Origin of the sequence: Rhizobium sp. BT-226 (assembly GCF_025847085.2) — a bacterium.
GTDB classification, from domain to species: domain Bacteria; phylum Pseudomonadota; class Alphaproteobacteria; order Rhizobiales; family Rhizobiaceae; genus Rhizobium; species Rhizobium sophorae.
In genome coordinates this window covers 281,004-336,857 of the sequence record NZ_JAOYTI010000002.1, presented here as the reverse complement: position 1 = coordinate 336,857, position 55,854 = coordinate 281,004, and the positions used below count along the sequence as shown (strand labels likewise).

The following is a 55,854-nucleotide window of genomic DNA, read 5'->3' as shown; positions in this document are numbered from 1 at the left end:
TGCAATGTCCGAGCGGCCATTCCACAAGCTGCGAGCCGATATCCTGGCTGAATTCGAAGCGCAGCGGCTTCGAGCCCGGCAATTCCACGGGCCGGCCGATCCAGGAGAAATTCTTCGTCGCCGCATCGAAGAAAGCGTCGCGGCCGAAGCGTTCGTCGATCAGCATGCCGTAGCCGTCGCGGCCATTCGAAACCCGCGCCGCTGCCGCGACCGCCAGCCGCTTGAAAGCGACGATCTTTTCATGGCCGACGCCGAGCTCATCGGCGACGCTGACGAGTTGCGAACGGTGGTCGATCGCCAGCGCCATCAAAAGCGGGATTTCGCCGCGCCGGTTCGATGCCCAGTGGATATGGTTGAGCGCCTCGTCCTTGCGCAGCGCCCGATGTTTGCTGCCGTTCGTCAGGAAAAAGTCGAGTTCCGCCCAGGTCGGATATTCCGGCGAGCAGAGCAGGCGGGAGACGGCGAAGGCGCCGCAGGCATTGGCCCAGGTGGCGCAGGTCTTCAGCGGCTCGTCGCGCAGGAAACCGCGCAGGAAGCCGGACATGAAGGCATCGCCGGCGCCGAGCACGTTGAACACTTCGATCGGGAAACCCTGGCCGACGATGCCGGCTTCGAGATCGTCGGCGATCGGTCCGTCATAGACGATGCAGCCCATGGCGCCGCGCTTGAGCACGATCGTCGCCGGCGACAGTCGGCGGATCTCCTTCAGCGCACCGAGCACGTCATCGGCGCCGGAAGCGATCAGGATTTCCTCTTCGGTGCCGACGATGAGATCGCAGTCCGGCAGCGTCTCTTTCATCTTCGAAGAGACGCGGTCGGATTTCACGTAGCGTTCGAAGCCTTCCGCATGGCCGGCAAGGCCCCAGAGGTTCGGCCGGTAATCGATGTCGAAGATCACCTTGCGGCCGTTCGCCTTGGCGATGCGGATCGCTTTGCGCTGCGCGGCTTCGGTATTCGGCCGCGAGAAATGCGTGCCGGAAACGAGAACGGCGCGCGACGATCTGATGAAATCTTCGTCGATATCGCCTTCATCGAGCGCCATGTCGGCGCAGTCCGATCGATAGAAGATCATCGGCGACACGCCCTCGGCCTCGACCGCAAGCAACACCAGTGCCGTCAATCGCTCTTTGTCGGTGACGATGCCGTCTGTCGCAACACCTTCGCGCTCCGACTGCTCGCGGATGAAGCGTCCCATCTGTTCGTCGCCAACGCGGGTGATGAGACCGGATTTGAGGCCGAGCCGCGCCGTGCCGATGGCGATATTGGCCGGGCAGCCGCCGACGGACTTGGCAAAGGAGCCGATATCCTCAAGCCGCGAACCGATCTGCTGGCCGTAAAGATCGACCGAGGAACGGCCGATGGTGATCACATCAAGCGCCGGCTCCGGCTGTGAACCCGGATTCGATTGTACCATGATGTCCTCCCGCTAGATTTTGCGCGGCTTCCAGTGCCTACGAATTTTCAATAATGAAACATTGGTTCCGATATTTTGTCAATTCGGAATGTTTATTCCATTTTGCCTTTTACAGGTTTTGACTGCAGACGCTTGCGCCGCCGCTCGGCGATTGCAACCGGCAGTGCCATTGTCAGCGCCATCGAGGCCGAAAGCGAGCGGAAGCCGGCGAAATCCGCTTCCGCCACCTCGAACCAGTGGGTGGCGCAGGCGGCAAGCGGCGAGAAAGCCGAATCGGTGATCGCGATGACGGGGACGCCGCGGTCGGCAAGCTCCTGGCTCTGGTTAAGGCTGTCGGCCGCATAGGGTGAGAAACTCGCCGCGATCGCTGCGTCCTTCGGTGTTGCGAACTGCACCATTTCAGGGTCGACGCCGTTCGGCGAGGCGACGATCTGGTGGCGGATATTGAGCTTGGAAAAAGCGTAGGTCATGTGCGCCGTCAGCGGGTAGGAGCGCCGTTTGGCGATCAGATAGATCGTCTCGGCGCTGGCAAGGATATTCACCGCTTTCGTGAAAGTATCGCTCTGCACCGTCGCCGCCAGCCGGTTGACCGACTGGCTGGCGGCGGCAATGAAGCCGGAGAGCAGATTGGCGTCCTCATCGTCGCCGCTCGCCTGCTCCAGCGTGACGAGCCGCTCTTCATAGCTGAGCGTCCGGTCGCGCAATCTTTCGCGGAAAATGCTCTGCAGGTCGGAGAAGCCCCCGTAACCCAGATGATGCGCCAAGCGCACCAGCGTCGAGGGCTGGACGTCGGAGGCGGCCGCGATGCTCGCCGTCGTTCCGAAGGCGATTTCGTCGGGATTGCCGAGCGCGAAGGCGGCGACCTGCGCCAGTCGCTTCGGCATGCTCGCCTTGCGCTCGATGATGATGCTGCGCAGGCTTTCAAAGTCGCGCGGCACGCGTGTGTGCCTCTGGGGATCGTTATCCATGCTTGCGGCTCACGAGATGAAACAAATATTCCATATTATCGAGCATAAACGATTTCAAACGACACGCCTAATTGTTTTTAATCCTCTGTAATTGAAGGCTTTTAGACAGTTTGTCAGGGAAAGGCGCAGAAATGCCTGTGAGCAGGTCCCTTGTCAAAATGATCCAAATATTCCAAAAATCCGCGCGCAGCTCTGGAGGAGACGGAAATGAAGCCACTCGGCATCGGTTTGATCGGCACCGGTTACATGGGCAAATGCCATGCGCTGGCTTGGAATGCGGTGAAGACGGTGTTCGGCGATGTCGAGCGCCCACGTCTCGTGCATCTGGCCGAAGCCAATGCCGGGCTTGCTGAGACGCGTGCCGGCGAATTCGGTTTCGAGAAGGCGACGGCCGACTGGCGGGCGCTGATTGTCGACCCGGAGGTCGACGTCGTCTCCGTCACCACGCCCAATCAGTTCCACCCCGAGATGGCGATTGCAGCCCTCGATGCCGGCAAGCATGTCTGGTGCGAAAAGCCGATGGCGCCGGCCTATGCCGATGCCGAACGCATGCTGGAAACGGCGAAGCGATCCGGCAAGGTTGCCGCCCTTGGCTATAATTACATCCAGAATCCTGTCATGCGGCATATCAGGACGCTGATTGGCGAGGGCGCCATCGGCACGGTCAACCACATCCGCGTCGAGATGGATGAGGATTTCATGGCCGATCCCGATGTCTTCTTTTATTGGAAGAGCGAGCTTTCCGCCGGCTACGGCGCGCTTGACGATTTCGCCGTGCACCCGCTCTCGCTGCTCTGGTATCTCTTCGGCCATGTCGAGGCCGTCATAACGGATATGGTCAAACCCTATGCCGACCGCCCGCTGAGCGAGGGCGGTCGCCGTGCCGTCGAAAACCACGATGGCGCCAACGTGCTGATGCGGCTTGGCGGCGGCATCTCTGCCGTGTTGATGGCGAATCGCGCCGCCTGGGGTCGCAAAGGCCGCATCGCCCTGCAGATTTTCGGCTCGAAAGGCTCGATCGTCTACGACCAGGAGCGCATGAACGAATTCGAACTCTATCAGGCCGACGGCCGTGGCTCCGAACAGGGCTTCCGCAAGATACTGGCGGCACCCGCCCATCGGCCTTATGATCGATTTATCCCGGCGCCAGGCCATGGCCTCGGCTTCAACGATCTGAAGATCATCGAATGCCGCGAGCTGATCCGGGCAATTTCAGGCGAGCCGTCGTCGATCGTGACATTCGAAGACGGTCTCAGGATAGAGAAGTCGGTGCATGCCATGGCACAGTCCTTCCACGAGCACCGCTGGATCGAAATCGGCTGAATGTAAGAGGCCGCTTTCCGTTGACGGTGCATGAGGCAGGCGATAGGCCTGACGTAGTGTCGGGCGCAGTTTCGGGAGTGAGATCGTGACGGATAGACTGGTGATCATCGGCGCGGGCCAGGCCGGTTTCGCATTGGCGGCCAAGCTGCGTGCGTTGAAGGATACGCGCCCGATCACCCTCATCGGCGCCGAAGACGTCGCTCCCTATCAGCGCCCGCCGCTTTCGAAGAAATACCTGCTCGGCGAAATGAGCTTCGACCGCCTGCTGTTTCGCGACCAGCACTGGTATGGCGACAATGACGTCGACCTTCGCCTTTCGACTTGGGCCGAGCAGATCAAGCCGGACAGCAAGCAGGTTCTGCTGCAGGACGGCTCCGTTCTCGATTACGGCACGCTGGCACTGGCCACCGGCTCGACGCCGCGCCGGCTGCCGGCCGCGATCGGCGGCGATCTCGACGGCGTCTATGTCGCCCGTGACAAGCGCGATGCCGATCTGCTCGCCGACGAGATGCGTCCCGGTCGCCGCGTCCTCATCATCGGCGGCGGTTACATCGGCCTCGAGGCGGCAGCCGTTGCCCGCCATCGCGGCCTTGAAGTCACCGTCATCGAGATGGCCGACCGCATTCTGCAGCGCGTCGCGGCGAAGGAAACCGCCGACATCATGCGCGTGATCCACGAGGCCCATGACGTGGTGATCCGCGAAAAGACCGGGCTCAAGCACCTGATCGGCAAGGATGGCCGCGTCACCGGCGCCGCACTTTCCGACGGATCGGTCATCGACATCGATTTCGCCGTCGTCGGCATCGGCGTCGCGCCGAACGATCAGCTTGCCAAGGAAGCCGGTCTCGAAGTCACCAACGGCATTGTCGTCGACGAATTTGCCCGCACCTCCGATCCGGCGATCTTTGCGGCTGGCGATTGCGCCGCACTTCCCTGGCAGGGCGGCCGCATCAGGCTCGAATCGGTGCAGAACGCCGTCGACCAGGCCGAAGCGGCGGCAGCCGTCATCGCCGGCGGCAGCGAACCTTATGATCCGAAGCCGTGGTTCTGGTCCGACCAGTATGACGTCAAGCTGCAGATCGCCGGCTTCAATCTCGGTTATGACGAGACGCTGCTGCGCCCCGGCGCCCGCGAAGGCGCCCATTCGGTCTGGTACTTCAGGGAAGGCCGGCTGATCGCCGTCGATGCGATCAACGACGCGAAGGCCTATGTGACCGGCAAAAAACTGCTGGAATCCGGGACCAATCCCGACAAATCGATTCTCGCCGACCCTTCTGCTGACCTCAAGAGCCTGCTCGGCTGAGATCAGGACCGATCGTGGCAAGGGAACGCCGTGCCCGGCGCGCCATCCTGCCGGGCGCCGGGCGGCAAAAGCTCGGCTTCCTTATCGAAGAGAACGAAGCGCGATCAAATTCGGCGGATCTCGGCAGGAGTGAGGTCTGTTTTCGCAACCAGCCGAAATGCTGTCTCGCTGCATTTCTTCTGGTGAAAACTCAAAAAACCCTTGCATTCACAGACCGGTCACCATAGTTAGGCCGCACCGGAGAGGTGGCCGAGTGGTCGAAGGCGCTCCCCTGCTAAGGGAGTATACGTCAAAAGCGTATCGTGGGTTCGAATCCCATCTTCTCCGCCATCCCGATTTCCTGAACACGCGTCGATCGTTAGTTTCTAGCAGGGACTCATGTTCGTTTAGTCGGCTAGGCCGGGCGACGAAACGATCTCTCTGTCTCAAGCGAGAGAATCGCCTGCGGGAATCACCTCCCGCGCTGAAGCCACGAGCAGGGGGCGAAAGCGGATCGGTGCACGTCGGGTTACGCTTCCGGCAATCATGAATCCCCCGCAAGAGCGCATTTTGACGAAAAAGCGTCACGAATGTGTCGCAAAGCGCATGTCCAATTCTTTGCTGGCCTCCCCTAAGCCTCCGCAAAATCAGGGTTTTCTTAACAAAGCATAAAGGAAATCGGGGGCGGCTGCCCGACTTGTGTCCTTTCAGCAACAGAATGTCGGGAAGGCTCCCTCAAATCACCCATCCGAGTAAGTTGGTGATTGCGTGACGGCTTCCGTCTTGTATTTTCAGTGTCGGAAGCAAGGGCGACTGATCGTCCACTTCTTGAAACACGGGGATGGGGCAGGGAACGCTGCTCAGCGAAAGATCCCAAACCCGATCGAAACTTTGAATTGGAGGTCATTTATGAACATCAAGAGCCTTCTTCTCGGCTCCGCTGCTGCTCTCGCAGTAGTTTCCGGTGCTCAGGCTGCTGACGCTATCGTTGCTGCCGAGCCGGAACCGGTTGAATATGTTCGCGTCTGCGACGCTTACGGCACCGGCTACTTCTACATCCCGGGCACCGAAACCTGCCTCAAGATCGAAGGCTACATCCGTTTCCAGGTTGATATTGGCGATCAGCCGCTCAATCAGTCGGCTTCTAACGACTCCGATTGGGATGCAAGAACTCGTGGCCAGGTTCAGTTCACGGCCAAGAGCGATACCGAGTATGGTCCGCTGACCGGCGTCATCGTCATGCAGTTCAATGCTGACAACTCCTCTGAGCAGGAAGCCATCCTCGACTCCGCTTACCTCGACATCGCGGGCTTCCGCGCTGGTCTGTTCTACAGCTGGTGGGACGATGGTCTCTCCGGCGAAACCGACGACATCGGCTCGCCGGTCACGCTGCATAACTCTATCCGTTATCAGTACGAAACCGATGCCTTCTACGCTGGCATCAGCGTCGACGAACTCGAAGACGGCTTCTACAAGACGGACGAAGAGCCGAACAACGTCGGCGTTGCAGTCGGTCTCGGCGGCAAGGCTGGTGCATTCAGCTACCAAATCACCGCCGGTTACGACGTCGACAACGAAGACGGCGCTATCCGTGCAATGGGTACGGTTGACATCGGTCCCGGTACGCTCGGCCTCGCTGCCGTATATGCTACCGGCCCGAGCTCCTACTACACCAAGGCTGAATGGGTTGTCGCTGCCGAATACGCTATCAAGGCAACCGACAAGCTCAAGATCACTCCTGGTGTCCAGTACTACAGCAACTACTACGTTGCTGGCGACGACTTCAGCGACGGCGAAGCCTGGAAGGTCGGTCTGACGGTTGATTACCAGATCGTCGACAACTTCTACGCCAAGGCTTCGGTTCAGTACCTCGATCCGGAAGATGCAGACGACGAAACGGCTGGTTACTTCCGCCTGCAGCGTTCGTTCTAATCTGATCTGACTTCGGTCATTCAGGAAGCCCGGCTCTCGAGCCGGGCTTTTTGCATTTGAAGGAAAGGCCCATCGTGCCAGCTGACCAATTTCCTGAGGTTATCGGCAGGTGTCGAGAAAGGCTCGAATTGTCGTGGGGATATTGCCGAGATGCAGGAGGGGCGCGTGCCCTTGTCCTTCGGCAGCATGAAGGATCAGCCGCGAATGCCGCCGCGCCATTTTGCCGACGGTTTCCTGTGAAAGCAGCGACGTATTTTCACCGCGGATCAGCATGAGCGGCAACCGGCTCAGGCTTTCGAATTGCCCCCAGAGATCAGGCAACGGCTGGCTGAAATCGATCGATTTCAGTGCCTCTGCGATCGCCGGGTCGAAGTCGGCGACCGGCCTCCCATCGATATCGCGATAAAGGGCAAGCGCCATCTCGCGCCAGTCTTGCTCTGCGAGCGCGGCAAACGACGCGCCATGATTTTCCTTCAATATATCGGCCGCCTCGTTCCAGTTCGCCGGCTTCCTGCCGCTGTTGAGGTAATCGCGGATCAGCATTAGCCCTTCGGCCTCGAGCACAGGCCCGATATCGTTGAGGATGACGGCTTCGAGAAGATCCGGCCGCGTCGCCGCGATCAGATGCAGGATCAACCCGCCCCGCGACGTGCCGATGAAGATCGCCCGCTCGATGCCGAATGCTGCACAGGCGGCAAGGACGTCGCCGGCCTCAATGGCGAGATTGTAGTTCGCCTTGTTTTCATCCCATGCCGAGTTTCCCCGCCCGCGCGAATCGAGCGCAATCACCCTGCGCGGCATTGTTGTGTCCCGAGAGAGAAGCAGCGCAAGCGGATGAAAATCCCGCGTATTGCGGGTCAGGCCGGGCAGGCAGATCACCGGCAGCCATCCGGCGGTTGCCGCCTGATCGGGTCGATAGTCGCGGGCATAAAGCCTCAACCCATCAGAAGACGTATAAAATCGTTCCTGGAAACCGCCTGCATCCATATCCGGCATCGCATCCTCGAGACCTGTCTGATCCCGAAGATGTAGCTTGCTTTTCAAGCCGCGCCAAATGGCTTCAGGAGGCGCTGCGCCCGCCGATCAGGTCGCGCTCGATATCGGTGGGCTGGCCGAGACGGGCTTTATAAACCTCGTAATTCTCCATCACCCGTTGCACATAGTTGCGCGTTTCGGGGAAGGGGATGCGCTCGATCCAGTCGACGATCTCGTCGATCGGCCTGCCGCGCGGATCGCCGTAGCGGCCGATCCATTCCGGCACTCGCTTCGGTCCGGCATTATAGGCAATGAAGGTGAGGATATAGGAGCCGCCGAAGGCGTCGATCTGCTCGCCGAGATAATGGGCGCCGAGTGTCGCGTTATAGCCGGCATCGGCCGTCAGCTTGTCCTTGGAAAAGGCGATGTTGTGGCGCTTGGCCACCGCTTGGGCTGTTCCCGGCAGAAGCTGCAGCAGGCCGCGCGCGTTCGCCGCCGATACGGCGGCCGGGTTGAAGGCACTTTCCTGCCGGGCGATGGCATAGGCAAGCGCCTTGCCGGAGCCTGTTATATTGGCGTTCGCCGGGATTACGCCGACCGGAAAGGCAAGCGCTGCGACATCGATGCCGCGTCCATAGGCGATCTTGCCGATCTGCAGCGAGAGATGATGATCGCCGGACAGCTCGGCCCGTGCCGCAAGGACAGCCAATTCACCGGGGCTTTGCAGTTGATCGGCGAGCGCGAGATAGAGAATGGCGGCCCGCCATCCATGGCCGGCGGCTTCCAGCCGGGCGATCGCCTGCACGGCTTCGCGTGCCTGGAAGCGTTGCCGGTCGGCCGCGCTCGGTGCGGGATAGGTGACATTAAGCGTCTTTCGCCCCAGCCTTTCGGCCGCGAGCTGTCCATAGAAGGTGCCCGGAAAATTCGCGGCCTTCGCATAGAATTCGCTGGATTTGCCGGGGCCTCCAGCCTCCGCTGCTCGTCCCAGCCAATACCAGGCGCGTGAAACCGAGATCGGTCCGTTTGATGTCTGGAGGATTTTGCGGAAATGTCTTTCCGCCGTTGCCGGGTCCTGCAGGCCGCGAAGCGCGTACCATCCGGCATGGAATTCAGCCTCGACGATATCCGTCGGGCTCGTTGCGGCGTAGTTTGCGACGATGCGATAGGCAGGCTTGAACTGTCCCTGGTCGACGAGACCACGGCTGATGATGCGCTGCTCGTTCCACCATTCGCCGGAATTGACGAGTTCGCTACGCTCGGGTGGCATCTGCTGCAGAAGTGCTGCCGCCTCGGCATACTTGTCCTGCTTGCGCAGATATTCGATCCGCGCAAACAGCAGGCCGGCATCGCCGCGCCATTTCGCATCGACGGCGTTGAGCAGCGCGCCGGCATTGCCGGCTTTGGCGTCGACGGCAGCCCAGGCCGTGTAGAGCGACTGCGCCTGGCCCATGTCTCCGAAGCGCTTGGCCTGCGCCACCCGGCCGCGATACATCAGATAGTCCATCCGCGCCTTATGGTCGGCAGGTGTCAACAGCGCGGAAAACTCGATGAGAATCTTGTCCTCGGTCGCCTTGTCGAGAGCCTCTCCGCGCCAGACCTTGCGGATATATTTTGCCGCCTGCGGCTGCTTGCCTGACGCTACCAGCGCCCGGCCGAGGATGACGGCGCCCTGCATCGTCTCGGGCGCGGTATCGCCGAAAGCGGCGAGGACGGCGGAAGGGGCGGGATTCTCGTCATAGATCGCGCGTTCGGAATAGGCGCGCAGCCGCGAAAGACCCGGCCAGCCCTTGAGCTCTTGCGCGGCGCTGGCGATTTCATAAGAAGGAACACCCTTCAATCCGGAAACGGCGATCGCCCAGGTGAGGATATGGCGGTCGAGCGTCCCGTCGCGCATACCGTTGCGGATCGAAAGTGCCAGCTGCGGGTCCTTATCGGAAAGCGCGTTGAGGCCGGCTTTCAGGTCGCCGTTGACGGGCGCGATGGTCGGATTGCGCGGAATGGCGCCTGTCGTGATCGATTCCGGTATGGCTGTTTCGGGAATGAAGCCGAGCGGCTTGACGGCAGGCGTGGCAGTGCTCTCGCCGGGAAGCGGCGACGCAACACTGCTCCACGCGGCGGCAATGAAGCCGAAGGCGGACAGAATCAAGACAGCTTTCTTCATCCGGGATCTCGCAACGAAAACACGCCCTGCCATTTGGCTAGAGGCATCTTAACGAAACCTTACCGTACCAGGTAAAATTCATTCACATCTGCTATCGGAATTTGCCCTAAACCGAACTCTGCGCGCTTGTCGCGATGATTTCGGCGCTTTATGGTGCGCAACTCATATTCATGGAATGCGGCCGAAGCAAGGATTTGGTCGTGAGGAGCTTTGCATGTTCAATGGGTCCATTCCCGCCCTCGTCACCCCCTTCACGGATGCCGGACTGATCGACGAAGACAGCTTCGCCGCTCATGTCGACTGGCAGATCAAGGAAGGCAGCGGTGGTCTCGTTCCGGTCGGCACGACCGGCGAATCCCCGACGCTGTCGCATGCCGAGCACAAACGGGTAGTGGAACTCTGCATCGAGGTTGCTGCAAAACGCGTTCCCGTCATGGCCGGCGCTGGCTCGAACAATACGCGTGAGGCGATCGAGCTTGCCCAGCACGCCGAAAAGGTCGGTGCGAACGCCGTTCTGGTCGTCACGCCCTATTACAACAAGCCGACGCAGAAGGGTTTGATCGCGCATTTTTCGGCGATCGCCGAGGCCGTCGATCTGCCGATCTATATCTACAATATTCCCGGCCGCTCGGTGGTCGACATGACACCGGAAACGATGGGTGCGCTCGCCAAGGCGCACAGGAATATCGTCGGCGTCAAGGATGCGACGGGCAAGATCGAGCGCGTCTCCGAACAGCGCATCAGCTGCGGCACGGATTTCAGGCAGTTATCCGGCGAGGATGCGACGGCGCTTGGCTTCAACGCCCATGGCGGTGTCGGCTGTATTTCGGTCACGGCCAATGTCGCCCCGCGCCTTTGCGCCGACTTCCAGGCGGCAACGCTGGCAGGCGACTATGCCCGCGCCCTGGAATATCAGGATCGGCTGATGCCGCTGCACAAGGCGATCTTCCTTGAGCCGGGTCTTTGCGGCGCCAAATACGGGCTCTCCAGACTTGGCCGCATGAGCCGCAACGTTCGCTCGCCGCTGCTTTCGACGCTGGAGCCGGCAACGGAATCGGCGATCGACGCCGCCATGCGCCATGCAGGCCTGCTGAACTGACGAGACGGGCCTTCTTCACAAGACGGGGTCTCTCCCTTACATAAAGGGCAAGAAATGAGGGCGCGGCTTTTCGCGCCCCAAAAGAAATTGGAATGTCGTCATGGCCCCCAAAGGCAGCCAACGCGTGGTGAACAAGGTCGTGGCCGAAAACCGCAAGGCCCGCTTCAACTACGAGATCATCGATACTTACGAGGCCGGCATCGTGCTGATGGGCACGGAGGTCAAGTCGCTGCGTGAAGGCAAGGCCAACATCGCCGAATCCTACGCCTCGGATGAGGGCGGCGAGATCTGGCTGATCAATTCCTACCTGCCGGAATACTTGCAGGCCAACCGCTTCAATCACGAACCGCGCCGGCGCCGCAAGCTGCTGCTGTCGGGCCGTGAAATCCATCGGCTGCGCTCTGCGATCAACCGCGAAGGCATGACGCTGATCCCGCTGAAGATCTATTTCAACGATCGCGGTCGGGCAAAGATGGAACTGGCGCTCGCCAAGGGTAAGAAATTGCACGACAAGCGTGAATCCGAGAAGGAGCGCGATTGGAACCGGCAGAAGAGCCGCCTGCTGAAGGCTCATGGTTGACCATGCTGGGGCCGATCACACTGCAATCGGCCGTTGTCGCGTCTCGTCCGTGTAAAGGCGTGGCCACGCGAGGAGCTGGCCGCCGCGCCTCTGCATAATTCAAATTGTTACAGCGAGAGGTCAGTCTTCGAAATCGCTGGCCGGGGCGACTTCGGCCGGGCGTGGGGCCCGCTCGGAGGGGTCGCGACCGATTTCAGCCTTCAGAGACAAGAGATCGATGAAATGATCGGCCTGCCGGCGCAGGTCGTCGGCGATCATCGGCGGTTGGGTCGCCATGGTCGAGATCACCGAAACCTTGCGGCCCCTGCGCTGCAACGCCTCGACCAGGTTCGTGAAATCGCCGTCGCCTGAGAAGATGACGAGATGATCGACCGTTTCGGACTGTTCCATGGCGTCGATGGCAAGCTCGATGTCCATGTTGCCTTTGATCTTTCGGCGGCCCATGGAATCTGTGAATTCCTTGGCGGGCTTGGTGACGACTTTGTAGCCGTTGTAGTCGAGCCAGTCGATCAGCGGCCGGATCGACGAATATTCCTGATCTTCGATCAGAGCGGTATAATAGTACGCGCGCAGCAGATATCCGCGTTTCTGGAATGCTTTCAACAGCTTGCGGTAATCAATGTCAAAGCCGAGGCTCTTGGATGCAGCGTAGAGGTTGGCGCCGTCAATGAAGAGTGCAATTTTTTCGCGTGGGTCAAACATCGCTTACCAATCCAATGAGAGCAATCGAAATCCGCGTGGGCCAAACTTCAATAAAAACAATAGCTTGTGTTTCGATTTCGATCTGATCCTTACTTTATGAATTATTCATATATGAAAGATTTAGGGCACGATTCGACATATTCCAAGCAACCTTCGGTGGAATTATGACATTCTCCATGGAAATCTAGCTCAGCCGCGGATAAAGACGAGGGGAGCCGGAATGAAAAACTTGTATTTGCCCGGTTTTAATTGTATCGGGCGTGTTAATCCCGAAATGACGACCGCAAAGGACAGGCAATGGCCCGTGTCACAGTTGAAGATTGCATCGACAAGGTGGAGAACCGCTTCGAGCTGGTTCTGCTCGCCAGCCATCGCGCCCGGCTGATTTCCCAGGGTGCCTCGATCACCATTGATCGCGACAATGACAAGAATCCTGTGGTGGCGCTCCGCGAAATTGCCGATGAGACGCTTTCGCCCGATGACCTCAAGGAAGATCTGATCCATTCGCTGCAGAAGCATGTCGAAGTCGACGAGCCCGAGCCCGATCCGGCAAGCATGATCGCCGCCGGCGGTGTCGCCGCAGCCGATAGCGAAGAGCAGGACGACGTGCCGGAGACGATCACTTTCGACCAGATGTCGGAAGAAGAGCTGCTTGCCGGCATCGAAGGCCTCGTGCCGCCGGAAAAGAGCGACGACTACTAAGCGCGCTGGCCGATCCCCTGTCGCATCGGTCAGATGCGATCCGGAAAAAGCTGCATGCGATGCAAAAGAGCGACGATTACCAATCGTCAATCTTGCACCTTTATTGCTTAGGCATATTATTGCCCATGTGTGCGCCAATCGTTGATTGGCGCGCTTTTATTTTATCGGAGTGGCTTTGGAATGATGCGGCAGTACGAGCTCGTGGAGCGGGTTCAGCAATACAAGCCCGATGCCAATGAAGCACTGCTGAACAAAGCCTATGTTTACGCCATGCAGAAGCATGGCCAGCAAAAGCGCGCGAGCGGCGATCCCTATATTTCCCATCCGCTCGAGGTCGCCGCCATTCTCACCGACATGCACCTCGATGAATCGACCATCGCGGTTGCCCTTCTGCACGATACGATCGAGGATACGACGGCGACACGCGCCGAGATCGACGAACTCTTCGGCGAGGATATCGGCCGCCTGGTCGAGGGTCTGACGAAGATCAAGAAGCTCGACCTTGTCACCAAGAAGGCCAAGCAGGCAGAAAACCTGCGCAAGCTGCTGCTGGCCATTTCCGACGATGTGCGCGTGCTGCTCGTCAAGCTTGCCGATCGCCTGCACAATATGCGCACCCTCGATCACATGTCGGCCGACAAGCGCGCCCGCATTTCCGAGGAGACGATGGAAATCTATGCGCCGCTCGCCGGCCGCATGGGCATGCAGGACATGCGCGAGGAACTCGAGGAACTCTCCTTCCGGCATATGAACCCGGAAGCCTACGAGACCGTCACCAAAAGGCTGGAAGAGCTTTCGAAGCGCAACGAAGGCATCGTCAAAAAGATCGAGGCCGAACTGCGCGACCTTTTGGTCGCAAGCGGCCTGACGAGCGCCTACGTCAAGGGCCGGCAGAAGAAGCCCTATTCGGTCTTCCGCAAGATGCAGTCGAAGTCGCTTTCCTTCGAGCAGCTTTCCGATGTCTACGGCTTCCGCTTGATCGTCGAGGACATCCCCTCCTGTTACCGGGCGCTCGGCATCGTCCACACGCGCTGGCGCGTCGTGCCCGGCCGCTTCAAGGACTATATCTCGACGCCGAAGCAGAACGATTACCGTTCGCTGCACACCACCATCGTCGGCCCCTCTAGCCAGCGCATCGAACTGCAGATCCGCACCAAGCGCATGCACGAAATCGCCGAATTCGGCATCGCCGCCCACACGCTCTATAAGGACGGCGCCACCAATGCCGATGGCGACATCCTTTCTCGTGAATCCAATGCCTATTCCTGGCTGCGTCATACGATTGAGGCGCTCGCCGAGGGCGACAGCCCGGAAGAATTCCTCGAACACACCAAGCTCGAGCTCTTCCAGGACCAGGTCTTCTGCTTCACGCCGAAGGGCAAGCTGATTGCCCTGCCGCGTGGCGCCACCCCGATCGATTTCGCCTATGCGGTGCACACCAATATCGGCGACACCACGGTTGGCGCCAAGATCAACGGCCGCATCATGCCGCTGGTGACGCGGCTTGCAAATGGCGACGAAGTCGAGATCATCCGCTCCGGCGTGCAGGTTCCGCCGGCCGCCTGGGAGGAGATCGTCGTGACCGGCAAGGCGCGCGCCGCCATCCGCCGCGCCACCCGCATGGCGATCCGCAAGCAATATGCCGGTCTCGGCCACCGCATTCTCGAGCGCACCTTCAACAGGGCCGGCAAGATCTTCTCGCGCGAAGCGATGAAGCCGGCGCTGCACCGTCTCGGCCAGAAGGATGTCGAGGATGCGATCGCCGCCGTCGGCCGCGGCGAGATGTCCTCGCTCGACGTGCTGCGCGCCGTCTATCCCGATCATCAGGATGAGCGGGTCACCGTGAAGCCCTCCGGCGATGACGGCTGGTTCAACGTCCGCAGCGCCGCCGGCATGATCTTCAAGATCCCGGGCAAGACCAAGGCAGGGCACGAGGGAGGCCATTCGGAAATCGACACTGAGGCCGATATCGGCCCGATTCGCGGCCTGTCCGGCAATGTCGACGTCAAGTTCGCGCCGACCGGCGCCGTGCCCGGCGATCGCATCGTCGGCATCATGGACCAGGGCAACGGCATCACCATCTATCCGATCCAGTCGCCGAGCCTGCAGCGTTTCGACGATCAGCCCGATCGTTGGATCGACGTGCGCTGGGATCTCGACGAAGCCAACAAGTCGCGTTTCATGGCGCGTATCATGGTGAATGGGTTGAATGAACCCGGCACGCTCGCCAAGGTCGCCCAGACGGTCGCAGGCCTCGACGTCAATATTCGCTTGCTGAACACGGTGCGGGTCGCGGCCGATTTCACCGAAATGATGCTCGAGGTCGAGGTCTGGGACCTGCGTCAGCTCAACCAGCTGCTCGCCCAGATGAAGGAACTGGATTGCATCGCCACGATCCGGCGCCTCTACGAGTAAGTTTTTGTTAAGCCGCTCAGGAATTCGAGCGAAAGATTGCACATTTTATGATCGTTTTGGGGTCGAAACGGCGCATTAAAAAGGCGAGCGATGCGTTGAGTGCATGGCTGTATCCATGTTGCGGCGGTGGTAATTAACCTTTGCAATGCCTATCTTCTGGTCATCGAAACATAAACAGAAGATGAGACAAGGTAATGTTTGACCCTATCAAGAAATTCGCTCGCGCCTTTCGCGCTCCGACCACGCAGGAACGTGAAATGGCATATTTGAATGGCTCGCTCGATCGTATCGATCTCGAGTTTCGTCAGCGCCAGGTCGACCGCGGTCTGTTCCGCAATCGCTGATACTGGACTTTATACTTGAGGTAAGTGAGGGACGTTATGCATAACGGACGCCCCTCGGCATGAAGAAGCTCCTTTTCGCAAAGAGAACTGAGGGGCGGTTTTTCGAGCGGTATCATTTGCCGCTCTTGTCATGGTGGTGTGCGCTGCACTAAATACCGGCCATGTTGTTTCGCCGTCGCAAACCTGCGGGATTCAAGGAAAAGATGCGGGAGCTTTTATGGCCTCGCAAAGGTTTCCTTCGCCCGATCCGTTACCTGACAATGCGCGTCCTGCGCCTGAGCGCTTCGCCGCATGCGGTTGCCGCCGGCGTCGCTGCGGGTGTCTTCGTCTCGTGGACGCCTTTCATTGGCGTGCATTTCGTCATGGCTTTCGTCATCACCTATTTCCTTTCCGGCAGCATGGTGGCCGCCGCCCTCGGCTGCGCCGCCTTCGGCAATCCGCTGACCTATCCCTTTATCTGGGGCATCACGTGGGAGATCGGGCATCTGCTGTTGAGCCGCGAGGATCAACTGGCCGGTCAGACGGTGGATCTCGCCGCCCTTTTCCACAAGCTGAACTTCACTGAGCTATGGAAGCCGGTGCTGGAGCCGATGCTGGTCGGCGCCATTCCGCCGGCGACCGTCACCTCCGTTGCGCTCTATGCGCTGACGTTCTACACCGTCAGAGGTTTTCAGACGCGCCGCCATATACGGCTGATGGAGCGGGCCCGCCTGCGTCTTGCCGTTCCGGCCGGCGACATGCCGAGCATATGAACCCGATCAAGAATTCTTAAGCGACGGAAGGTTCCGGCATGATCATCGGCATTGGCAGCGATCTGATCGACATTCGCCGCGTCGAGAAATCCATCGAGCGCTTCGGCGAGCGCTTCACCCATCGCTGCTTCACCGAGATCGAGCGCGCGCGTTCCGATAAGCGGGCAAACCGTGCCGCATCCTATGCCAAGCGTTTCGCCGCCAAGGAGGCCTGTTCCAAGGCGCTCGGTACCGGCATAGCGCAGGGCGTCTTCTGGAAGGACATGGGTGTCGTCAACCTGCCGAGCGGCAAGCCGACCATGCTTTTATCAGGCGCCGCCGCCCTGATCCTCGAATCGTTGCTGCCCGCGGGGCACAGGCCCGCCATTCATTTGACAATAACGGATGATTATCCCTTGGCGCAGGCCTTCGTTATTATCGAGGCGTTGCCCGAGAGCCTCTGACCGCGACCTCGGGAGCTGTTGATCGCGATCTCGGGAGCGGTTGAACGCGACCTCGGAAGCGTTCGACGCGACCTCTCGTCGCTTTTGATGTTGTCGCCATTGCCGCAACCGGCCGAAGCCGCTAGAGAGAACGACAGAAAGAATTGCGCCTCAGCGGCGTCTTGAAGGAATAAGACTGCGTGTCCGAAAAAGTCGAAGCCAAGCCGAACGCCCTCTGGGAAAATATCAAAGTCATCATCCAGGCGCTGATTTTGGCGATGGTGATCCGAACGGTGCTGTTCCAGCCCTTTACCATTCCGTCCGGTTCGATGATGCCGACGCTGCTTGTCGGCGACTACATCTTCGTCAACAAGTTCGCTTACGGCTATTCGAAATATTCGCTGCCCTTCTCGCCCGATATATTCAGCGGCCGCCTCTTCGGTGCCGATCCGAAGCGAGGCGACATCGTCGTCTTCCGTTTCCCGCCGAACCCCGACATCGATTATATCAAGCGCTGCATCGGCCTGCCGGGCGACCGCATCCAGGTTACCGACGGCGTGCTCTACGTCAACGGCAAGCCGGTTCCGAAGGTGGCGGACGGGGCGTTCACTTCGGATTACAAGCTCGACCCGGGCGAGGACGTGCCGGTGTTCCGCGAAACACTCGACGACGGCAAGTCCTACGACACGCTCGATCAGTCTCCGGTGTCGCGTGGTGATAACACCCGTGAATTCATCGTGCCGGAAGGCCATTATTTCATGATGGGCGACAATCGCGACAACTCGCTCGACAGCCGCTTCGACGTCGGCTTCGTGCCTGCCGAAAATCTTGTCGGCCGTGCCAGCGTCATCTTCTTCTCGCTCGGCAACGACACCTCCTTCCGCGAAATCTGGAAGTGGCCGACGAACATGCGTTGGGACCGCCTCTTCAAGGTTGTTGAATGAGTAAGGCGCAGACGCTTTCTGCGGTGGACCGCGCAAAGCTTGAAGGCCTGATCGGTCATGACTTCGCTGAAAAGGAACGCCTGGATCGCGCGCTGACCCATGCCAGCGCCCGCACCGAAAAGGGCGGCAATTATGAACGGCTGGAATTCCTCGGCGACAGGGTCCTCGGGCTCTGCATCGCCGAGCTTCTGTTTCGCACCTTCGGCACGGCGGGAGAAGGCGAGCTCTCGGTTCGCCTCAACCAGCTCGTCAGCGCCGAAACCTGTGCTGCGGTCGCCGACGAACTCAATCTTCACCTCTATATCCGCACCGGCGCCGATGTGAAGAAACTGACCGGCAAGCGCATGATGAATGTGCGCGCTGACGTCGTCGAAAGCCTGATCGCCGCGATCTATCTCGACGGCGGCCTCGAAGTCGCCCGCCGGTTCATTCTGCGTTACTGGCAGGGCAGGGCGGTGCGGGCAGATGGCGCCAAGCGCGACGCCAAGACCGAGCTGCAGGAATGGTCGCACGCGAAATTCGGCGTCACGCCGATCTACCGGGTTGATGAACGCAGCGGACCGGATCATGATCCGCGCTTCAAGGTGACGGTGGAAGTTGCTGGCATTAAGCCCGAAACCGGCGTAGAGCGGTCGAAGCGTGCCGCCGAACAGGTGGCGGCAACGAAGATGCTCGAGCGCGAAGGCATTTGGCAGCAATCGCCTGCCGGAAACTGACGGGACAATGACACAAGAAGAAGATATCGCGGCCGAAGCTGCTGCAGAAACCAATGGTCCGACGCATTCGGGCTTTGTCGCGCTGATCGGGCCGACCAATGCCGGCAAGTCGACGCTGGTCAACCGCCTCGTCGGCGCCAAGGTCTCGATCGTCAGCCATAAGGTGCAGACGACGCGGGCCATCGTCCGCGGTATCGCCATCCACGACAATGCCCAGATCGTCTTCATGGATACGCCTGGTATCTTCAAGCCGCGCCGCCGGCTTGACCGCGCCATGGTGACCTCGGCCTGGGGCGGTGCGAGGGATGCCGATCTGATCGTGCTTCTGATCGATAGCGAGCGCGGCCTGCGCGGCGATGCCGAGGCCATCCTCGAAGGCCTCAAGGAAGTCCGGCAGCCGAAGATACTGCTGCTCAACAAGATCGACCGCGTCAACCGCGAGGATCTGCTGGCGCTGGCCGCGAGCGCCAACGAGAAGATCGCTTTCGATCGCACCTTCATGATCTCCGCCGAAAACGGCTCCGGCTGCGACGACCTCATGGACTATCTGGCGAAAACGCTCCCGGAGGGGCCGTGGTACTATCCAGAAGACCAGATCTCCGATCTGCCGATGCGCCAGCTCGCTGCCGAGATCACCCGCGAGAAGCTGTTTCTGCGCCTGCACCAGGAGCTTCCCTATGCCTCGCACGTCGAGACGGAGAAGTGGGAAGAGCGCAAGGACGGCTCGGTGCGGATCGAGCAGGTGATCTATCTCGAGCGCGATAGCCAGAAGAAGATCGCGCTCGGCAAGGGTGGTGAAACCATCAAGGCGATCTCGACTGCTTCCCGCAAGGAATTGTCGGAGATCCTCGAACAGCCGGTCCATCTCTTCCTATTCGTCAAGGTTCGCGAGAATTGGGGTGATGATCCTGAGCGGTTCCGCGAAATGGGGCTCGATTTCCCGAAATAAACATGGCAAGGATTTCGTCGGGTTGGCGCCAGCCCTTTGTTTTCGCATAAAGAACTCGCATCGCTCACGGAACAAATCCGTGGCTCGCGCATTCATTGATGGACGGCGCGCCAATGTTGGCGCGCCGATTTTGCGACGGCAAGGGCAAGTATGGCGACGTCGAGACCCATCAATTCTTTCAAGACCCCTTGCGAGCAATGTCCTTTGCGGCCCTTGCCACATTTCAGGGAATTCAGCCGTGACGAGCTGGAATTCGTCTCGAGCTTCAAGAGGGGTGAGCTTGCCGTCGATGCCGGCTCCACCATCCTCGTCGAGGGCGCACATAGCGCTCATCTCTTCACGGTGCTCGCTGGCTGGGGCTTCCGCTACAAGATGCTGGAGGACGGACGCCGCCAGATTCTGAATTATATCATGCCGGGCGACCTGGTCGGACTGCAGGGAACGATTGCCGGTGAGATGCAGCATTCCGTTGAAGCGCTTTCGCCCGTGTCCCTTTGTGTCTTCGAGCGTGACAGGCTGATGACGCTCTACAACCAGCACGCCTCGCTCGCCTTCGACATCACTTGGATCGCCGCGCGCGAGGAGCGCATCCTGGATGAGCATCTCTTGAGTATAGGCCGCCGCACGGCGCTGGAAAGAGCAGCCTACCTGATCGCTTTCCTGTTCGAGCGCGGTCGGAAGCTCAATATCTTCAACGGCCGCAAATTCATCCCCATCACCCAGCAGCATATTGCCGACACGCTCGGCCTTTCCATCGTTCACACCAACAAGACCTTGAAAAAGCTCAGCGAACGTGGGTTGATCCGCTGGCAGGAGCGCGGCTGCGAGGTGCTGAATGGCGAGGAATTGATGGCGATATCAGGCTGGGAAGGGCTCGGAGAGGGCAAACGCCCGTTCATCTAAAGCGCGTCGCGATCTTTCAGATTCGCTCCTCGCATTTTAGGTCTTTGTTTTACGCATGTCGTCAGCGCAAAACCACTGCACAGTTTTGCGCGACATGCTTCAGCCAAGCAGCTTCGTTATGTCTTTTTTAAATGCAGATTAGCAGCAAGGAAAATAAGGTCGGCCGTCATCTTCCTCCGATTTTGATTCTTATCGACCGGGCAGAAAAATGGTTTATTCAGAAAAGGTGGCGGAATTCACCGATAGCGTGCCATGCGGGGCACCGGAGGGCAATGATGTTGGCGAAACGGCCGGGGTGCTGCGACAGGCGCCCGACGAGGGGCATCGAATCATGAGCGCAATCCGTGTTCTGGTTCTTGAAGACAGTCTGATCATCGCGATGGAGGCGGAGGATATTCTCCGCCTGGCCGGCGTCGAGAGCATCGATATCGTCGGCAGTGTGGAACAGGCGAGGGCTGCCATTATTGCGGAGACATATGATTTCGCCCTTCTCGACGTCAATCTCGGCGAGGGCATGAGCTTCGGATTCGCCCGTCATCTTCTCGATATCGGCATCCCCTTCGGCTTCGTCAGCGGCTATTCCGATACCGGCGATTTCCCGCCCGATCTGCAGAACATACCGCTTCTGGTGAAGCCTTTCGACGAAACGGCGATGCGGGAATTCCTGCAGAGGCTTTTCCCGGCTGTCGCCTGACGCGGTCCAAGACAGAAGCCAGACCTTGCATTGCAGCGCGTCTTTTCAGACGCGCAAAGGACGCTGTAACGCGTTGAATTATGCAGTAGGATGGATTCGTCAGCCGTAAGGACTTCTTTCGATGCAGTGGCAGGACCATGCGATCATCCTGGGCGTCAAGCGCCACGGCGAGACGAGCGTCATCGCTGAGGTAATGACGCGTGATCGCGGCCGCCATCTCGGTCTGGTGCGTTCCGGCCGCTCGCGCGCCATGCAGCCGGTGCTGCAGGCGGGCAATGCCGTGGAGGTCATCTGGCGTGCCCGGCTTGACGAGCATCTGGGCGAATTCCGCGTCGAGCCGGTGACGCTGCGCGCTGCCCGACTGATGGAAACGGCGACTGCTGTCTACGGCGTCCAGGCGATGGGCGCGCTGCTGCGGCTGCTGCCGGAGCGTGACCCGCATCCGCACCTCTTCGATGCGCTGGAGGTCATCCTCGATCACCTGCACAACCCGGCCGATGCCGGTGAACTCTTCGTGCGCTTCGAGCTTGCGGTGCTGAACGACCTCGGCTTCGGCCTCGATCTTGCCGAATGCGCCGCCACCGGCGCCCGTTCCGATCTCGTCTATGTCTCGCCGAAATCCGGCCGCGCCGTCAGCCGTGCCGCTGGTGCTCCCTGGGCGGACAAGATGCTGCTTCTGCCGCCGTTCCTCAGCATCGAGGGCAATCACGCCGCCGATTTCGATAGTCTCGCAGCCGCCTTCCGTCTGACAGGGTTCTTTCTGCATCGTCATGTCTACGAGCCGCGCGGCATCGAGGCGGCAGCTGCCCGCGAGGGCTTCGTTCAGGCGGCGCTCAAGGCGCTTAATCCAGCCTTGCGGACGCTTTCCGGCCCGAATGGTATTTCCGCCTGACCCCCGTTTTTTACGGGTGCAAAACATCCTCCGGATTTGGCGGTTTACCTGCCGATGAGCGCTTCCTATGTCTCCAGAGGATTGCCAATCAAGGAGGACTCCATGCTGACCAAGACCGCATCACCGACGACGATCACGCTCTGGAACGGCCGCGAAATTCCGCGCCTTGGCATGGGATGCTGGGCGATCGGCGGTCCCTTCTTCGCCGGCGACACGCCGCTCGGCTGGGGCGATGTCGACGACGATGAATCCGTGCAGGCGATCAACCGCGCAATCGAACTCGGCATCCGTTTCTTCGACACTGCCTCGAATTACGGCGCCGGCCACTCGGAGGAGGTGCTCGGCCGGGCGATCGGCAATCGCGACGATATCGTCATCGCCACCAAGTTCGGCTTCGCCACCGATTCGGAAACCAAGCAGGCAACCGGCGCCTTCGCCGATGAGGCCTTCATCCGCCGTTCGGTCGAGACCTCGCTGCGCCGTCTCAAGCGCGATCGCCTCGATCTCCTGCAGTTCCACCTCAATGATTTTCCGCTGGAACAATCGGATGCCGTCTTCGATACGCTGGAAGCGCTGCGCGCCGAAGGCAAGATCGATGCGTTCGGCTGGAGCACCGATTTTCCCGATCGCGCCGCCCGTCATGTCGGCCGCCAGGGCTACGTCTCGATCCAGCATACGATGAACGTTTTCGAACCGGTGCCGGAGATGATTGCGGTGATCGAGGGGAAGGGGCTGATCTCCATCAATCGCGGTCCGCTGGCGATGGGGCTGCTGACCGGCAAGTTCACCGCCGACAAGGCGGTGGGCGCCAAAGATGTCCGTGGGGCGGCCCTTGACTGGATGGTCTATTTCAAGGACGGGCGCATGGCCCCGGAATTCGCCGCACGGCTCGATGCCGTCCGCGATCTCCTGACATCAGGCGGCCGCACGCTGACGCAGGGCGCGCTTGCCTGGCTCTGGGCACGCTCGCCGCGCACCCTTCCCATTCCGGGGTTCCGCACCGTTGCCCAGGTGGAGGAAAATGCCGGCGCGCTGGAAAAGGGACCGCTGCCGGCCGATGTCATGGCGGAGATCGATGCCGCGCTCGATCGCGTCTGAAAAGGCTACGCTGCGGCGCGACGCTTGAGCGCCCAGCCTTCCGGCTTCTCTTCAACGATGCGGACGATGTCACCGATCGTGATCCTGCCGCTGCCGCGCGGCGTAACGTTCCAGCCGAAGAGCGGGCCGGGCACACGCCGGTCGGCCGACATGCGGATGCGGCCCATGGCCGGCATCGGGTTTGGTCCCTCGCGGGATCCGGTCAGTTGGTCCTGCGTCGTCATGATGCAGCGGGAGCAGGGTTTGACGAGATCGAAGCGGATGCCGGCGATCTCGATCGCCGCCCAGCGGTCCTCCGCCCAGGCCTCGTCGGTTTCGATGACGATGTTCGGACGGAAGCGTTCCATGCCGACGCTGCCCTCGCCATGGGCGGCGAGATCGGCATTCAATGCCTTCAGCGAGCCGGTCGTCGTCACCAGGATCTGGTAGCCGTCGGTAAAGGTGACGGGCGTGGCTTCGCCGGCCCATTCGGCATTCGCCGTCCGCCGCGCCTGCCCGTCGAAGAACACTAGGCGCACCTCGCGGCCAAGCCATTCGGAAAGCTGCCGGTTGCTCTCCGGATCGGCGACGGCGGCGCTGACGGCAGATTTCCACACGGTCACATCCATGCGGGTCTCAGGCTGAGGCGGCTGGACCGATATGTCAGGTTTTCCCCGCATCAGCAGCCGAAAGGCCTTCGCTTCCGGTCGCACCTCGATACGTGCGAGGTCGGGCAGCTCGCGCTGGGTGATGAAGTGCCCCTGCGCATCGGTGACCATCGCCCGCCGGTCGCCGGGAAGCCCGTAGGCGTCGATGTCGGCGGCCGGCAGCGCAATGCCGCGGGCGCTCTTGAGCGGATAGATGAAGAGGTCGCTGACACGCATGCCGTTCTCCTAGATTTCGTCCATGAATTCCGAGAGAAAATCGCGCAGGCTTTTGTCACGCGCGGCCGCCAGCCTGCGGCCGGTCTCGGTCTGGAATCCTTCCGCCAGTTTGAACAGCTTCGTCTGGAAATGGTCAATGGCATAACGCTTGTCATCGAGCGGACGGTCTGCCGCCGCTGGGTCGAACGGATCGTAGAGCCCGGATCCCAGTCGTCCGGCGATATAGAAGCAGCGGGCGACGCCGATCATGCCGATCGCGTCCAGCCGGTCGGCATCCTGCAGGATCTTCGCCTCCAGCGTCTGCGGCACCACCCCGGCCGAGAAGCTGTGCGCGGTGATTGCGTGGGCCGCGGCTTCGATATCCGCGCCGCTCCAGCCGAGTTCTGCCAGGATCGCCGATGCTTTCTCCGCCGCCAAAGCCGATGCTTTTGCCCGCAGCGGCGAATCCTTCTCGACGGCGACGCAGTCGTGCAGCAGCACGGAAGCGGCAAGAACCCGCCCGTCGCCGCCTTCTCCCGCATGGATGCGCATGGCATTCCTGAAGACGCGCAGGATATGGGCAAGGTCGTGCGAGCCGTCGTCGCCGTCGGCCGCATGCGCAATCAGCGCCGCGGCAAGCGTTTCGTGTGGGGAGAAGGCTTCAGCCGCGAACATAGCGCCACCTGTCATGAGGAAAATCGTTTTCCGCCGATAGAGCATCGGCGCGGAAGTGGATGCGGACGGTAAGAGAATGCGACAACCAGATCTCGGAATCGCAGTCGATTTTCTAGAGCATGATGCCGAAAAGTGTGAGCGGTTTTCGGGCGACATCATGCTCTAACTATATATTGCAGAACAGGATTCAGATTTTAGGCCAGGTCGGCCTAAAATCATCCTGTTCTAACGGCTTGCCGTACGAGTCGCAATCGAGGGTGATCTCAGCGCTTGGCTTTGGGGAGACGCGTCACGCCACCGTTCTTCGGCGGCAGGGAGAGAAGATAGGGCACGTCACGCGCCGGTCGCGGCGGGCTGATGTGATAGCCCTGGATCTCGTCGCATTCCTCGCATTCGAGCAACGCCAGCTGCTCGGCCGTCTCGACGCCTTCGACGGTGACGCGCATGCCAAGCGCATCGCCGAGCAGGATGATCGCGTGCATGATCGCATGCGCTTCCTTGTTGTCGACGATGTCGTTGACGAAGGATTTATCGATCTTGATCTTGTCGAAGGGGAAGCTCGAGAGGTAGCTCAACGAGGAATAGCCGGTTCCGAAATCGTCCATCGAGATGCGGATGCCGCGCTCCTTCAGCGCATGCAGGATCGGCAGCACTTCGCTCAGATTTTCCATCAGCACGCTCTCGGTGATTTCGAGTTCGAGCCGCGACGGCGACAGCGCGGCGGCGGCAAGCGCCTCGCTGACATCGCGCGTCAGGACGCTGCTGCTGAACTGGATTGCCGAAACGTTGACGGCGACCTTAATGCCTTCCGGCCATAACGCTGCATCATTGCAGGCCCGGCGCAAAACCCAACGGCCGATATCGACGACGAGGCCGACCTCTTCGGCAAGCGGAATGAAATCCATCGGTGGAACGCGGCCTCGGACCGGATGGTTCCAGCGGATCAAAGCTTCGAAGCCGCAGATGCGCCGCTGCGAGAGGTCATAAAGCGGCTGGTAATGCAGCTCGAATTCCTCGTTCTCGACGGCTGCTCTGAGGTCTGCCTCCAGCGCGTGGCGCAGCTGCATCTGCGCTTCCATCTCACTGGCGAAGAAGCGCTCGCGTTTGCGCCCGTCCGCCTTGGCATGCGACAGCGCCACGCCGGCATTTTTCAACAGGATATCGGTTTCCTCACCATCCTCAGGGGCGATTGCGATGCCCATGGAGACGCTGAGCTCCACCTGTTTCTCGCCGTGGAAGAATGGTTCGGAAAGCTCACGGCGGATCTGCTCGGCAAGCGCCGTCACGTTCCACGGCTGCTGCTTGCCCGTCTGCAGGATGGCGAATTCGTCCGAGCCGAGGCGCGCCAGGGTGTTTTCCGAACCGGCCGAGGCTCGGATGCGCTCTGCGACTTGCTGTAGGATCTTGTCGCCGACTGACACGCCCATCGTGTTGTTGATCGATTTGAACCGGTCGAGATTGAGATGGACGAAGGCGATCTGCTCATCGGGCTTGCGTTCTGTGAGCGTAGCATCGACCTGCTCGCGGAAATGGATGCGGTTCGGAAGGCCGGTCAGCGGGTCGTGGTGGGCGAGATAGGTGATGCGCTCGGCCGCCCTTCGATCCTCGGTGATATCGGCATGAATGGAAATGTTGCTGCCGTCGGAAAGGATAGTCACCATGCTCTGGATGATGCGGCCATCATCCATCAACCATTCGCGCCGACGGATACCTCTGCTTCTTGCGTTTGCGGAGGAATGTCGCCCGGTCCGCCGGCCGGGCTTGGCGCTGGCGCTCTCCGTGCCGCGCATTTTGGCCGTGAGATCGGCGATTGTCGCGCCAGCGATGACATCTTCATCCGTTAGGTCGAAGAGCTGACGGAAGCGGATGTTGGAAAGCGTCAGCCGCTGGTCGGCGTCGAAGACGCTGAGACCAAGCGGCAGGTTGTTGAGGATGATTTCGAAGAGTTTTTTCTGTCCGTCGAACGCCTGGCTGAGGGCTGAAATATTGCCTCTCAGCCTATGGTTCTCCCTCAACAATGTTTCAGCGCTTCGCTCGATTTCGCCATAGTCGCTTTCGTGGACGCGGTAGGTCGCGATCACCAGCTCCATCAGACGCTGCGCATCGACCGATCCATCGGCCGTGACGGCCTGGCTGCATTGCTGCCAGAAGAGCGCTTCAGCTTTCATGTGGGCGCGTCCAGTGGGACGGCTGCGACGGCAAGATCGTCTTCAACTGATGAACGTACCTCATCGCTTCGGAAAACCTTTCTAAAGTGAACATAAAATTGATTTTTTATAAGCCGAACGTCAAGGTGGTGCCTTGCAACGCCCATTCTGGATGGGCTGGATTAATATTCGGTTGCAGTGCAGCAGCGATGGCAGTTTGTTAGACGTTTGTTTTATATGTGAAAAATCGCTGAAATACCGGTAGGGCCCGTTGTCTGACGCAGGCGGAAGGTTGGCCTCGGCGCATTCCGTTAACTCTTGTCAATCATCGTTAATGAGAAGTTAACAACTTATTGACGCACTGCGCAAATCAGTTTAACCACCGAGTCAACACTGATTTTCCACGTTCGTATTGCGTACAAACACCACCGGCAAAAGGCGGTGAATGGAGGTTTGTATGACCAGCACCACATCCGTTTCAGACACCTCATATGCATATCTGGCGACGCTTTCGCGTCTCGATGCCAATGGCGATGGCGTCCTCAGCCGCGGCGAACGCGCCGCCGATGAGAAGCCCGGCATCATCAAGGAACTCCTGGAAGACGACACGAGCGGCGACACGCAGCCGAAATTTTCCGGCAGCCTCATCGCGCTGATGATGGACACGCGCAACAGTGGCGCGGCAAGCAGCATCGCGGTTTCCTATCCGTTGCAGCAGACCGCCCCGGCGAACGGCGATCAGTCCGACGATCTCTACCGCAACACTTACGGCCAGTTCGACTTCAACGCTGTCGCCTGACGACCGGCGTCTCAATTCGGGTGATCTGCAAGCCGGCCGTTTGGCCGGCTTTTCTCGTCCGATATTTGTGCGGACAACGCCGAAAATAGGAATGATTTTCCGAAAGGATTATGCGCCAATTTAAAGTCGTAGAGCGTCCCTAGCGCGTCCTGTCGGACACGCGACGCTCGGCATCAGGAACACCTTCCGGTTTGACACGTTCAGAAGGACAACTGGACGGAAGGAGATCTCCATGGAAGCCATGCGCATTATCGCCGCTCTGAGCCTGCTTGCGGTTGCATTGCCGGCAGGCGCTCAGGACAAGCAGACGGCGGTCGCCAATTTCGTCGGCAAGGACGGCAAGGAAGACGGTCGCGCACAGCTGACGGCTGCCGCCACTGGCGGCGTCCTGATCGAAGTCGAGATATCGGGACTGCCGGCGAACAAATGGGTGGCCTTCCATGTTCATGAGACCGGCCGCTGCGACGCCGCGACCCATCACGAATCGGCGGGCGGTCATTTCAATCCTGAGAAGGCGGAGCATGGCATTCTTGCCGCCAAGGGTCCGCACGCCGGCGACATGCCCAACCAATATGTCGGGCAGGACGGCGTGCTGCGGGCACAGATTTTCGACAGCATGGTCACGCTTGACGGCAAGACCGACGGTATTCGCGGCCGCGCATTGATGGTGCACGCCAATTCGGATGATTATCGCAGCCAGCCTTCTGGTGATGCCGGCGAAAGACTTTCCTGCGGCGTCATCCAATAGCTACGGCACAATTCCTTAAATCGGAATCGATTGAAGGACAAAGCTATGCAGCAATTTCAAAGTGCGCACAGCGTCGCTGGTCTTAAAAGGTCCGCGGCGCTGCAATGTCTTACTGCCGCGTCTGCGTCGGTCTTTCGGCGGTTGCCCCGCCATTGGACTTTTTTGACGGCGCGGCATCTGAAGCATTCGCCACAGCGGCAGGATTCTCGTCGAAGGCGAGTTTCACGCGCTTCACCATGTCACGGCTGACAAGCCACCAGTCGCCGGTCTTTGCCCAATAGCGCAGCGTTACGGAGATCGCACTGTCACCGAGGCTATCGATGAAGACGCTGGGTGCCGGTGACGTCAGCACTCTGGAATCAGCTTTGGCAAGGCCCATCAGCCTCTCCATCGCCAGATCGATGTCGTCCTCAGGGGCGACACTGATTTTCAGCTCGTCCCGCCGCGTGGGCTCGCGGCTGAAATTGGTAATCGGCGTGTTCCAGAGCGTCGAATTTGGCGCCAACCGGTAGAGCCCGTCGCCAGTTCTGAGTTCGGTCGCAAACAATCCGATTTCGCGCACCGTGCCGGCCACGCTGCTGGTCTCGATATATTCGCCGACGCGGAACGGCCTGAGGATCAGCAGCATGATACCGGCGGCGATATTCTGCAGCGTCCCTTGCAGCGCCAGTCCGATCGCCAGGCCCGCCGCGCCGAGGGCGGCGATGATCGAGGCGGTCTGGACGCCGAATTGACCGAGCACGGTGATGAACACCAGGATGAGCAGCGCATAGCGCAGCACATTGGTGAAGAATCGCGCCAATGTCTCGTCGATGCCATGAACGCGCGACAGGCCTTCATAAGCCCAGCGGCTGGCAAAACCGGCGAGTGTCCAGCCAAGGACAAGCAGGATCACCGCTCCGAGGACGGAGAAGGAATATTGCACGGCAAGTGCGCTTGCCTGGCTGAGTGCCGTTCGCGTGGCGAGGAGGACATCGGCTGCCTGTTGTTCCATGATCTGGCCCTGTCGGTTGTTCGTGGTCGGGGGCTAGATGGAGCGGCTGGCGGCAGCGTCAACCGCAGGCGGCGTCTCGGATCGCAAGCACGAAGGGCGCATTGCCGTCGGCATCGGCACCGCGTCCGATTGCCCGCACCGCCGCGACAAGCCGGCCGCCGCGGTTAAGCAGCGCGTCACCGATCTCGATCAGCCGGGCATTCGGCGTTGCGAAAGGCGAGGCGGCCCGCAGCCGGCCGGCAAGCGTTTCCTCGCTCTGATCGGGTGCCAGCGACAGCGCGGCAATGAGCGCTGCGGCCGGCGATCGCGACACGCCCATCCAGCAATGGATAAGCAGCGGCGTCTCCTGCCGCCACGAGGCGGCAAAGTCGATAATCCCGCGTACATGCGTCTCGTCAGGCGCCACGAGATCGCCGGTGCCTTTGAAGGTGATATCGTTCATACCAAGTGTCAGATGGCGCTCGGCCGCGATCACGCCCGGCCGGTGAAAGGCTTGCTCCTTGGCGATCAGGCTGATCATGTCACGCGCCTTGTGGCGCACTGCCATTTCTGCGATGCGCGACAGCGGCGAGACGACGATGAAGGTCACGACACCATCTCCCGTTCGACCTCGATCGCCGCGAAGCGCTCGCAGAACAACCGCTGCGCTTCGATCGCGGGCAGGGGCTCGATCATCAGCATGTCCTTGCTGATGCCGCGCGGCTGGCCGAAGAATTTCTGTGCCTCGGCGGGTGTGAAACCGGCAAGCACGGTCGCTTCGAAATAGGCGGCGATCGTGTCGGCTTTTTTGATCCGGTCCTTGAGATCGCGCGAGGGATGCGGCGGCAGGCCGAAGCGCAGATGCACGGCGGCCTCCAGCCGCTTTTCCACCGTCTTGTAGCCGCCGCCGACCACCGATTTGAACGGCGAGATCATGTCGCCGATCACATATTCGGGTGCATCGTGCAGCAGCGCCATCAGGCACTCCTGCGGCCGCGCGTCGTTGAAGCGGCGGAAGATATCCTCGACGACGAGACTGTGCTGGGCCACCGAAAAGGCATGATCGCCGGAGGTCTGGCCGTTCCAGCGGGCCACGCGCGCAAGCCCATGGGCGATGTCGATCAGTTCGACATCGAGCGGCGAAGGGTCGAGCAGGTCGAGCCTGCGCCCGGACAGCATGCGTTGCCAGGCACGCGGAGCTTTCGTCGTTGTCACGCGCTGGCCTCGTCGGCGCTGGCGGGAAAGACGAGACCGGACCATACCGGCAGGGCAAGAGAAACAGGCGTTTCGCCGGCCAGCAGCGGCGTGCCTGCCGCCATCGCGGCGCCGGCGCGGTCGATGCGCACGATCGCAAGTCCATTGCCGCCGTCGACCGAACCGAGCGTTCCGACCGGCTTGCCCGCGGCGGTAATCTCCGTCCCGGTCCCCGGCAGATCCGTTGCGGCGGACACCGTCACGACGCGCCGGCGCGCAGTGCCGCGATGCTGCATGCGCGAGACGACCTCCTGCCCGACATAGCAGCCTTTCCTGAAGGAGAGGCCGCCGTTGAAATCCATCAGCACGTCATGCGGGAAGGCGTCCTGCAGGGCGAAGTCAGATCCTGATGCGACGATGCCGTGGCTGATGCGCAGCGCGTCGTAGAGCGCCTCTGCATCATCTCCGTGTCTCCCTGCCCGGCGGGTCAGCGTGACGCCCGCCTTGGCGAAGCGACTGTCTCGGGCGCCTTGGCTGCCCTCGGCATCCTCGCCCCAGGAAACGGTGACACCCTCTTCGGTGCTTGGCGCAACTGTGACGGCGGCGCGCAGCTTGTACATCGTCAGCCGCTTCAGCAGGCCGTCGCGCTGGCCGGCATCGGTCTCGATCATGTAACCTTCGCCGTCCTGCCAGATCATGAAGTCGAACAGGATCTTGCCCTGCGGCGTCAGCAATGCCCCGGGCCGCGCCTCGTCGGCCCCGAGCGCAGTGATATCGGTGGTGATCAGGTTCTGCAGGAAGGATTGGGCCTCCGCGCCGCTGACGAAGAGCAAGGAGCGGTCTTTTAGGAATACGGCTGGCATGGCGGAACCTGTCGCGTTGGTCATCGCTCAGAGGTATGTCTTCACGAGGTGGATCGCAAGCGCCATGCGAAACGTGAAAAGCGCAGGCGAGACAGGCATCAATCGCCCGCTGTGAAGAATTTCCATTTACCCTCAGGCGTAATGCCGAGGCGATAGAAATTATATCCGCCGAATTCCTGCATGTCGGAGAGATCGCCGGCCGTGACGATGCGCAGCAACTCGACGCGCTCCGGCGGTGTCAGCGACTTCAGGTCCTTCTCGGCAAAATAGGGCCAGACATACATGTCGTCTGCTGTGCCCTGGCCGACATGCACGAAGCCGGTCGAGATGATGTCGAGCATGATGGCAAGGATCTCGTCGCCATCGGGATCACCCGACAAATCCTTCAGCGTGCCGATCGGATCGTCGGTCGGTTCGCCCACAGTCACCTGCGTTTGGTCGGCGCCGGCGCCCATCAGCGGCCGCAGCCGCTCGAGATCGCCAGAGGCAGCCGCCTCGACGATCTGCTCGCGCATCTTGCGAACCGGCTCTGGCACCTTGCTGATGTCGTAGATCACCTCGGCGGGCTTGGAATTGTCCTGAGCGCCCGGCGTCTTGTCGACACCCTGATTGTTCTGGTTGTTGACCAGCGGATCGGCCATGGGAACACCGGGAGTGGTCCCGCCCTGCGGCTGGCTCTGTCCCTGAGCGCTTCCCTGTGCGGGCGGCGCCTCATTGGCCGCCTGGCCGGGGATCTTGTGCAGTTCGGAAAGCGCGTAGGCTGCCGGCGCAAGGAAAATATTGCCGGCGGCGAGGCTGAACGCAAGCAGCACCGGCGCGAGCGAAATTCGCGAAACTTTCTCTTTACCGGTGTGCATCAAACTCTCTGATAAATTATTGCAGGGTGCGGTTCGCGGAGAATTCGCCGGCAAGCATGCGCTCACGCAGCGAATCGAGCAGGGCTTCGGCGCTCTTTTCCCCATGCAATCTGATCGTCTCGCGCAGCGCATGTGCAATGGCAGCATCAGCGATGATTTCAGGCTCGATCCCGTCGGCCATGCCGTCGGCCCAAGCCTCGTTCTGGTACTCCAGAGCTGCCTGCATCTTTTCGTGGACGATCATGTCGTCGATGTCGTTGAGGCTTGCTTCCATTGTCTTTTCCTCAGAACTTCTCATGTCTTACTGCACAGTTAACAACACTAACAGCCTTTTCCCAAAACGACACGTCCGCTTGCGAAAACAGGTTAATTAAACGTCAATTTCCAAAGCGCGAGGTAATTTCTGTGGCAAGTGTTGCACCTTCGTTACGGTAGCGCTCTTCTGCCACGATGGCCGCCGGGGTGCAATCCGTATAGACCGAGGCGAAGGCGCGATAGCCGCGATTGAAGGCCGCCGTCAGCTTTTCCTTGCGCTGCGGCTCGTTGCCGGTCTCCGAATCGAGCAGCTGCTGCATGCCGTTTCGCCACTCGTCGCCACCCGCCGCCTTGCAGAGTGTTCTCAGATAATGCACCGAACCCAGCACCTCGGCGAACCGCGCCAGCTTGTCGTCATAGGGCACGCTCACGATCGGCGGTGCAATCTCCTCCTCCTGTGGAGGCGGCGTATTCTTGCCCTGCGCCATCGTGGGGCCGGCGAGCACGAGCAGGGACAGAAAGACGCGTCGAACGGGAATCATGCTCACAGTTGATACGCTCAGCATGACGGCAACAAGGCGTGCTTTAAAATTTCCACGTCTATTCGCCGCCCGAAAGCCGCTCTGCGCATTCGAGCACGCTCTGTGGCACGGGCAATTGCCGGATTTCCTCCACAGTGTACCAGCCGAGGGCGGCCGCATCGTCGGCGGCTTCCGCCACGGCATCTCGATCCGCATCGACGCGAAAGACCGACAGCAGGAAATGGCTGTTGACGCTGCCGTCGGCCGCATGCGTCTTCAGGTCGTAGGTCGAGAATAGCCGGGGATTGCGTGCCGAAATGCCGGTCTCTTCATGGAGTTCGCGCAATGCGGTTTGCTCCGGCGTTTCGCCGGGCTCGGCCCGCCCACCGGGAAAGGCGTACATATCGGCGGAAGGCGGGTTGCGCCGCAACACCAGAAGGAATCGTCCGTCGCGTTCGAGAATGGCGGCGGAGCCGGGTTTGGCGGTAGAGATCATCGGAGGCTGCTCTGTTGCTGTGATGATTTATCTTATCGGATGAATAGTGCGACGGGGATTCGAAAGGTGCTTCCGTGACCTACATCATCTTTGCCTTTGCCGCCCTCTTCGAGATCGCCGGCTGCTTTGCCTTCTGGGCATGGCTGAAGCTCGAAAAGCCCATCTGGTGGCTGGCGCCGGGCATAGTCTCCTTGGCGCTTTTCGCCTGGCTTCTGACGCTGGTGCCGAGCGAAGCTGCCGGCCGTACCTTCGCGGCCTATGGCGGCATTTATATCCTCGCCTCGCTGCTCTGGCTCTGGCTGGTCGAAGCCCGCGTGCCTGATCGTTACGATATCGGCGGTGCGCTGATCTGCCTTGCCGGTGCCAGCCTTATCCTCTTCGCGCCGAGAGGCTGAGGCGTCTTGACCGGATACGAGCCGGGTGCAAAGACAGACCGATGTGTGGACGTTTCGCCCTGACAGTCTCCAGCGTCGACCTGAGCGACGTCTTCTCCGGTCTCGATCGCGACGATTTTCCGGCGCGCTACAACATAGCGCCGACGCAGCCGATCCTCGTCGTCATATCAGGCGAGGGCAGAGAGCAGGGCAGCAACTTGGCCGATCGGCGCGCCGTGCTCGTGCGCTGGGGCCTCACGCCGGGCTGGGTCAAGGATCCGAGAGATTTCCCGCTGCTGATCAACGCGCGCTCCGAAACCGCGATTGGCAAGGCCTCTTTCCGCGCCGCCATGCGTCATCGCCGCGTGCTCATTCCGGCCTCCGGTTTCTATGAATGGTATCGCCCGTCGAAGGAAAGCGGCGAGAAGCCGCAGGCTTACTGGATCAGGCCGCGCCAGGGTGGAGTGATCGCCTTTGCCGGGCTGATGGAGACATGGTCCTCGGCCGACGGCTCCGAGGTCGATACCGGCGCGATCCTGACGACGTCAGCCAATTCGGGCATTTCAGCGATCCATGATCGCATGCCTGTCGTCATCAAGCCCGAAGATTTTTCGCGCTGGCTCGATTGCAAGACGCAGGAACCGCGCGAGGTGGTCGACCTGATGCAGCCGGTTCAGGATGATTTCTTCGAGGCCGTACCGGTCTCCGACAAGGTCAACAAGGTTGCCAACATGGGTCCCGACCTGCAGGAGCCGGTCGTCATCGAAAAGCCGCTGAAGGCGCCCGACAAGCACAAGCCTGACGACGGCCAACTCAGCTTCTTCTAAACACTATCCGTATAGCTGCAGGGCCGTCGGCGACCGATCGGCGCCGACGTCTCAGATGAGCGGCGGCGATGCGTCGCTTCGTCCATCAGGTTTTTCGGGTTGTGCTTATGTCGCCAGAGCGTTGTCGGGAGACTTCCGGCGACCGCCTCGTCATTCACTTCGTCAGCGGTGCCTAACGCATGTAACCCGAAAGCACGCATGATTCCAATTTGAAGCCTTCCGCCTCAAGCGGATTTTTTGACGCTGGTCGGCTTATGCTTCGCCATCAGCGATGCTGCGGCAACAGCCTTCAGGCCGACGGGGCGATAGTTAGCGGCGAGATCTGGCTTGGCCGCCTGCTGTTCGCCGGTACTGCTCTTCTTCGAAGTCACGATACTCTCCTTACGTGGTTCTTCCCTGGGTAATTTATAGTTTGATGTTTCGTCACGAATAGCGACAAAACGGGGGCGTAGCTTATCAGGATTTGTAAACGCCCACCATAATTCGCGAGGCTTAACTGAAGCCTACGTTGGTTAATACTTACTGAAGAGAGCAGTTCCAATAAAAGTCAGAACACGGTTTTCTGGGGAAAAGCACGGAATAGTTTTCAACCGGACAAGCGCAGAGTTTTCTCCCGGGGAAAGCGCATGCTTTTCCCGGGGATACGTCTCAACGAAGGGAGAGAAGCATTTTCCGTCATTCGGAGAAATCCGGAAATGTTCGGAGATCAGATATGCCGGCCGATATCGTCGTCGCCGATGCCGGGTTCCTCGATCGTCAGCGTCCCGTATTTCCGCCGCCATTTTCGTGCGCCGAAGGGGAGCGATATGAGGTAGGCGGCAACGGTGAAGACCATCACCTCCCAGGTGTAGCTCATCAGCAGAGCCACATAGAGCACGACGCCGAGCATCATCGGCAGCACGAGATCGCGCCGCAAGCGATTGCCTTCCGATTTTCCCGACCAGACCGGCAGCCGGCTGATCAGCAGGAAGGCGATGACCACCGTGTAGATCGACGAGAGATAGGCGAAGGTGCGGTCCGTCGCCAGCCCAAGGAAGCCGAGATAGACCGGCAAGAGCACCAGCATGGCGCCGGCCGGCGCCGGCACGCCGACGAAATATTCCGACTGCCAACTCGCCTTGTTCTCGCGTTCGGCCATGACATTGAAGCGGGCAAGGCGAAGCCCGGCGGCGATCGCATAGATCAGGGCGGCGATCCAGCCGAGAGAACGCGCCTGGTCGAGCGCGAAGACATAGACGACGAGGGCGGGCGCGACGCCGAAATTGACGATGTCGGCAAGCGAATCCATCTGCGCCCCGAACTTCGAAGTCGCCTTCATCAGCCGCGCCACGCGCCCGTCGATGCCGTCGAGAAAGGCGGCGAGCAGCACCATGGCGACGGCGAGCTCATAACGGTTCTCGAAAGCCAGCCGGATGCCGGTCAGCCCGGCACAGATCGCCAGAATGGTGATCAGGTTCGGAAAGACGAGCCGGAGCGGGATTTCGCGCAGACGCGGGCCGCGGGCGGAATCATCAGGTCCATTGGGCTCGAAGGGCGGAAAGGGCGTTTCCATATCGACGTTCCTAGCTGCGGCGGCTGATGACGGGACCCTTGGCGGAGGCGAATTCGGCGATCACGGTTTCTCCCGCAACCGCCGTCTGGCCAAGCGCGACGCGTGGCGCAGCACCGGCGGGCAGGAACACATCGAGCCGCGAGCCGAAACGGATCAGTCCGAAGCGCTCGCCGGCATCCACCGGCTCGTTGGGGTTCGCCCAGCAAAGGATGCGCCGCGCCACCAGGCCGGCGATCTGCACCACGCCGATCTGGCCGTGGCCGGTTTCGATCACCAGCCCGTTGCGCTCATTGTCTTCGCTCGCCTTGTCGAGCTCGGCGTTGACGAAGCTGCCGGAGCGGTAGTTGATGCTGACGATGCGCCCGCGCATCGGCGCCCGGTTCACGTGGCAATTGAAGACGTTCATGAAGACGGAGATGCGCAGCATCGGCTCGGAGCCGAGATTGAGCTCGGCCGGCGGGGTCACCATCTGGATCGCCGAGACCTTGCCGTCGGCGGGAGAGATCACCAGGTCGTCGTCCTGCGGGGTCACGCGTTCGGGATCACGGAAGAAATAGGCGCACCAGAGTGTGAAGATCATGCCGATCCAGAAGAGCGGCTTGAAGATCCAGCCCAAGACCAGCGACGCGACGAAAAAGGCGGCAACGAAGGGATAACCTTCCTTGTGCACGGGGACGATCGTGTTGCGAACCGTGTTGAACAGGCTCATGGCTGCCGGTCTCCTTGCGTTTTCATTTTTGCTGGTTAGCGAAAAACCGTCTCTGGGGCAATGCTGTGGCCTCGGCCCTGGTTCCCGCGCCGGGGTTCTGAACAACAAAAGCCGGCCGGCGTCGGTTTACCCTGTCAGCTTGCCGGAGCAAGCCGCGTTATCACGCCGAGGTCGTCGCTTTCGCGCACCTGCTTCAGATGTTCCTCCGCCTGTGTCGCCTCGCGCTGGCGGTTCCACATCGAAGCATAAAGACCGTCCCTTTCGAGGAGGGCGGCATGTGTTCCGCGCTCGGCGATCTCGCCGCTTTTGAGCACGATGATTTCATCGGCACCGATCACCGTCGAAAGCCGGTGGGCGATGACCAGCGTCGTGCGGTTTTTCGAAACCAGGTCGAGTGCCTCCTGGATCTCCCGTTCCGTCGTCGTGTCGAGCGCCGACGTCGCCTCGTCGAGGATCAGGATCGGTGGCGCCTTGAGGATGGTGCGGGCGATCGCCACCCGCTGCTTCTCGCCGCCCGAAAGCTTCAGCCCGCGCTCGCCGACCTTGGTTTCGAAACCCTCGGGCAGTGTTTCGATGAAATGCGCGATCTGCGCCACCTCGGCGGCGGCAAAGACTTCGCCGTCGCTGGCCGATGTGCGACCGTAGCGGATGTTGTAGGCGACCGTGTCGTTGAAGAGCACGGTATCCTGCGGCACCATGCCGATCACCGAGCGCAGGCTCTTCTGCGTCACCGTGCGGATATCCTGACCGTCGACGGTGATTGCGCCGCTCTGGATATCGTAGAAACGATAGAGCAGGCGCGACAGCGTCGATTTGCCTGCACCCGACGGACCGACGACGGCGACGGTCTTGCCGGCCGGCACTTCGAAGGAAATGCCTTTCAGGATCGGACGGGCCGCATCATAGGCGAAGTGCACGTCCTTGAAGGAGATCGCGCCCTGGCCGATCCGCAGTTCGGTCGCATCGGGCGCGTCTTTGACTTCGGTTTGCACCTCAAGCAAATCGAACATCTGCTCGATGTCGGTCAGTCCCTGGCGGATTTCGCGGTAGACGAAGCCGATGAAGTTGAGCGGTACGGAAAGCTGCAGCAGCATCGAATTGACGAAGACGAAATCGCCGACCGTCTGCTCGCCGCGCTGCACCGCCAGCGCCGACAGCACCAGCATGATGGTCGTACCGATGCCGAAGATGACGCCCTGGCCGAAATTCAGCCAGCCGAGCGAGGTCCAGACATCGGTCGCCGCCTTCTCGTATCGTTCCATCGATTTGTCGAAACGCTTTGCCTCCATCTCCTCATTGCCGAAATATTTGACGGTCTCGAAATTGAGGAGAGAGTCGATCGCCTTGGTGTTGGCGTCGGTATCGCTGTCGTTCATCGACCGGCGGATGGCGATACGCCAGTCGGATGCGCGGATCGTGAACCAGATATAAGCCCAGACGGTGAAGGCGGTAACGGCGAGATAGGAGAAGCCGTAGCCCCACCAGAAGATCGCTGCCGTCAGCAGGAATTCGATGACGGTCGGGACCGAATTGAGGATCGTGAAGCGCACGATCGTCTCGATACCCTTGGTGCCGCGCTCGATAATGCGCGACAGCCCGCCGGTCTTGCGCTCGAGATGGAAGCGCAGCGACAGCTCGTGCATGTGCACGAAGGTCCGGTAGGCGAGCTGGCGCACCGCATGTTGTCCGACACTGGCAAAGAGCGCGTCGCGCAGCTGGTTGAGGCCGAGCTGGATCAGCCGGGTGATGTTATAGGCGATCACCAGCGCGATGGCGCCGGCCAGCAGCGGCGGCACTGAGCCGGCAAGATCCATCCTGCCGTTCAGCGCATCGGTCGACCATTTGAAGAAATAGGGAACGAGCAGCAGGACGAATTTGGAGATCAGCAGGTAGACCGAGGCCCAGACGACGCGCATTTTCAAGTCGGGCCGGCCGGCCGGCCACATGTAGGGCCAGAGGTTGAGAAGCGTCTGCGCCAGGTTGGATTCCGAGACTGTCTTGCCGTTTGCCATGCTTGTCTCCAGCCCGGATGGGCTTGCCCCGATTGAGGCGCTTCGATGTCGGCAAGAGCGCGGAACCGGGACGGGCCTGAAAGCGCTTCCCACAACCCGCAGCCGCCACCGCCAGATAGGGTGCCGGGCGGACGAATACAACAATTGCTGGGGTAAGGAAACGACAAGGCCGGGCGCTTATCCCGCCCGGCCTTGTCGTGTTGTTTTACAGCTTAGAGATGCTGGCCGGACATGCGCTTGCGGTGCAGCTCTTCGGCATTCGGCAATACATCCTTCGGCAGGCCGAAGATCTGACCGGGGCGAATGCGATCGGGATTCATGATCTTGTCCTCGTTGGCGATATAGATCGTCGTGTAACGGACGCCGAGGCCATAGGTGCGGCGCGAGATCTGCCACAGCGTGTCGCCGCGGCGAATGATGACCGCCGCGTTGTTTGCCGTCAGCGGCGCCTGTTCGATCGTCTTCGGCTGGTTGCTTCCGACATCGTCTGCAGATGGCGTTGCCGGCGCGGGTGCAGCGGTGAGTTCGGCGATCATCCCACCCAGCTTGTCGAGTGCGGCACCGACGGACTTCGCATCCCCAGGCAAGCCTTGCAGCAGCTTCAGCGCATTGCCGGCGATCTGCGAGGAGGAACCCGACGATTGCTTGAAGACATCAGGCGCATCGGCGGCCGGACGGAAGTCGGAGACGGAGCGCAGCGCGAATTCCGTTGCCGAGCGCGCCGCCGCAAGCTGTTCGGCCCCGGGCAGCTTGCCATCGGCAAATAGCCCCTTCAGCAGCCCGAAGGCCTTGCCGACTTCTGCTTTGAGTTTGCCGAGCTCGCCTTCGTCGAGCGGCACCATCGAGGAAGCACCGTTCGCGTCGGCGGGCGCCGATTGCGCGGCAACCCTCACCTGATCGCCGGCCGGGCGATTGAAATTCACCGCCGCACGCACGATCACCTTGCCTGCGGGATCGACGACATCGACGCGGATCTTGTGGTCGCCGACCGAAAGCGCCACCACGCCGTCGATGACGAAATGGCCGTCGGAGCCCGCCGTGTCCTGGCCGACGAGGCTGTCGTCGGCATAACCGATGACCTTGGCATTGGAGCGCGTCGTGCCGGCAATGAAGATCTTGTTGCCTTCGATCTCGACGGCATTGACCATCACGTCGGGCATATTCGTCTTATCCGGTGCTGCGGTGCCGGGAATGGCCGGCGCCGTATCAGCGCCACCGGAGGGGGTGTCGGTGAGGTTCGGCGTCTGCAAAGCCAGCTCGCCGGTTGCCGGCTTGTCAGCAGGCGGCACCATCGGATTGGAGGCATCGGCAACTTCGGTTCCGGCCTTCGGCGCGGTGATGATGCGGCTCGCCGCGCCGGGTTTGGAAACCATGGCGAGCAGATTGGCGCCATTGCCGTCTTTCGGCACGGAGATGGTCGCGACTTCTTCGGAAAGCGTGCTCTTGCCGTCCTTGCCCGTGAACTTGAGCACGAGCTGATGGTCGCCGGCCGGAAGCGGATCGTCGAGAACGGCAGCAAAATCGCCGCTCGCATCGACATTGGCCGTCGTCACCACCTTCTCGCCGTCGAGCACCTCGAGCTTGCCGTTCGGTTCGGCCGAACCGGCGATCACCGTCGATCCGTCGGGCTCGACGCGCAAGACGTCGAAGGCCGGAAGCTTCGGGCCGGTATTTTCCGCTGCCGTATTCGCCCCAGGGGCGGTGTCCGGCGCACCGGTCAGCGCAACCTCGGCCTTGGCGATCGCGGCAAGCGCATCGGCAATGCTCTCGGGCAGCGACCGGACAATGGCGAGCGCCTTCGCGCCACCGTCCTTGGCCTTGGCGGCAAGGGTCTGGGTCGCGGGATCGAGGCCCTCGGGAATGGTGAAATCGGCAAGCGCGGTCAGCGCGTTGACGGCCTTGGTCTTGGCGGCAGTGAAGACATCGATGGCCGGGCCTTTGCCGTCGGCAAACAGCGCCTTGAGCTCACTGAGCGATACGCCGGCATCGGCCGAAAGGCGACCCACCTGGTCGGCGACCGCAGCCGCGTCGCCCACGGCGGAGCGCGATGTCTTTGCCGCCTCGTTAACCGTGTTCTTGACCTCCGTGCCCGCCTGGTTGATGGCGTCGCCGACCTTGGTTGCATCGCTGCCGATGCGCGGCATGACGACAAACACCATCAGTAGGATTGCGATTGCGAGCACTGCAAGGGCCAGCAAGCCGGCACGGTTCTTCATCATTATGTCTCCCAAGGCGGCAATTTGCCGTAATACCCAAAATTGCTAGCGATTCCCGTTGCTTTCCACAAGCATTCAAAGCAATTAGGCAAGCTAGGCATGCTGCTTTTCAGTCAATTTTCTTGACTGCATTGAAATGGAATAGTTGTTTTGCCCTCATGACCGAACAATCTGTATCGATTCGATCCATCTGCGTTTACTGCGGCTCCAGGCCGGGACGCGATCCTTCCCACATGGCGGCCGGGCGTGCTCTCGGAAGAGAGATCGCCGAATACGGCCTGCGCCTCGTCTATGGCGGGGGTACCAAAGGCATCATGGGCGCGGTTGCCAGCGGCGTGCTTTCCGGCGGCGGTCAGGTCACGGGCATCATTCCCGAATTCCTGATCGATATGGAAGCGACTCGCCACTCGCTCGGTCAGCTCAACGAACTCATTGTAACCCCTGACATGCATGCGCGCAAACACACCATGTTCGAGCGCTCCGATGCCTTCGTGGCGCTGCCCGGCGGCATCGGTACGCTGGAGGAGATCGTCGAGATCATGACCTGGGCGCAGCTCGGCCGCCACGAGAAGCCGATGGTCTTTGCCAACGTCAACGGTTTCTGGGATCCGATGATGGAACTGATGCGCCATATGACCGAGGAGGGCTTCCTGCACACCGCCCACCGGGTGCAGCCGCTCGTCGTCGACGAGATCTCCGGCATTATTCCGGCGATCATGGCCCAGGCAGCCCAGCTCGCCGCCGATCGTGACGGCGAGGAGGAAGTGATTTCGAAGATGTAGGCGCGCGGCGTCGGAGATGCTCGCGGCTTCAGCGCGCCCGGCTTCCCTTCAGCATCGACCAGCTATAGAGGAACAGCCCCGCCCAGATCAGCGGGAAGGCGATCATGCGCGCCGTGCCGAATGGCTCGTGGAAGACGAAGACGGCGATCAGGAAGATCATCGTCGGCGCGATATACTGCATGATACCGATCGTCGAGAGCTTCAACAGCTTGGCGCCGTTCGCATAAATCATCAGCGGCACGGCGGTGATGACGCCGCAGCCGAGCAGCAGGGTCGTGTCGGCAAGACCGGTGCGATAGAAGTGGCCCTGGCCGCTGCCGAATTCCAGATAGAGGATATAGAGGAGGGCCGGCCCGCTGAGGATCAGCACTTCGAGGAAGAAGCCCTGGTTCGGTCCGAGTGGCAGCGTCTTGCGCAACAGGGCGTAGAAACCCCAGCTGATCGCCAGCGTCAGCGCCACCCACGGGATGCCGCCGCTATCCAGCGCGAGAATGGCGACGGCAAGCGCCGCAAGCACGATCGCGGCGATCTGCAGCGGCTGCAGCTTTTCCTTGAGGAACACCGCGCCGAGGAAGATGCTGAACAGCGGATTGATGAAATAACCGAGTGCTGCATCGAGCGAATGGCCGGCACCGATCGCCCAGACATAGGTGCCCCAGTTGACGGTAATCAGCGCCGCCGTCAGCGCCGCCATCGCCAGCATCCGCGGTGAGCTGAGTGCTGCGCGGATGTCCTGTGTGCGCCCGAGCACGATCAGCACGATGCCCGCCAGCGGCAGTGACCAGACGATGCGATGCGCGATCACCTCGGCCGGCGAGATATGCGCCACCGCCTTCATGTAGATCGGCAGGAAGCCCCAGAGCAGATAGGCCGTCAGCGCGAAGGCGAACCCGCGCGGACTGTCTTCGTTCTTGGCCAACGGAACGGATGCATCGGTCGACATCGGTGTTTCCATCTTTGTTCTTCTTCTGATCCGGCCTAGCTTAAGCGCCGTGAATAGGCCAATTCATTTCGTTGAATGAAGGGTGAGAGGATTTGAAGCGGAAGACGAAGCGACGGACGCGAAGCTATCCGACGCCCTGTGGTGGAGAGCGACGTCCGAAGGAAGCGAATGGTATTCGGGCGAGGGCTGGGGTCTCGTCGCCGAGCCGGCGGAATAGGTTTATTCCGCCGCGATCTTGCCCGCCAGCTGTCGGTTCTTCATCAGCTTGTAGATGACCGAATCCATCAGCGCCTGGAACGAAGCGTCTATGATGTTCTCCGAGACGCCGACGGTCCACCAGCGCACTCCGTCGCTGTCGGTGGATTCGATCAGCACACGGGTGATCGCCTCCGTGCCGCCATTGAGGATACGCACCTTGAAATCGGCAAGCACCAGGTCGTCAATCTCGTGCTGGTATTTGCCGAAATCTTTGCGCAGCGCGAGGTCGAGTGCGTTGACGGGGCCTTCGGCATCGGCAACCGACATCAGTGTCTGGCCGTCGATGGTGATCTTGACCACTGCCTCCGAGACGATCTTCACACGGCCGAGACTGTCGAAGCGGCGTTCGATCATCACGCGGAAGCCTTCGATGGTGAAGAATTCCGGGATCGTGCCGAGCGTTCGGCGCGCCAGCAACTCGAAGCTCGCATCCGCGCCCTCATAGGCATAGCCGATGGATTCACGTTCCTTGACGATCGAGATCAGCAGGTCGAGCTTCGGGTCGTCCTTGGCAACCGCGATGCCGCGCCGCTTCAGCGCATTGATGAAGTTTGCCTTGCCGCCCTGGTCCGACACCATGACCTTGCGGAAATTACCGACGGTTTCCGGCGGCACGTGTTCATAGGTCCGCGGATCCTTGAGCAAGGCGGATGCATGGATGCCGGCCTTGGTGGCGAAGGCGGAGGCGCCGACATAGGGCATCTGGTGGTCGGGCGAGCGGTTGAGCAGCTCGTCGAAGGCATGCGAGAGCCGGGTGAGGTTGAGCAGCCGCTCCTCGTCGATCGCCGTTTCGAAACGTGTGTTGTAGGCGCTCTTCAGCGCTAAGGTCGGGATCAGCGTCACCAGATTGGCATTGCCGCAGCGCTCGCCGATACCGTTGAGCGTGCCCTGGATCTGTCTGACGCCGGCGTCGACAGCGGCAAGCGAATTGGCGACCGCCTGGCCGGTGTCGTTATGCGCATGGATGCCAAGACAGTGGCCGGGAACGCCCGAGGCGATCACCGCCTCGACGATCGCCCGCACCTCCGGCGGCTGCGTGCCGCCATTGGTGTCGCAGAGCACGACCCAGCGTGCGCCGCTCTCATAGGCCGTCTTGGCGCAGGCGAGCGCATAGGCTGGATTGGCCTTGAAGCCGTCGAAGAAATGCTCGCAATCGACGATCGCTTCCTTGCCGGCGCCGACTGCTGCCTTGACGCTTTCGGCAATGCTTTCGAGGTTTTCCTCATTGGTGCAGCCGAGCGCCACCGCGACGTGATAATCCCAGGTCTTGGCGACGAAACAGACGGCGTCGGATTTGGCCTGCAGCAGCCCGGCAATGCCGGGATCGTTGGAGACCGAAACGCCCGCTCGCTTCGTCATGCCGAAGGCGACGAAGCGGGCCTGGCCGGTGCGCTTCTCGCTGAAGAAGGCGGTATCCGTCGGATTGGCGCCGGGATATCCGCCCTCGACATAATCGAAGCCGAACTCGTCCAGCATGGCGGCGATCGCAATCTTGTCCTCGACGGAAAAATCGATGCCGGGCGTCTGCTGCCCGTCCCGGAGCGTCGTGTCGAAGAGATAGATGCGTTCTTTCATGTCGTTTCCTCCCGGCGGGCGGGTGTTGTTTTCTGTTGTGCGGAAGCCCCCTCATCCGCCCTACGGGCACCTTCTCCCCGAGGGGAGAAGGGGCAAGCCGCGTCGTTCGCCTTGTCCCCTCTCCCCTCGGGGAGAGGGTTAGGGTGAGGGGGCCTCACGGTACGGCTTATACCTTCCCGGCAAACTGATCCGTCGCCCGGATCAGCCGATCGAGAATCCCGGGCTCCGAATAGGCATGGCCCGCCCCCTCGATCAGGTGGAACTCTGCCCTCGGCCAAGCCTTGTGCAGCAGCCAGGCATATTTGGCCGGGCAGGGCATATCGTAGCGTCCATGCACGATGACGCCGGGAATATCCTTGAGCCTGCCGGCATCGCGGATCAACTGTCCCTCGTCCATCCAGCCGGCATTGACGAAGAAATGGTTCTCGATCCGCGCAAAGGCATAGGCGAATTCCGCCTCCTCGAACTTGCCGCTCGTCGAAGGTTCCGGCAGCAGCGTGATCGTTTCGCCTTCCCAGATGCTCCAAGCCTGCGCGGCTGCAAGGCGCACCGTCCGATCCTCATGCGTCAGGCGGCGATGATAGGCATGCATCATCTCATGCCGCTCCTCCGGCGGAATGGGAGCGATGAAGCGCTCCCATTTATCCGGGAATATTTCCGAGACGCCGAACTGATAGTACCAGTCGAGCTCGGCCTTGGTCAGCGTATAGATGCCGCGCAGAATGAGTTCGGACACGTGCTCCGGATGCGTCTCGGCATAGGCGAGCGCCAGCGTCGAACCCCAGGAGCCGCCGAATACCTGCCAGCTGTCGACGCCTATCATTTCGCGCAGCCGCTCGATATCGGCGACGAGGTGCCAGGTCGTGTTGGCATGGAGTTCCGCATGCGGAGTCGACCTGCCGCAACCGCGCTGGTCGAACAGCATGACGTCGTAGAGAGCAGGGTCGAAGAGCCGGCGGTGGGCGGGTGAGATGCCGCCGCCCGGACCGCCATGCAGGAAGACAGCGGGCTTGGCGCCCGGCGTGCCCGAGCGCTCCCAATAGATCACATGGCCGTCGCCGACATCGAGATGGCCGGAAGCATAGGGCTCGATTTCGGGATAGAGCGTGCGCAGTCTCTCGGTCATATCTTCACGCCTTTTGCGGGCCACACTTCGGTGTCGTGGTCGGGATGCTGGAAGGAGATGATCGCCTCCTGCCGTGCGTAGAAATCCTGATCCTTCAACACCGGCGCCTCGAAGATTTCCTCGACCCAGGGCAGGCGGGCCTCGTAATTGACCTGGATCAGCGGCGCGAGGTCGCTGCGGTCGTCGAAGGTGCCGATCGCAAGCTCCAGCCCGCCCGGATGACGATAGGTCATCGGCGTGCCGCAATTGCTGCAGAAGCCGCGCTCGATATTGACCGAGGACTGGAAGTAGCTCGGCTCGCCGCGCGTCCACTCCATGCCTTCCTCAGGCGCGGTGACGAGCGCGGAGAAGAAGCCGCCGAACTGCTTCTGGCACATGCGGCAATGGCAGATCGAGGGGCGCCCCAACTTGCCTGAGATGCGGAAGCGCACGGCGCCGCACTGGCATCCGCCTGTCTTGATCGTGTCCGTCATGAGGTCTCTCCGAGGGGCCAGCTTTTCGTGTCGTGGTCGGGGTGCTGATGATTGCTTGCCGCGATCGCGGTCTCGCGGTCGGGTGTTTCAGGCTCTGGTTCGAGCGGCAGGCCGTCCAGCGCATGAAACCAGGACATCTTGCGGCCGGTGTTCGATTGCGCCACCGGCTTGACCGCATCGGGATTATCCAGCGTGCCAAGCGTGATATTGATGAAATCAGTCTCCGGAATGTCGTAGAACAGCGGCGTGCCGCACTCGCCGCAGAAACCGCGCCGCACCAGGTCCGAGGACTGAAACCATTTCGGCGCGCCGCGCGTCAATTCGAAATCCTGACGCTTTGCCGCAGCCAGCGGCATGAAATAATTGCCGGCCGCCTTCTGGCACATGCGGCAATGGCAAAGATGGGGATAGCCGAGTTCGCCTTTGGCGCGATAACGCACTGCCCCGCACTGGCACCCGCCGCTTCTGTCCGCTTCCGCCGTCATCCGAGCTCCTTGGGTGGCCATGCCTGCGTCTCATGATCGGGATGCTGGTAGGAAACGAGTTCGTGCAGGAAAGAGCCCGCCGTCAGATCCGCCTCGGTTCTTTCTCCAGGCAGTTCGTGCAGATGATCGACGAATCCGATTTTGCCTTCCACACCCCATTGAATGGTCGGCGGAAACGCCGAAGGATCGTCGAAAGCGCCCGCGGCAATGGCCATTCCATCCGGTGCCTCATAGGTCAGTGGCGTGCCGCAATCGCCGCAGAAGCCGCGCTCGACGAAGTTGGAAGAGCGGAATCTTTTCCGCTCGCCGCGTGTCCATTCGAAATCGGCGCCGCGCGCCGAGACCAGCGGCGCATAATAGGCCCCGAACGCCTTCTGGCACATGCGGCAATGACAGATCGACGAATCCTTGATGTCGCCGCTGACGCGGAAACGGATCGCGCCGCATTGGCAGCCGCCGGTATAGGTCGTCATCTCTTGACCTCCCACGTCGTCACGCGCTCGCCGGTCGCCGCATCCTTGCCGTCCTTCAACTGGATGCCCTTCGCCGTCAGCTCGTCGCGGATTTTGTCGGCCTCAGTGAAGTTCTTCGCCTTCAGCATTTCGAGACGCATCGCAACCAGCGCATCGATTGCCGATGCGACGGCCTCGTCGATCTCCATCTTTTTCGGCAGCAGGCCCAAAAGGTCGGCCGTTGCGGCAAAGACGGCACGGGCTGTGGGATCCGCATGGGCAGCCTGCGCCAGCGCATGCAGCGCCTGCACCGCAGCGACCGTGTTGAGATCATCAGCCAGCGCGTTCAGCACGGTTTCGTCGGGCGTCGCGTCGCCAGCCTCGGCCGGCGGCCACTTGGCAAGCAGCCGCTCCGCCTCTTCGAGACGCTTGATCGAGAAGTCGATCGGCTCGCGGTAGTGCGTCATCAGCATGGCAAGACGCAGCACTTCGCCCGGCCACCTGCGGCCGCCGAAGACTTCGGTGTGCAGAAGGTCGTAGATGGTGACGAAATTGCCCTCGGATTTCGACATCTTGCGGCCTTCGACCTGCAGGAAGCCGTTATGCATCCAGACATTTGCCATCACCTCGGTCCCGTGAGCGCAGCGCGACTGGGCGATCTCGTTTTCATGATGCGGAAAGATCAGGTCCAGCCCACCGCCATGAATGTCGAAGACATCGCCGAGATAGCGCTTGCTCATCGCCGAGCATTCGATGTGCCAGCCGGGCCGGCCGCGGCCCCAGGGGCTCTCCCAGCCGGGCTCGTTATGGCTCGACAGCTTCCAGAGCACGAAATCGCCCGGATTCTTCTTGTGCGCGTCGACGGCGATGCGGGCGCCGGCTTGCTGCTCGTCGAGCGGGCGCTTCGAAAGCTGACCGTAATCCGCCATGGATTTGGTGTCGAACAGCACTTCGCCTGATGCGACATAGGCATGGCCGTTGCCGATCAGCTTTTCGATGATTTCGGTCATCTCTTCGATATTGTCGGTGGCGCGCGGCTCGAAGCTCGGCTCCAGGCAGCCGAGTTCGGCGACATCGGTGTGATATTGCGTCTCGGTCTTTTCGGTGACCGCGCGGATCGCTTCATTGAGCGGCAGGCCCGGATGGTCCCGAAGTGCGCGGGCATTGATCTTGTCGTCGACGTCGGTGATGTTGCGGGCATAAGTGACGTGGTCTTCGCCATAGACATGACGCAGCAGCCGGAACAGTACGTCGAAGACAATGACCGGCCGGGCATTGCCGATATGAGCGAAGTCATAGACGGTCGGGCCGCAGACATACATGCGGACATTGTTGGGATCGATCGGCGAAAACACCGATTTTTCCCGTGTCAGCGTGTTGTACAGCTTCAGTTCCGGCGTCGCGTCCATTTCACTCTCCCAAATGCACGATCAGAAAAATATCGCGACCGGCGGACCGGGGCGTTTCGCATCTTGACTATTTGGGAGACGAAAACGGCCGGGCCAGCGCTCGCGCTAGCGAATAATCTTCCGGCAGATAATGCAGATAACCGTTTTCATGGCGAAGGTTATGGCTTGCGCCGGAAAAAAGGTCAAGGGTCTGCTGTTTGTTCTGGCGGCGGTCGGACACATAACAACTTCCGGAGGAATGAGGTGATGTCTGTTCGTTTCAGGAAATTTCGAATACGAAGCGAAGCTATCATCTAGGAGGGCGGAGAATGTTGGGTCTATTTGGAAAATCCAAAAAGAAGACGATTGTTGTCGTCACACTGAATGCTCGCCTTCAACCCATGGATAGGGCGCCGCTGGAGGATGCTCTGGACGCCTTTATGGAGCAACGCGGGCATGGCATGAGGGTGGTTGGGGGTGGAACGCTGCAGCAACCGAGCGGCGAGATCAAAGAATGCGACATCGAAATGGAAGTCGACAATCCCACAGATGCACGATTGACCCTGCTCATCAACGTCTTGGAATCCATGCTTGCGCCAATCGGATCGACTCTGCACATCCCAGGTCAGCAGGGGATCGATTTCGGGCGCCAGCATGGTCTGGCGATCTATGTTAACGGAACCGATTTACCGGCCTCGGTCTACGAAACTTGCGATATCAATCACGTGGTGGATGAATTCGGACGGCTTCTTGAAGGCGTTGGTTTGGTCGCAAGTAATTGGCAGGGTCCACAGGACACGGCGCTTTACATATATGGCGATGATTTCGAAACGATGGTATCGCGCCTGAAACCATTCCTCGACAGCTACCCGTTGCTCGAACGGTGCCGGATGGAAAGAATCGCGTAAAAGCCCATGCCGCTCGACCCGGGCATAGCCCTGGTTCACACTCCGAGCGGTGCGCACGCTGGAGCTCGTCCGCCATTTTCACGGCGCAAATCGCGAATAGCCAATTGGCAGATTGCTGAAAATAGGGGGAATGAGTGAGAAGCTTGGTCTGGGGAACGATCGGAGCGACTGCAGTTCTGGCGGTCGCATTCGCTGCATATTTCGCATACGATTTCGGGATGCTTCGCTTCAACAATCCCTCTCTCAGCAACTATCCGATCCAAGGCATCGATGTCAGCCATCACCAGGGCGATATCGATTGGAAGGTCGTTGCCGCGCAGCCGAATGTCCGTTTCGCCTTCATGAAGGCGACCGAAGGCGGAGACCATCGGGATTCCAAGTTCGCCGACAACTGGCAGCGCGCCAGAGATGCGGGAATGGTCCGGGGCGCTTATCATTTCTTCACCTTCTGCCGCCCGGGCAAGGATCAGGCGCAGAATGTCCTGGCGACCGTGCCGAAGGAGCAGGGAACCTTGCCCATCGCCGTCGATCTGGAGTTTGTCGGCAATTGCAGCAAAGTCCCGACCCTCGAGGAAATGGTTGCTGAGGTGAACGCCTTTTTCACCGAGCTGAAGAGCACTTTTCCGGAAAAGCCTATTTTCTACGTCACGCAGGAGTTCTTCGATCAATATCTGAAAGGCAATGAATCGCGCTTTCCCGACCACTATCTATGGCTGCGTAGTGTGTTCAGGGAACCGAGTCAGGAAGCGTGCAGTCATTGGTCGATCTGGCAATTTGCCGACAACGGCACCTTGGACGGCATCCAGGGACCGGTTGACCTCAATGCGCTATGCCCGTCGGAAACGGGCCTGGCGCATCTATTCCCCGCCGTCGCTGCGCATTGATACGTCTACAGCGCCGCGCGTCTTTTCGAGAGCCGCAAAGGACGCTGTAGCACTTTGAACTCTGCATAATTTTATCCTTAAATCGGTACCGATTTAAGGAGTTATGCAGTGACTTATTCCGGCAGGCGATAATCGACGAGCTTGTTCTCCCGGACGATGAACAGCTTGCCCGTCTCCGTCACACCAGGCCCGAGCAACGGCAGGATTGCCTTCGCCACTTCGGAGGGATGCGGCAGCGACTGCGGATCTTCGCCGGGCACCGCCTGCGCCCGCATCGCCGTGCGTGTCGCACCCGGATCGACGCTGGTGACCCGCAGCGGGGTGTTTTGACTTTCACCCGCCCATGTGCGTGCCAGCGCTTCGACCGCAGCCTTGGAAGCGGAATAGGCGCCCCAGAAGGGGCGGCACTTATGGGCAGCACCCGAAGAGAGGATCACCGCACGGCCGGCATCCGAGCGGGCCAGCAGCGGGTCGACCGAGCGGATCAGCCGCCATGTTGCGGTGACGTTGATGGTCATCACCTTCTCGAACACCTTCGCCTCGATATGGCCGATCGGCGAAATGACGCCGAGCACGCCGGCATTGGCGACGAGGATGTCAAGCTTGCCCCAGCGTTCGAAGATCGAGCCGCCGAGCGCGTCGATCGCGTTCATATCGGCAAGGTCGAAGGGCACGAGCGTCGCCGTGCCGCCGACGGCCTTGATCGCATCGTCGAGATCCTCGAGCCCGCCGACCGTGCGTGCGCAGGCAATCACATGGGCGCCGGCTTTGGCAAGTTCCAGCGCCGTGAAATAGCCGATGCCGCGCGACGCACCGGTGACGAGTGCGATCTTGCCCTCAAGATTGATATTCATGATGTTGTGTTCCCTCACGAAGGGAGAGGGGTGCGATGCACCCCTCGGAATGGACAATGGAAAAACCGGCGCGCCGTGTCAGCCGTTGCTGGCAAGCATGGAAATCTTGTTGCCCATGGACTCGCCGTTCTTGTCGAGCAGGCGGGTCGGATAGTCGCCGGTAAAATAGTGGTCGGTGAACTGCGGCCGGGCCGGGTTGCGGTCCTCACCGCCAACGGCACGATAGAGGCCGTCGATCGACAGGAAGGCGAGCGAATCCGCACCAATATATTTCGCCATGGCTTCGACATCGGCATATTGGTTTGCCAGCAGCTTGTCCGCGTCAGGCGTGTCGATGCCGTAGAAATCCGGGAAGAAGATCATCGGGCTTGCGACGCGGACATGGACTTCGCGCGCCCCAGCTTCACGGATCATCTGGACGATCTTAAGGGACGTCGTGCCACGCACGATGGAATCATCAACCAGCACCACGCGCTTGCCTTCGATCATCGCCCGGTTGGCCGAGTGCTTCAGCTTCACACCGAAGGCGCGGATCTGCTGGGTCGGCTCGATGAAGGTGCGCCCGACATAGTGGTTGCGGATGATGCCGTATTCGAAGGGAATGCCGCTCTGCTGCGCATAGCCGAGCGCCGCCGGCGTGCCGCCATCCGGCACCGGCACGATGACGTCGGCATCGACGGGCGATTCCTTGGCAAGGTTCATGCCCATGCTTTTGCGCGTCGTATAGACGTTGCGGCCGCCGACGACCGAGTCCGGGCGGGCGAAATAGACATATTCGAACAGGCAGAGGCGCTCCGGCTGTGGCTTGCTGGGCTTGCGCGCATCGATGCTGATCGAGCCGTCAGCCTGGATTTCACAGATGACGACCTCGCCGTTCTCCACGTCGCGGATGAACTTGGCGCCGATAATGTCGAGCGCGCAGGTCTCCGAGCAGAAGATCGGCTTGCCGTCGAGTTCGCCCATCACCAGTGGGCGGATGCCGGTCGGGTCGCGCGCGGCAATCAGCTTGGTGCGCGTCATGGCGAGCATCGAATAGCCGCCTTCCATCTGGCGAATGGCATCGATGAAGCGGTCGGACGTGGAAGCGTGGCGGGAACGGGCGATGAGGTGAAGGACGACTTCGGTATCGGAGGTCGACTGACAGATGGCGCCGGTCGCGATGATCTGGCGGCGCAGCGTCAGGCCGTTGGTGAAATTGCCGTTATGGGCAATGGCAATGCCGCCTTCTTCCAGTTCGGCAAAGAGCGGCTGCACGTTGCGCATGGCCACTTCGCCGGTTGTCGAGTAGCGGGTATGACCGATCGTAATGCTGCCGGGCAGGCGGGCAAGCGTCATCGGATTGGTATAGTGGTCGCCGACGAGGCCCATGTGGCGTTCCTGGTAGAAGCGCTTGCCGTCGAAGGAGACGATACCGGCCGCTTCCTGCCCGCGGTGCTGCAGAGCATGCAGGCCGAGAGCCGTGAGCGCGGCGGCATCCGGATGTCCCAGAATTCCGAAAACCCCGCATTCTTCATGTAGCGTATCTCCGTCGAGCGGATCGTCGGTCGGGAAGGAATGGGACTGGTTCATTTCTGCGGGCCTCTGCTCTCACAAGAATGGATCGGCATTTCCAGAAATAGCTGAGCCCGGCGGAGCTGGAATGCCCGGCCGGACCCTCATTTCACGTCCCGCTCAAATGGCGATTGCCGGAAGGCGGGTCAAGCTCTTGAACACTGTGTCAATTCGCCGGCTGTTGCGCGCCGTCCGCAGGCGCGGTCGGTGCGTCTTCCGCCGGAGCCTGGTCGCCCGTCGGCGGAGTGGTACCTTTGGCGCCCTGTGCCGGCGGCTGCAGCTTATCACGGATGCTTTCCGGTATCATCTGGGCAAATTGCTCCGGCAGAACCGATTTCAGCTTCACGACCATCGAATCCAGGAACGGTTTCGACTTCGCTTCGTTGACCCAGGTCGGACGGTGGTCGGCATCGACCAGCCAATTCCAGAAGGCGACGGCAACGACCAGGAGCAGCACGCCGCGCGCTGCCCCGAACAGGAAGCCGAGCGTGCGGTCGAGCGCGCCGACACGGCTGTCGATGATGAAATCCGCGATCTTCATCGTGATGAAGGAAATGACGATGAGCGCGATCAGGAAGACGACCGCTGCCGAACCGACGATCGCGATACGGTCGTCATCGGTATATTTCTTCGCATAGGGCAGCAGGTACGGATAGAGATAATAGGCAGCGGCGGCCGAACCGCCCCAGCTCGCGATCGAAAGAATCTCGCGTGAAAAGCCGCGGACCATCGCCAGCACGGCGGAGAAGAGCACGACGCCGATGACAATACCGTCGAAAATCGTAATGGGCATGTAAATTCAACTCCAGGACTGCCGCTTGGCGGCCGTGTCGTGCCTTATCGTGTGCCTCCTATATCATCACCATTCCCGGCAATGAAAGGATCAAACCTCGTCTTCCACACGCAGCGCTCCCTTCGACCCGGCGATGCGCGCGACCAGATCCGGCAGGCTTGCGACTTCGCTCCAGCGCCCGCCGGAGCCCTTCGGCAATTCGGCGGAGGCGGACGGAAGCAGCGCTGCGGAAAAACCCAGCTTCTCGGCTTCCTTGAGGCGCTGGGCGGTGTGCGCAACCGGCCGGATGGCGCCCGACAGGCTGACTTCGCCGAAATAGACGCAATCGGCAGGAAGGGCAATACCGGCAAGCGAGGAAACGAGCGCCGAGGCGACGGCAAGATCAGCCGCTGGCTCGGAGATGCGGTAACCGCCCGCGACGTTGAGATAGACGTCGTGCTGGCCGAGCCGGACGCCGCAATGGGCTTCCAGCACCGCCAGGATCATAGAGAGCCGTGCCGAATCCCAGCCGACCACGGCGCGCCGCGGCGTGCCGAGCGAGGTTGGGGCCACCAGCGCCTGCACCTCGACGAGAATGGGGCGGGTGCCCTCCATCCCCGCAAAGACAGCAGCACCCGGCGATTTTTCGTTGCGCTCACCAAGGAAGAGCTCGGAAGGATTAGCAACTTCGCGCAAGCCTCTGTCGGACATTTCGAAGACGCCGATCTCGTCGGTCGGGCCGAAGCGGTTCTTGACTGTGCGCAGGATGCGGTAGTGATGGCCGCGGTCGCCTTCGAAATAGAGCACGGCATCGACCATGTGCTCGACGACGCGCGGCCCGGCAATCTGTCCGTCCTTGGTCACGTGGCCGACGAGCACCATGGCTGCCCCCGTCTGCTTGGCGAAACGGATCATTGCCTGCACCCCGGTGCGCACCTGCGTCACCGTCCCCGGCGCGGATTCGGCAAGTTCGCTCCACAGCGTCTGGATGGAATCGATGATGACGAGGTCCGGCCGCTTGCCCTCGGCGAGCGTCGCCAGAATATCCTCGACATTAGTTTCGGCCGCCAGCATCACATCGGTATCGGCCGCTGCAAGGCGTTGCGCCCGCAGTCGGACCTGCGCCACGGCTTCTTCGCCGGAGACGTAGATGATCTTGTGGCCGCGCCGCGCAAGGGCGGCGGCGGCCTGCATCAGCAGCGTCGATTTGCCGATGCCGGGATCGCCGCCGATCAGCACCGCCGAACCGCGTACGAAACCGCCGCCGAGCGCTCGGTCGAGCTCCGACATTGCGGTATGGATGCGCGGCGCCTCCTCGATCTCGCCGGAGAGTGCCGTCAGCGCCACCGGTCGGCCCTTCTTCGGCGTCTTACCGGGACCGGAGCCGATCCCGCCCATCGGATCTTCCTCGACGATGGTGTTCCACTCGCCGCAGTTCTCGCATTTGCCGGCCCAGCGGTTATGAACCGTGCCGCAACTCTGGCAGATGAATTGTGTCCTGGCCTTCGCCATCAATTACTCTTTCAGTCCGGGTTCCCGAGTGAAACGACGCGCCGCTTCACCGAATCATTGTCGTGCTTGAGATAATGGCTATCGCGACGGATCAAAACTAATGATTTCCCCATCAGCGCACCCGTGCCTATCCTTGGCCGCTGCTTATCCGGAACGGTGGAAGATGTTCGATTATTCATTTGCGCACTGGCTTGCATTTCTGTCGGCGGCGGTTCTGCTCAATCTCTCGCCCGGCCCCGACATCGCCTTCATCCTCGGCCACACGATGAGAAGCGGAAAACGCGCCGGTTTTTCCGCGCTGTTCGGCGTCTGGTCCGGCGCCTGCCTGCATGTGCTGATGGCCGCACTCGGTCTCTCCGCCATACTTGCCGCTTCCGCCGTCGCCTTCTCCACCGTCAAATGGATTGGTGCCGCCTACCTCGTCTGGCTCGGCATTCAGGCTTTGCGCTCCGGTGGCGGCGATGGCCTGATAAGGGCTGCCGGTGAAAGTTTGCCGGTTGCAAGAATCTACCGGCAGGGAATTCTGGTGTCGCTGCTCAATCCGAAAGTGGCGATATTCTTCCT

General features: G+C 60.9%; 57 protein-coding genes and 1 tRNA gene (2 of these 58 running past the window's edge). 26 read left to right on the top strand and 32 right to left on the bottom strand.

The annotated features are described in order from the left end of the window. Together iolC and OIU37_RS11770 are read right to left on the bottom strand one after the other, a co-directional pair. A protein-coding gene (gene iolC / locus OIU37_RS11775) for a 5-dehydro-2-deoxygluconokinase (RefSeq protein WP_180693328.1) crosses the window boundary here: on the bottom strand, window positions 1-1,414 show its 5' portion. It extends 521 nt beyond the left edge of the window; 1,414 of the gene's 1,935 nt are visible here — the first part of the coding sequence; the start codon lies at window positions 1,412-1,414; its stop codon lies beyond the left edge, outside the window. A gap of 92 nt (window positions 1,415-1,506) precedes the next feature. After that, window positions 1,507-2,382, bottom strand: a complete 876-nt coding sequence (locus OIU37_RS11770; protein WP_264257560.1) for a MurR/RpiR family transcriptional regulator — start codon at window positions 2,380-2,382, stop codon at window positions 1,507-1,509. Between the two features lie 207 nt (window positions 2,383-2,589). Here OIU37_RS11770 and OIU37_RS11765 point away from each other — a divergent pair, with 207 nt between their 5' ends. From OIU37_RS11765 to OIU37_RS11750, 4 genes are all read left to right on the top strand, one after another. After that, complete coding sequence (locus OIU37_RS11765; protein WP_171601021.1) at window positions 2,590-3,705, top strand: Gfo/Idh/MocA family protein; 1,116 nt, start codon at window positions 2,590-2,592, stop codon at window positions 3,703-3,705. 85 nt (window positions 3,706-3,790) lie between these two features. Further along, a complete protein-coding gene (locus tag OIU37_RS11760; protein WP_180693326.1) occupies window positions 3,791-5,008 on the top strand; it encodes an NAD(P)/FAD-dependent oxidoreductase in 1,218 nt (405 codons plus the stop codon). Window positions 5,009-5,247: 239 nt separating this feature from the next. After that, a tRNA-Ser gene (locus OIU37_RS11755) sits at window positions 5,248-5,338 on the top strand. A gap of 558 nt (window positions 5,339-5,896) precedes the next feature. Then, window positions 5,897-6,919 carry a porin gene (locus OIU37_RS11750; RefSeq protein ID WP_180693325.1) on the top strand — a complete coding sequence of 341 codons (1,023 nt, stop codon included), beginning with the start codon at window positions 5,897-5,899 and terminating at the stop codon, window positions 6,917-6,919. A gap of 99 nt (window positions 6,920-7,018) precedes the next feature. On the opposite strand, the gene OIU37_RS11745 is transcribed toward OIU37_RS11750, so the two are convergent. After that, window positions 7,019-7,915 (bottom strand): alpha/beta fold hydrolase, encoded by an 897-nt coding sequence (locus OIU37_RS11745; protein ID WP_180693324.1) that lies wholly within the window; start codon window positions 7,913-7,915, stop codon window positions 7,019-7,021. Window positions 7,916-7,979: 64 nt separating this feature from the next. Further along, window positions 7,980-10,055 (bottom strand): lytic transglycosylase domain-containing protein, encoded by a 2,076-nt coding sequence (locus OIU37_RS11740; protein ID WP_171601017.1) that lies wholly within the window; start codon window positions 10,053-10,055, stop codon window positions 7,980-7,982. A gap of 214 nt (window positions 10,056-10,269) precedes the next feature. Here OIU37_RS11740 and dapA point away from each other — a divergent pair, with 214 nt between their 5' ends. Both dapA and smpB read left to right on the top strand, forming a co-directional pair. After that, the gene (gene dapA / locus OIU37_RS11735) at window positions 10,270-11,154 is read left to right on the top strand and encodes a 4-hydroxy-tetrahydrodipicolinate synthase (RefSeq protein WP_171601016.1); all 885 of its coding nucleotides are present in this window, start codon (window positions 10,270-10,272) and stop codon (window positions 11,152-11,154) included. Window positions 11,155-11,254: 100 nt separating this feature from the next. Next, window positions 11,255-11,734 carry an SsrA-binding protein SmpB gene (smpB, locus tag OIU37_RS11730; protein WP_003546925.1) on the top strand — a complete coding sequence of 160 codons (480 nt, stop codon included), beginning with the start codon at window positions 11,255-11,257 and terminating at the stop codon, window positions 11,732-11,734. Between the two features lie 120 nt (window positions 11,735-11,854). On the opposite strand, the gene OIU37_RS11725 is transcribed toward smpB, so the two are convergent. After that, entirely contained in the window at window positions 11,855-12,436 is a 582-nt protein-coding gene (locus OIU37_RS11725; RefSeq protein WP_003546927.1) for an NYN domain-containing protein, read from the bottom strand. 297 nt (window positions 12,437-12,733) lie between these two features. Between OIU37_RS11725 and rpoZ the strand changes: the two genes are divergently transcribed. The 12 genes from rpoZ to OIU37_RS11665 all read left to right on the top strand — a co-directional run bounded on the left by rpoZ (window position 12,734) and on the right by OIU37_RS11665 (window position 23,267). Then, on the top strand, window positions 12,734-13,138 hold the full coding sequence (gene rpoZ, locus OIU37_RS11720) for a DNA-directed RNA polymerase subunit omega (protein WP_003558080.1): 405 nt from the start codon (window positions 12,734-12,736) through the stop codon (window positions 13,136-13,138). A gap of 180 nt (window positions 13,139-13,318) precedes the next feature. Next, window positions 13,319-15,553 (top strand): bifunctional (p)ppGpp synthetase/guanosine-3',5'-bis(diphosphate) 3'-pyrophosphohydrolase, encoded by a 2,235-nt coding sequence (locus tag OIU37_RS11715; protein WP_168309750.1) that lies wholly within the window; start codon window positions 13,319-13,321, stop codon window positions 15,551-15,553. Between the two features lie 194 nt (window positions 15,554-15,747). Further along, on the top strand, window positions 15,748-15,897 hold the full coding sequence (locus OIU37_RS11710) for a DUF3563 family protein (protein ID WP_003558084.1): 150 nt from the start codon (window positions 15,748-15,750) through the stop codon (window positions 15,895-15,897). Window positions 15,898-16,058: 161 nt separating this feature from the next. Next, window positions 16,059-16,649 (top strand): DUF2062 domain-containing protein, encoded by a 591-nt coding sequence (locus OIU37_RS11705; RefSeq protein WP_180693322.1) that lies wholly within the window; start codon window positions 16,059-16,061, stop codon window positions 16,647-16,649. A 38-nt stretch (window positions 16,650-16,687) separates the two neighbouring features. Next, window positions 16,688-17,092, top strand: coding sequence for a holo-ACP synthase (acpS, locus tag OIU37_RS11700; RefSeq protein ID WP_129418589.1), 405 nt, complete (start codon window positions 16,688-16,690; stop codon window positions 17,090-17,092). Window positions 17,093-17,271: 179 nt separating this feature from the next. After that, window positions 17,272-18,015 (top strand): signal peptidase I, encoded by a 744-nt coding sequence (gene lepB / locus OIU37_RS11695; protein WP_003546939.1) that lies wholly within the window; start codon window positions 17,272-17,274, stop codon window positions 18,013-18,015. Beyond that, window positions 18,012-18,731: a ribonuclease III gene (gene rnc / locus OIU37_RS11690; protein ID WP_171601014.1), complete on the top strand. Its 720-nt coding sequence runs from the start codon at window positions 18,012-18,014 to the stop codon at window positions 18,729-18,731. The genes lepB and rnc overlap by 4 nt, the downstream gene beginning before the upstream one ends. A gap of 7 nt (window positions 18,732-18,738) precedes the next feature. Beyond that, window positions 18,739-19,680, top strand: a complete 942-nt coding sequence (era, locus tag OIU37_RS11685; RefSeq protein WP_171601013.1) for a GTPase Era — start codon at window positions 18,739-18,741, stop codon at window positions 19,678-19,680. A gap of 150 nt (window positions 19,681-19,830) precedes the next feature. Continuing rightward, entirely contained in the window at window positions 19,831-20,583 is a 753-nt protein-coding gene (locus OIU37_RS11680) for a Crp/Fnr family transcriptional regulator (protein ID WP_171601012.1), read from the top strand. Between the two features lie 208 nt (window positions 20,584-20,791). Continuing rightward, window positions 20,792-21,277 (top strand): hypothetical protein, encoded by a 486-nt coding sequence (locus OIU37_RS11675; protein WP_240602404.1) that lies wholly within the window; start codon window positions 20,792-20,794, stop codon window positions 21,275-21,277. Between the two features lie 121 nt (window positions 21,278-21,398). Then, a complete protein-coding gene (recO, locus tag OIU37_RS11670; protein WP_180693320.1) occupies window positions 21,399-22,169 on the top strand; it encodes a DNA repair protein RecO in 771 nt (256 codons plus the stop codon). A 102-nt stretch (window positions 22,170-22,271) separates the two neighbouring features. Then, complete coding sequence (locus tag OIU37_RS11665; protein ID WP_180693319.1) at window positions 22,272-23,267, top strand: aldo/keto reductase; 996 nt, start codon at window positions 22,272-22,274, stop codon at window positions 23,265-23,267. 5 nt (window positions 23,268-23,272) lie between these two features. Here the strand turns inward: OIU37_RS11665 and OIU37_RS11660 are convergent, their stop codons facing one another. The 3 genes from OIU37_RS11660 to OIU37_RS11650 form a co-directional block, all read right to left on the bottom strand. Continuing rightward, on the bottom strand, window positions 23,273-24,130 hold the full coding sequence (locus tag OIU37_RS11660) for an MOSC domain-containing protein (RefSeq protein ID WP_180693318.1): 858 nt from the start codon (window positions 24,128-24,130) through the stop codon (window positions 23,273-23,275). A gap of 9 nt (window positions 24,131-24,139) precedes the next feature. Beyond that, window positions 24,140-24,799: an HD domain-containing protein gene (locus OIU37_RS11655; protein ID WP_180693317.1), complete on the bottom strand. Its 660-nt coding sequence runs from the start codon at window positions 24,797-24,799 to the stop codon at window positions 24,140-24,142. A 248-nt stretch (window positions 24,800-25,047) separates the two neighbouring features. Next, on the bottom strand, window positions 25,048-26,952 hold the full coding sequence (locus tag OIU37_RS11650; RefSeq protein ID WP_180693316.1) for a bifunctional diguanylate cyclase/phosphodiesterase: 1,905 nt from the start codon (window positions 26,950-26,952) through the stop codon (window positions 25,048-25,050). A 424-nt stretch (window positions 26,953-27,376) separates the two neighbouring features. Between OIU37_RS11650 and OIU37_RS11645 the strand changes: the two genes are divergently transcribed. Next, window positions 27,377-27,730, top strand: coding sequence for a hypothetical protein (locus OIU37_RS11645; RefSeq protein ID WP_180693315.1), 354 nt, complete (start codon window positions 27,377-27,379; stop codon window positions 27,728-27,730). 232 nt (window positions 27,731-27,962) lie between these two features. Continuing rightward, the gene (locus OIU37_RS11640; protein WP_171601004.1) at window positions 27,963-28,478 is read left to right on the top strand and encodes a superoxide dismutase family protein; all 516 of its coding nucleotides are present in this window, start codon (window positions 27,963-27,965) and stop codon (window positions 28,476-28,478) included. A 109-nt stretch (window positions 28,479-28,587) separates the two neighbouring features. Here OIU37_RS11640 and OIU37_RS11635 read toward each other — a convergent pair whose 3' ends face one another. The 8 genes from OIU37_RS11635 to OIU37_RS11600 form a co-directional block, all read right to left on the bottom strand. Further along, window positions 28,588-29,472, bottom strand: a complete 885-nt coding sequence (locus OIU37_RS11635; RefSeq protein ID WP_171601003.1) for a mechanosensitive ion channel family protein — start codon at window positions 29,470-29,472, stop codon at window positions 28,588-28,590. A 58-nt stretch (window positions 29,473-29,530) separates the two neighbouring features. Beyond that, window positions 29,531-30,061: a tyrosine phosphatase family protein gene (locus OIU37_RS11630; protein ID WP_180693314.1), complete on the bottom strand. Its 531-nt coding sequence runs from the start codon at window positions 30,059-30,061 to the stop codon at window positions 29,531-29,533. Further along, a complete protein-coding gene (locus OIU37_RS11625) occupies window positions 30,058-30,666 on the bottom strand; it encodes a YfbR-like 5'-deoxynucleotidase (protein WP_029872987.1) in 609 nt (202 codons plus the stop codon). Before OIU37_RS11625 ends, OIU37_RS11630 begins: the two co-directional genes overlap by 4 nt. Further along, window positions 30,663-31,508 (bottom strand): folate-binding protein YgfZ, encoded by an 846-nt coding sequence (locus tag OIU37_RS11620; RefSeq protein ID WP_180693313.1) that lies wholly within the window; start codon window positions 31,506-31,508, stop codon window positions 30,663-30,665. The genes OIU37_RS11625 and OIU37_RS11620 overlap by 4 nt, the downstream gene beginning before the upstream one ends. A gap of 98 nt (window positions 31,509-31,606) precedes the next feature. Then, a complete protein-coding gene (locus OIU37_RS11615) occupies window positions 31,607-32,365 on the bottom strand; it encodes a hypothetical protein (protein ID WP_171601000.1) in 759 nt (252 codons plus the stop codon). A 16-nt stretch (window positions 32,366-32,381) separates the two neighbouring features. Beyond that, window positions 32,382-32,639 (bottom strand): hypothetical protein, encoded by a 258-nt coding sequence (locus OIU37_RS11610; protein WP_003546972.1) that lies wholly within the window; start codon window positions 32,637-32,639, stop codon window positions 32,382-32,384. A gap of 103 nt (window positions 32,640-32,742) precedes the next feature. Continuing rightward, window positions 32,743-33,186, bottom strand: coding sequence for a TIGR02301 family protein (locus OIU37_RS11605; protein ID WP_011651218.1), 444 nt, complete (start codon window positions 33,184-33,186; stop codon window positions 32,743-32,745). 34 nt (window positions 33,187-33,220) lie between these two features. Beyond that, a complete protein-coding gene (locus OIU37_RS11600; protein ID WP_171600999.1) occupies window positions 33,221-33,637 on the bottom strand; it encodes an NUDIX hydrolase in 417 nt (138 codons plus the stop codon). A gap of 74 nt (window positions 33,638-33,711) precedes the next feature. On the opposite strand from OIU37_RS11600, the gene OIU37_RS11595 reads away from it, so the two are divergent. Together OIU37_RS11595 and OIU37_RS11590 are read left to right on the top strand one after the other, a co-directional pair. Next, on the top strand, window positions 33,712-34,032 hold the full coding sequence (locus tag OIU37_RS11595; protein WP_171600998.1) for a YnfA family protein: 321 nt from the start codon (window positions 33,712-33,714) through the stop codon (window positions 34,030-34,032). Window positions 34,033-34,073: 41 nt separating this feature from the next. Next, a complete protein-coding gene (locus OIU37_RS11590) occupies window positions 34,074-34,838 on the top strand; it encodes an SOS response-associated peptidase (RefSeq protein WP_264257559.1) in 765 nt (254 codons plus the stop codon). A 224-nt stretch (window positions 34,839-35,062) separates the two neighbouring features. On the opposite strand, the gene OIU37_RS11585 is transcribed toward OIU37_RS11590, so the two are convergent. The 5 genes from OIU37_RS11585 to OIU37_RS11565 all read right to left on the bottom strand — a co-directional run bounded on the left by OIU37_RS11585 (window position 35,063) and on the right by OIU37_RS11565 (window position 41,330). Continuing rightward, the gene (locus OIU37_RS11585; protein WP_003558132.1) at window positions 35,063-35,209 is read right to left on the bottom strand and encodes a hypothetical protein; all 147 of its coding nucleotides are present in this window, start codon (window positions 35,207-35,209) and stop codon (window positions 35,063-35,065) included. A gap of 335 nt (window positions 35,210-35,544) precedes the next feature. Beyond that, window positions 35,545-36,390, bottom strand: coding sequence for a CDP-diacylglycerol--serine O-phosphatidyltransferase (gene pssA, locus OIU37_RS11580; RefSeq protein ID WP_171376506.1), 846 nt, complete (start codon window positions 36,388-36,390; stop codon window positions 35,545-35,547). Between the two features lie 10 nt (window positions 36,391-36,400). Continuing rightward, entirely contained in the window at window positions 36,401-37,204 is an 804-nt protein-coding gene (locus OIU37_RS11575; RefSeq protein ID WP_264257558.1) for a phosphatidylserine decarboxylase, read from the bottom strand. A gap of 29 nt (window positions 37,205-37,233) precedes the next feature. Further along, a complete protein-coding gene (locus OIU37_RS11570; RefSeq protein WP_171600995.1) occupies window positions 37,234-39,111 on the bottom strand; it encodes an ABC transporter ATP-binding protein/permease in 1,878 nt (625 codons plus the stop codon). Between the two features lie 212 nt (window positions 39,112-39,323). Then, window positions 39,324-41,330, bottom strand: a complete 2,007-nt coding sequence (locus OIU37_RS11565; protein WP_264257557.1) for a LysM peptidoglycan-binding domain-containing protein — start codon at window positions 41,328-41,330, stop codon at window positions 39,324-39,326. 155 nt (window positions 41,331-41,485) lie between these two features. On the opposite strand from OIU37_RS11565, the gene OIU37_RS11560 reads away from it, so the two are divergent. Then, window positions 41,486-42,109: a TIGR00730 family Rossman fold protein gene (locus OIU37_RS11560; protein ID WP_240602422.1), complete on the top strand. Its 624-nt coding sequence runs from the start codon at window positions 41,486-41,488 to the stop codon at window positions 42,107-42,109. A 28-nt stretch (window positions 42,110-42,137) separates the two neighbouring features. Here the strand turns inward: OIU37_RS11560 and rarD are convergent, their stop codons facing one another. From rarD to cysS, 7 genes are all read right to left on the bottom strand, one after another. Beyond that, window positions 42,138-43,052: an EamA family transporter RarD gene (rarD, locus tag OIU37_RS11555; protein WP_264257556.1), complete on the bottom strand. Its 915-nt coding sequence runs from the start codon at window positions 43,050-43,052 to the stop codon at window positions 42,138-42,140. Window positions 43,053-43,271: 219 nt separating this feature from the next. Further along, window positions 43,272-44,885 (bottom strand): citramalate synthase, encoded by a 1,614-nt coding sequence (gene cimA, locus OIU37_RS11550; protein WP_264257555.1) that lies wholly within the window; start codon window positions 44,883-44,885, stop codon window positions 43,272-43,274. Between the two features lie 166 nt (window positions 44,886-45,051). After that, window positions 45,052-46,011 carry a prolyl aminopeptidase gene (gene pip / locus OIU37_RS11545; RefSeq protein WP_264257554.1) on the bottom strand — a complete coding sequence of 320 codons (960 nt, stop codon included), beginning with the start codon at window positions 46,009-46,011 and terminating at the stop codon, window positions 45,052-45,054. Next, window positions 46,008-46,484, bottom strand: a complete 477-nt coding sequence (locus tag OIU37_RS11540; RefSeq protein WP_264257553.1) for a GFA family protein — start codon at window positions 46,482-46,484, stop codon at window positions 46,008-46,010. Before OIU37_RS11540 ends, pip begins: the two co-directional genes overlap by 4 nt. Then, complete coding sequence (locus OIU37_RS11535; protein ID WP_180693305.1) at window positions 46,481-46,969, bottom strand: GFA family protein; 489 nt, start codon at window positions 46,967-46,969, stop codon at window positions 46,481-46,483. Before OIU37_RS11535 ends, OIU37_RS11540 begins: the two co-directional genes overlap by 4 nt. Beyond that, a complete protein-coding gene (locus OIU37_RS11530) occupies window positions 46,966-47,442 on the bottom strand; it encodes a GFA family protein (RefSeq protein ID WP_180693304.1) in 477 nt (158 codons plus the stop codon). The genes OIU37_RS11535 and OIU37_RS11530 overlap by 4 nt, the downstream gene beginning before the upstream one ends. Beyond that, entirely contained in the window at window positions 47,439-48,830 is a 1,392-nt protein-coding gene (gene cysS, locus OIU37_RS11525) for a cysteine--tRNA ligase (RefSeq protein ID WP_180693303.1), read from the bottom strand. Before cysS ends, OIU37_RS11530 begins: the two co-directional genes overlap by 4 nt. A gap of 308 nt (window positions 48,831-49,138) precedes the next feature. Here cysS and OIU37_RS11520 point away from each other — a divergent pair, with 308 nt between their 5' ends. Further along, window positions 49,139-49,717 (top strand): hypothetical protein, encoded by a 579-nt coding sequence (locus OIU37_RS11520; protein WP_180693302.1) that lies wholly within the window; start codon window positions 49,139-49,141, stop codon window positions 49,715-49,717. A 134-nt stretch (window positions 49,718-49,851) separates the two neighbouring features. Then, window positions 49,852-50,601, top strand: a complete 750-nt coding sequence (locus OIU37_RS11515) for a glycoside hydrolase family 25 protein (RefSeq protein ID WP_264257552.1) — start codon at window positions 49,852-49,854, stop codon at window positions 50,599-50,601. A gap of 113 nt (window positions 50,602-50,714) precedes the next feature. On the opposite strand, the gene OIU37_RS11510 is transcribed toward OIU37_RS11515, so the two are convergent. The 4 genes from OIU37_RS11510 to radA all read right to left on the bottom strand — a co-directional run bounded on the left by OIU37_RS11510 (window position 50,715) and on the right by radA (window position 55,290). Continuing rightward, window positions 50,715-51,455, bottom strand: a complete 741-nt coding sequence (locus OIU37_RS11510) for an SDR family NAD(P)-dependent oxidoreductase (RefSeq protein WP_180693300.1) — start codon at window positions 51,453-51,455, stop codon at window positions 50,715-50,717. 78 nt (window positions 51,456-51,533) lie between these two features. Continuing rightward, window positions 51,534-53,024, bottom strand: a complete 1,491-nt coding sequence (gene purF, locus OIU37_RS11505) for an amidophosphoribosyltransferase (RefSeq protein WP_171600982.1) — start codon at window positions 53,022-53,024, stop codon at window positions 51,534-51,536. Window positions 53,025-53,172: 148 nt separating this feature from the next. After that, window positions 53,173-53,799, bottom strand: coding sequence for a CvpA family protein (locus OIU37_RS11500; RefSeq protein WP_264257551.1), 627 nt, complete (start codon window positions 53,797-53,799; stop codon window positions 53,173-53,175). Between the two features lie 90 nt (window positions 53,800-53,889). Then, window positions 53,890-55,290, bottom strand: coding sequence for a DNA repair protein RadA (gene radA, locus OIU37_RS11495; protein WP_025393959.1), 1,401 nt, complete (start codon window positions 55,288-55,290; stop codon window positions 53,890-53,892). Between the two features lie 163 nt (window positions 55,291-55,453). Here radA and OIU37_RS11490 point away from each other — a divergent pair, with 163 nt between their 5' ends. Beyond that, window positions 55,454-55,854 carry the 5' portion of a LysE family translocator gene (locus OIU37_RS11490; RefSeq protein WP_264257550.1) on the top strand. The gene runs 235 nt beyond the window's last position, so only the first 401 of its 636 coding nucleotides appear in the window; the start codon lies at window positions 55,454-55,456; its stop codon lies beyond the right edge, outside the window.

Bases quoted from the DNA above. Each gene is read 5' to 3' on its own strand.
- acpS (WP_129418589.1), top strand. From the start codon at position 16,688: ATGATCATCGGCATTGGCAGCGATCTGATCGACATTCGCCGCGTCGAG.
- OIU37_RS11660 (WP_180693318.1), bottom strand. From the start codon at position 24,130: ATGCGTGTCAGCGACCTCTTCATCTATCCGCTCAAGAGCGCCCGCGGC.
- OIU37_RS11605 (WP_011651218.1), bottom strand. From the start codon at position 33,186: ATGCTGAGCGTATCAACTGTGAGCATGATTCCCGTTCGACGCGTCTTT.
- rarD (WP_264257556.1), bottom strand. From the start codon at position 43,052: ATGTCGACCGATGCATCCGTTCCGTTGGCCAAGAACGAAGACAGTCCG.
- OIU37_RS11620 (WP_180693313.1), bottom strand. From the start codon at position 31,508: ATGCCAGCCGTATTCCTAAAAGACCGCTCCTTGCTCTTCGTCAGCGGC.
- pip (WP_264257554.1), bottom strand. From the start codon at position 46,011: ATGACCGAGAGACTGCGCACGCTCTATCCCGAAATCGAGCCCTATGCT.
- OIU37_RS11570 (WP_171600995.1), bottom strand. From the start codon at position 39,111: ATGGCAAACGGCAAGACAGTCTCGGAATCCAACCTGGCGCAGACGCTT.
- pssA (WP_171376506.1), bottom strand. From the start codon at position 36,390: ATGGAAACGCCCTTTCCGCCCTTCGAGCCCAATGGACCTGATGATTCC.
- cimA (WP_264257555.1), bottom strand. From the start codon at position 44,885: ATGAAAGAACGCATCTATCTCTTCGACACGACGCTCCGGGACGGGCAG.
- rnc (WP_171601014.1), top strand. From the start codon at position 18,012: ATGAGTAAGGCGCAGACGCTTTCTGCGGTGGACCGCGCAAAGCTTGAA.
- OIU37_RS11600 (WP_171600999.1), bottom strand. From the start codon at position 33,637: ATGATCTCTACCGCCAAACCCGGCTCCGCCGCCATTCTCGAACGCGAC.
- OIU37_RS11635 (WP_171601003.1), bottom strand. From the start codon at position 29,472: ATGGAACAACAGGCAGCCGATGTCCTCCTCGCCACGCGAACGGCACTC.
- OIU37_RS11750 (WP_180693325.1), top strand. From the start codon at position 5,897: ATGAACATCAAGAGCCTTCTTCTCGGCTCCGCTGCTGCTCTCGCAGTA.
- radA (WP_025393959.1), bottom strand. From the start codon at position 55,290: ATGGCGAAGGCCAGGACACAATTCATCTGCCAGAGTTGCGGCACGGTT.
- OIU37_RS11770 (WP_264257560.1), bottom strand. From the start codon at position 2,382: ATGGATAACGATCCCCAGAGGCACACACGCGTGCCGCGCGACTTTGAA.
- OIU37_RS11655 (WP_180693317.1), bottom strand. From the start codon at position 24,799: ATGACAGGTGGCGCTATGTTCGCGGCTGAAGCCTTCTCCCCACACGAA.
- OIU37_RS11520 (WP_180693302.1), top strand. From the start codon at position 49,139: ATGTTGGGTCTATTTGGAAAATCCAAAAAGAAGACGATTGTTGTCGTC.
- OIU37_RS11665 (WP_180693319.1), top strand. From the start codon at position 22,272: ATGCTGACCAAGACCGCATCACCGACGACGATCACGCTCTGGAACGGC.
- OIU37_RS11530 (WP_180693304.1), bottom strand. From the start codon at position 47,442: ATGACGACCTATACCGGCGGCTGCCAATGCGGCGCGATCCGTTTCCGC.
- OIU37_RS11590 (WP_264257559.1), top strand. From the start codon at position 34,074: ATGTGTGGACGTTTCGCCCTGACAGTCTCCAGCGTCGACCTGAGCGAC.
- OIU37_RS11705 (WP_180693322.1), top strand. From the start codon at position 16,059: ATGTTGTTTCGCCGTCGCAAACCTGCGGGATTCAAGGAAAAGATGCGG.
- purF (WP_171600982.1), bottom strand. From the start codon at position 53,024: ATGAACCAGTCCCATTCCTTCCCGACCGACGATCCGCTCGACGGAGAT.
- dapA (WP_171601016.1), top strand. From the start codon at position 10,270: ATGTTCAATGGGTCCATTCCCGCCCTCGTCACCCCCTTCACGGATGCC.
- cysS (WP_180693303.1), bottom strand. From the start codon at position 48,830: ATGGACGCGACGCCGGAACTGAAGCTGTACAACACGCTGACACGGGAA.
- OIU37_RS11640 (WP_171601004.1), top strand. From the start codon at position 27,963: ATGGAAGCCATGCGCATTATCGCCGCTCTGAGCCTGCTTGCGGTTGCA.
- OIU37_RS11645 (WP_180693315.1), top strand. From the start codon at position 27,377: ATGGAGGTTTGTATGACCAGCACCACATCCGTTTCAGACACCTCATAT.
- OIU37_RS11715 (WP_168309750.1), top strand. From the start codon at position 13,319: ATGATGCGGCAGTACGAGCTCGTGGAGCGGGTTCAGCAATACAAGCCC.
- OIU37_RS11710 (WP_003558084.1), top strand. From the start codon at position 15,748: ATGTTTGACCCTATCAAGAAATTCGCTCGCGCCTTTCGCGCTCCGACC.
- OIU37_RS11745 (WP_180693324.1), bottom strand. From the start codon at position 7,915: ATGCCGGATATGGATGCAGGCGGTTTCCAGGAACGATTTTATACGTCT.
- OIU37_RS11725 (WP_003546927.1), bottom strand. From the start codon at position 12,436: ATGTTTGACCCACGCGAAAAAATTGCACTCTTCATTGACGGCGCCAAC.
- OIU37_RS11740 (WP_171601017.1), bottom strand. From the start codon at position 10,055: ATGAAGAAAGCTGTCTTGATTCTGTCCGCCTTCGGCTTCATTGCCGCC.
- OIU37_RS11510 (WP_180693300.1), bottom strand. From the start codon at position 51,455: ATGAATATCAATCTTGAGGGCAAGATCGCACTCGTCACCGGTGCGTCG.
- OIU37_RS11565 (WP_264257557.1), bottom strand. From the start codon at position 41,330: ATGATGAAGAACCGTGCCGGCTTGCTGGCCCTTGCAGTGCTCGCAATC.
- OIU37_RS11675 (WP_240602404.1), top strand. From the start codon at position 20,792: ATGGTTTATTCAGAAAAGGTGGCGGAATTCACCGATAGCGTGCCATGC.
- OIU37_RS11540 (WP_264257553.1), bottom strand. From the start codon at position 46,484: ATGACGGACACGATCAAGACAGGCGGATGCCAGTGCGGCGCCGTGCGC.
- era (WP_171601013.1), top strand. From the start codon at position 18,739: ATGACACAAGAAGAAGATATCGCGGCCGAAGCTGCTGCAGAAACCAAT.
- OIU37_RS11560 (WP_240602422.1), top strand. From the start codon at position 41,486: ATGACCGAACAATCTGTATCGATTCGATCCATCTGCGTTTACTGCGGC.
- OIU37_RS11615 (WP_171601000.1), bottom strand. From the start codon at position 32,365: ATGCACACCGGTAAAGAGAAAGTTTCGCGAATTTCGCTCGCGCCGGTG.
- OIU37_RS11765 (WP_171601021.1), top strand. From the start codon at position 2,590: ATGAAGCCACTCGGCATCGGTTTGATCGGCACCGGTTACATGGGCAAA.
- rpoZ (WP_003558080.1), top strand. From the start codon at position 12,734: ATGGCCCGTGTCACAGTTGAAGATTGCATCGACAAGGTGGAGAACCGC.
- smpB (WP_003546925.1), top strand. From the start codon at position 11,255: ATGGCCCCCAAAGGCAGCCAACGCGTGGTGAACAAGGTCGTGGCCGAA.
- OIU37_RS11535 (WP_180693305.1), bottom strand. From the start codon at position 46,969: ATGACGGCGGAAGCGGACAGAAGCGGCGGGTGCCAGTGCGGGGCAGTG.
- OIU37_RS11500 (WP_264257551.1), bottom strand. From the start codon at position 53,799: ATGCCCATTACGATTTTCGACGGTATTGTCATCGGCGTCGTGCTCTTC.
- recO (WP_180693320.1), top strand. From the start codon at position 21,399: ATGCAGTGGCAGGACCATGCGATCATCCTGGGCGTCAAGCGCCACGGC.
- OIU37_RS11680 (WP_171601012.1), top strand. From the start codon at position 19,831: ATGGCGACGTCGAGACCCATCAATTCTTTCAAGACCCCTTGCGAGCAA.
- OIU37_RS11610 (WP_003546972.1), bottom strand. From the start codon at position 32,639: ATGGAAGCAAGCCTCAACGACATCGACGACATGATCGTCCACGAAAAG.
- OIU37_RS11650 (WP_180693316.1), bottom strand. From the start codon at position 26,952: ATGAAAGCTGAAGCGCTCTTCTGGCAGCAATGCAGCCAGGCCGTCACG.